Source organism: Paenibacillus sp. J2TS4 (assembly GCF_018403245.1).
Classification (GTDB): Bacteria; Bacillota; Bacilli; order Paenibacillales; family NBRC-103111; genus Paenibacillus_L.
Map to the genome: position 1 here is coordinate 1 of NZ_BOSH01000013.1, position 57,671 is coordinate 57,671.

Annotated in this window: 46 protein-coding genes, 2 pseudogenes and 1 riboswitch (1 of these 49 running past the window's edge); of the genes and pseudogenes, 36 read left to right on the forward strand and 12 right to left on the reverse strand. The window is 49.2% G+C overall.

Annotated elements, in window-relative coordinates; genetic code table 11:
* Window positions 1-272 (forward strand): transposase (locus KJS69_RS29795; RefSeq protein ID WP_249730666.1); only part of this gene is annotated, 272 nt, incomplete at its 5' end.
* On the opposite strand, the gene KJS69_RS22370 is transcribed toward KJS69_RS29795, so the two are convergent.
* Window positions 261-677 carry an NUDIX hydrolase gene (locus KJS69_RS22370; protein WP_213586025.1) on the reverse strand — a complete coding sequence of 139 codons (417 nt, stop codon included), beginning with the start codon at window positions 675-677 and terminating at the stop codon, window positions 261-263. The genes KJS69_RS29795 and KJS69_RS22370 overlap by 12 nt on opposite strands.
* Before the next feature lie 62 nt (window positions 678-739).
* Window positions 740-1,762, reverse strand: a complete 1,023-nt coding sequence (locus KJS69_RS22375) for a hypothetical protein (protein ID WP_213586026.1) — start codon at window positions 1,760-1,762, stop codon at window positions 740-742.
* Window positions 1,763-2,812: 1,050 nt separating this feature from the next.
* Here KJS69_RS22375 and iolD point away from each other — a divergent pair.
* The 7 genes from iolD (at window position 2,813) to KJS69_RS22410 (ending at window position 11,237) form a co-directional block, all read left to right on the forward strand.
* Complete coding sequence (gene iolD / locus KJS69_RS22380) at window positions 2,813-4,678, forward strand: 3D-(3,5/4)-trihydroxycyclohexane-1,2-dione acylhydrolase (decyclizing) (protein WP_213586027.1); 1,866 nt, start codon at window positions 2,813-2,815, stop codon at window positions 4,676-4,678.
* A gap of 20 nt (window positions 4,679-4,698) precedes the next feature.
* On the forward strand, window positions 4,699-5,610 hold the full coding sequence (gene iolE, locus KJS69_RS22385; protein WP_213586028.1) for a myo-inosose-2 dehydratase: 912 nt from the start codon (window positions 4,699-4,701) through the stop codon (window positions 5,608-5,610).
* Window positions 5,611-5,612: 2 nt separating this feature from the next.
* Window positions 5,613-6,626 (forward strand): 5-dehydro-2-deoxygluconokinase, encoded by a 1,014-nt coding sequence (iolC, locus tag KJS69_RS22390; RefSeq protein ID WP_213586029.1) that lies wholly within the window; start codon window positions 5,613-5,615, stop codon window positions 6,624-6,626.
* Window positions 6,627-6,661: 35 nt separating this feature from the next.
* On the forward strand, window positions 6,662-8,107 hold the full coding sequence (locus KJS69_RS22395; protein WP_213586030.1) for a CoA-acylating methylmalonate-semialdehyde dehydrogenase: 1,446 nt from the start codon (window positions 6,662-6,664) through the stop codon (window positions 8,105-8,107).
* 22 nt (window positions 8,108-8,129) lie between these two features.
* Complete coding sequence (iolG, locus tag KJS69_RS22400; protein ID WP_213586031.1) at window positions 8,130-9,152, forward strand: inositol 2-dehydrogenase; 1,023 nt, start codon at window positions 8,130-8,132, stop codon at window positions 9,150-9,152.
* Window positions 9,153-9,170: 18 nt separating this feature from the next.
* Complete coding sequence (gene iolB, locus KJS69_RS22405) at window positions 9,171-9,992, forward strand: 5-deoxy-glucuronate isomerase (RefSeq protein ID WP_213586164.1); 822 nt, start codon at window positions 9,171-9,173, stop codon at window positions 9,990-9,992.
* Window positions 9,993-10,226: 234 nt separating this feature from the next.
* Window positions 10,227-11,237: a LacI family DNA-binding transcriptional regulator gene (locus KJS69_RS22410; RefSeq protein WP_213586032.1), complete on the forward strand. Its 1,011-nt coding sequence runs from the start codon at window positions 10,227-10,229 to the stop codon at window positions 11,235-11,237.
* A 450-nt stretch (window positions 11,238-11,687) separates the two neighbouring features.
* Here KJS69_RS22410 and KJS69_RS30315 read toward each other — a convergent pair whose 3' ends face one another.
* Window positions 11,688-11,864, reverse strand: a complete 177-nt coding sequence (locus KJS69_RS30315; protein WP_213586033.1) for a DUF2653 family protein — start codon at window positions 11,862-11,864, stop codon at window positions 11,688-11,690.
* Between the two features lie 156 nt (window positions 11,865-12,020).
* On the opposite strand from KJS69_RS30315, the gene KJS69_RS22420 reads away from it, so the two are divergent.
* Window positions 12,021-14,741 carry a sugar-binding protein gene (locus tag KJS69_RS22420; protein ID WP_213586034.1) on the forward strand — a complete coding sequence of 907 codons (2,721 nt, stop codon included), beginning with the start codon at window positions 12,021-12,023 and terminating at the stop codon, window positions 14,739-14,741.
* Between the two features lie 884 nt (window positions 14,742-15,625).
* Here KJS69_RS22420 and KJS69_RS22425 read toward each other — a convergent pair.
* From KJS69_RS22425 to KJS69_RS22450, 6 genes are all read right to left on the reverse strand, one after another.
* Window positions 15,626-16,522: an AraC family transcriptional regulator gene (locus KJS69_RS22425; RefSeq protein WP_213586035.1), complete on the reverse strand. Its 897-nt coding sequence runs from the start codon at window positions 16,520-16,522 to the stop codon at window positions 15,626-15,628.
* 25 nt (window positions 16,523-16,547) lie between these two features.
* Window positions 16,548-17,375, reverse strand: coding sequence for a carbohydrate ABC transporter permease (locus KJS69_RS22430; protein ID WP_213586036.1), 828 nt, complete (start codon window positions 17,373-17,375; stop codon window positions 16,548-16,550).
* Window positions 17,376-17,387: 12 nt separating this feature from the next.
* Entirely contained in the window at window positions 17,388-18,251 is an 864-nt protein-coding gene (locus tag KJS69_RS22435) for a carbohydrate ABC transporter permease (RefSeq protein WP_213586037.1), read from the reverse strand.
* An 89-nt stretch (window positions 18,252-18,340) separates the two neighbouring features.
* On the reverse strand, window positions 18,341-19,648 hold the full coding sequence (locus KJS69_RS22440) for an ABC transporter substrate-binding protein (RefSeq protein WP_213586038.1): 1,308 nt from the start codon (window positions 19,646-19,648) through the stop codon (window positions 18,341-18,343).
* A 25-nt stretch (window positions 19,649-19,673) separates the two neighbouring features.
* On the reverse strand, window positions 19,674-20,576 hold the full coding sequence (locus KJS69_RS22445) for a carbohydrate kinase family protein (protein WP_213586039.1): 903 nt from the start codon (window positions 20,574-20,576) through the stop codon (window positions 19,674-19,676).
* Window positions 20,569-21,969, reverse strand: coding sequence for a family 4 glycosyl hydrolase (locus KJS69_RS22450; RefSeq protein WP_213586040.1), 1,401 nt, complete (start codon window positions 21,967-21,969; stop codon window positions 20,569-20,571). Before KJS69_RS22450 ends, KJS69_RS22445 begins: the two co-directional genes overlap by 8 nt.
* A gap of 154 nt (window positions 21,970-22,123) precedes the next feature.
* Here KJS69_RS22450 and KJS69_RS22455 point away from each other — a divergent pair, with 154 nt between their 5' ends.
* The 14 genes and pseudogenes from KJS69_RS22455 to KJS69_RS22520 form a co-directional block, all read left to right on the forward strand.
* Window positions 22,124-22,372, forward strand: a complete 249-nt coding sequence (locus tag KJS69_RS22455; RefSeq protein WP_213586041.1) for a hypothetical protein — start codon at window positions 22,124-22,126, stop codon at window positions 22,370-22,372.
* A 93-nt stretch (window positions 22,373-22,465) separates the two neighbouring features.
* On the forward strand, window positions 22,466-23,170 hold the full coding sequence (locus KJS69_RS22460; RefSeq protein ID WP_374706704.1) for a futalosine hydrolase: 705 nt from the start codon (window positions 22,466-22,468) through the stop codon (window positions 23,168-23,170).
* On the forward strand, window positions 23,167-24,030 hold the full coding sequence (locus KJS69_RS22465) for a 1,4-dihydroxy-6-naphtoate synthase (RefSeq protein WP_213586043.1): 864 nt from the start codon (window positions 23,167-23,169) through the stop codon (window positions 24,028-24,030). Before KJS69_RS22460 ends, KJS69_RS22465 begins: the two co-directional genes overlap by 4 nt.
* A gap of 562 nt (window positions 24,031-24,592) precedes the next feature.
* Window positions 24,593-25,402: a zinc ribbon domain-containing protein gene (locus KJS69_RS22470; RefSeq protein ID WP_213586044.1), complete on the forward strand. Its 810-nt coding sequence runs from the start codon at window positions 24,593-24,595 to the stop codon at window positions 25,400-25,402.
* A 1,329-nt stretch (window positions 25,403-26,731) separates the two neighbouring features.
* Complete coding sequence (locus KJS69_RS22475; protein ID WP_213586045.1) at window positions 26,732-27,844, forward strand: efflux RND transporter periplasmic adaptor subunit; 1,113 nt, start codon at window positions 26,732-26,734, stop codon at window positions 27,842-27,844.
* On the forward strand, window positions 27,841-30,972 hold the full coding sequence (locus KJS69_RS22480; RefSeq protein WP_213586046.1) for an efflux RND transporter permease subunit: 3,132 nt from the start codon (window positions 27,841-27,843) through the stop codon (window positions 30,970-30,972). The genes KJS69_RS22475 and KJS69_RS22480 overlap by 4 nt, the downstream gene beginning before the upstream one ends.
* Before the next feature lie 472 nt (window positions 30,973-31,444).
* Window positions 31,445-32,107, forward strand: coding sequence for a class I SAM-dependent methyltransferase (locus KJS69_RS22485; RefSeq protein WP_249730667.1), 663 nt, complete (start codon window positions 31,445-31,447; stop codon window positions 32,105-32,107).
* 64 nt (window positions 32,108-32,171) lie between these two features.
* The gene (locus KJS69_RS22490) at window positions 32,172-32,576 is read left to right on the forward strand and encodes a hypothetical protein (RefSeq protein WP_213586048.1); all 405 of its coding nucleotides are present in this window, start codon (window positions 32,172-32,174) and stop codon (window positions 32,574-32,576) included.
* A 133-nt stretch (window positions 32,577-32,709) separates the two neighbouring features.
* Window positions 32,710-33,288: an AAA family ATPase gene (locus KJS69_RS22495; protein WP_213586049.1), complete on the forward strand. Its 579-nt coding sequence runs from the start codon at window positions 32,710-32,712 to the stop codon at window positions 33,286-33,288.
* A 133-nt stretch (window positions 33,289-33,421) separates the two neighbouring features.
* A riboswitch (FMN riboswitch) is annotated at window positions 33,422-33,575 on the forward strand.
* Window positions 33,576-33,805: 230 nt separating this feature from the next.
* Window positions 33,806-34,753 (forward strand): DMT family transporter, encoded by a 948-nt coding sequence (locus KJS69_RS22500; protein ID WP_213586050.1) that lies wholly within the window; start codon window positions 33,806-33,808, stop codon window positions 34,751-34,753.
* A gap of 198 nt (window positions 34,754-34,951) precedes the next feature.
* Window positions 34,952-35,773 (forward strand): TrmH family RNA methyltransferase, encoded by an 822-nt coding sequence (locus KJS69_RS22505; protein ID WP_213586051.1) that lies wholly within the window; start codon window positions 34,952-34,954, stop codon window positions 35,771-35,773.
* A gap of 102 nt (window positions 35,774-35,875) precedes the next feature.
* Window positions 35,876-36,133 (forward strand): DUF2164 domain-containing protein, encoded by a 258-nt coding sequence (locus KJS69_RS22510; protein WP_213586052.1) that lies wholly within the window; start codon window positions 35,876-35,878, stop codon window positions 36,131-36,133.
* Window positions 36,134-36,219: 86 nt separating this feature from the next.
* Window positions 36,220-36,405, forward strand: coding sequence for an NUDIX domain-containing protein (locus KJS69_RS29800; RefSeq protein ID WP_283777481.1), 186 nt, complete (start codon window positions 36,220-36,222; stop codon window positions 36,403-36,405).
* Between the two features lie 59 nt (window positions 36,406-36,464).
* Window positions 36,465-37,393 (forward strand): annotated as a pseudogene (locus KJS69_RS22520) (RNA-guided endonuclease TnpB family protein); the annotation flags it as partial.
* Window positions 37,394-37,518: 125 nt separating this feature from the next.
* Here the strand turns inward: KJS69_RS22520 and KJS69_RS22525 are convergent.
* Window positions 37,519-38,517 (reverse strand): aminoglycoside phosphotransferase family protein, encoded by a 999-nt coding sequence (locus KJS69_RS22525; RefSeq protein WP_213586165.1) that lies wholly within the window; start codon window positions 38,515-38,517, stop codon window positions 37,519-37,521.
* Window positions 38,518-38,531: 14 nt separating this feature from the next.
* A complete protein-coding gene (rsgA, locus tag KJS69_RS22530) occupies window positions 38,532-39,599 on the reverse strand; it encodes a ribosome small subunit-dependent GTPase A (RefSeq protein WP_213586054.1) in 1,068 nt (355 codons plus the stop codon).
* 588 nt (window positions 39,600-40,187) lie between these two features.
* On the opposite strand from rsgA, the gene KJS69_RS22535 reads away from it, so the two are divergent.
* From KJS69_RS22535 to KJS69_RS22585, 11 genes are all read left to right on the forward strand, one after another.
* Window positions 40,188-40,565, forward strand: a complete 378-nt coding sequence (locus KJS69_RS22535; protein WP_213586055.1) for a BlaI/MecI/CopY family transcriptional regulator — start codon at window positions 40,188-40,190, stop codon at window positions 40,563-40,565.
* Between the two features lie 3 nt (window positions 40,566-40,568).
* The gene (locus KJS69_RS22540; protein WP_213586056.1) at window positions 40,569-42,014 is read left to right on the forward strand and encodes a M56 family metallopeptidase; all 1,446 of its coding nucleotides are present in this window, start codon (window positions 40,569-40,571) and stop codon (window positions 42,012-42,014) included.
* A 39-nt stretch (window positions 42,015-42,053) separates the two neighbouring features.
* Window positions 42,054-43,115: a beta-glucanase/beta-glucan synthetase gene (locus tag KJS69_RS22545; protein ID WP_213586057.1), complete on the forward strand. Its 1,062-nt coding sequence runs from the start codon at window positions 42,054-42,056 to the stop codon at window positions 43,113-43,115.
* 18 nt (window positions 43,116-43,133) lie between these two features.
* Window positions 43,134-44,351, forward strand: a complete 1,218-nt coding sequence (locus tag KJS69_RS22550) for a transcriptional regulator (protein ID WP_213586058.1) — start codon at window positions 43,134-43,136, stop codon at window positions 44,349-44,351.
* Between the two features lie 86 nt (window positions 44,352-44,437).
* Window positions 44,438-45,310, forward strand: coding sequence for an ABC transporter ATP-binding protein (locus tag KJS69_RS22555; protein WP_213586166.1), 873 nt, complete (start codon window positions 44,438-44,440; stop codon window positions 45,308-45,310).
* The gene (locus tag KJS69_RS22560) at window positions 45,304-46,542 is read left to right on the forward strand and encodes an ABC transporter permease (protein ID WP_213586059.1); all 1,239 of its coding nucleotides are present in this window, start codon (window positions 45,304-45,306) and stop codon (window positions 46,540-46,542) included. Before KJS69_RS22555 ends, KJS69_RS22560 begins: the two co-directional genes overlap by 7 nt.
* Window positions 46,523-48,550, forward strand: a complete 2,028-nt coding sequence (locus KJS69_RS22565) for a DUF5050 domain-containing protein (protein WP_249730668.1) — start codon at window positions 46,523-46,525, stop codon at window positions 48,548-48,550. Before KJS69_RS22560 ends, KJS69_RS22565 begins: the two co-directional genes overlap by 20 nt.
* A 336-nt stretch (window positions 48,551-48,886) precedes the next feature.
* Complete coding sequence (locus tag KJS69_RS22570; RefSeq protein ID WP_213586060.1) at window positions 48,887-49,357, forward strand: DUF6323 family protein; 471 nt, start codon at window positions 48,887-48,889, stop codon at window positions 49,355-49,357.
* Window positions 49,357-50,799 carry a DUF6179 domain-containing protein gene (locus tag KJS69_RS22575; protein ID WP_213586061.1) on the forward strand — a complete coding sequence of 481 codons (1,443 nt, stop codon included), beginning with the start codon at window positions 49,357-49,359 and terminating at the stop codon, window positions 50,797-50,799. The genes KJS69_RS22570 and KJS69_RS22575 overlap by 1 nt, the downstream gene beginning before the upstream one ends.
* Before the next feature lie 638 nt (window positions 50,800-51,437).
* The gene (locus KJS69_RS22580) at window positions 51,438-52,298 is read left to right on the forward strand and encodes an aminoglycoside phosphotransferase family protein (protein WP_213586062.1); all 861 of its coding nucleotides are present in this window, start codon (window positions 51,438-51,440) and stop codon (window positions 52,296-52,298) included.
* Window positions 52,299-52,368: 70 nt separating this feature from the next.
* On the forward strand, window positions 52,369-53,481 hold the full coding sequence (locus KJS69_RS22585) for a Gfo/Idh/MocA family protein (protein ID WP_213586063.1): 1,113 nt from the start codon (window positions 52,369-52,371) through the stop codon (window positions 53,479-53,481).
* A gap of 44 nt (window positions 53,482-53,525) precedes the next feature.
* Here the strand turns inward: KJS69_RS22585 and KJS69_RS22590 are convergent, their stop codons facing one another.
* Window positions 53,526-55,262: an ABC transporter ATP-binding protein gene (locus KJS69_RS22590; protein ID WP_249730669.1), complete on the reverse strand. Its 1,737-nt coding sequence runs from the start codon at window positions 55,260-55,262 to the stop codon at window positions 53,526-53,528.
* A gap of 1,377 nt (window positions 55,263-56,639) precedes the next feature.
* On the opposite strand from KJS69_RS22590, the gene KJS69_RS22595 reads away from it, so the two are divergent.
* The gene (locus KJS69_RS22595) at window positions 56,640-57,215 is read left to right on the forward strand and encodes a ribonuclease H-like YkuK family protein (RefSeq protein ID WP_213586064.1); all 576 of its coding nucleotides are present in this window, start codon (window positions 56,640-56,642) and stop codon (window positions 57,213-57,215) included.
* A gap of 349 nt (window positions 57,216-57,564) precedes the next feature.
* Window positions 57,565-57,671 (forward strand): annotated as a pseudogene (locus KJS69_RS22600) (RtcB family protein) (its annotated part continues 40 nt past the right edge of the window); the annotation flags it as partial.

Below are 57,671 nucleotides of genomic sequence, written 5' to 3' on the forward strand. Positions count from 1 at the left end.
TTGGTCACATCAAGGGCAATCGGTCGTTCCGACGGTTTTCCTTGCGGGGCCTGGAAAAGGTTCACACGGAGTTCGGGATTGTGGCTTTGGCCCACAATTTACTGAAAGTAGCAGGCATCCGCCTCGCTGCTTTCTTACAGAAACAAAGGCGAAAAAAAGTTGGACGGAAAACGTGCCTGTTTCCCGCCCAACTTTTTATTTTAGGGACTTATTGGACAGCCCTATCAAAAATTATCATCCCATCGTTGAAAGGGGTGGGTTTAATCCTCTAGAAATCTATTTTTGCTCATCTTCACTTGTTCAATCATATGCCCGATATTGCCTTCACCTGCAAATAAGGTCATGTCAAAAAAATCCCGGTTCAAATCAGACCAGTACAATTCGTTTTCATCCCCCGAGATCTCTACGTCCCCCTTCAATCTGCCGGCATAAACTTCAACATAGCAATCTTGAAAATAGTATTTGAAATCCATTAGATGGTGCAAAGTAATCTGTTCTCTTGAAATGTTTGTTTCTTCATGCAGTTCTCGATAAGCAGCGTCGATCCCGGATTCTCCGCTTTCGATTTTGCCGCCGACCAGATTGCTTAATCCTTTATAAGGGTCCTTTAATCGTTTGCACATAAGCAACTGATTCATATCCTTGCTGTATACCATAAGAACATTATATCCTTGCATGACTGATCTCCTTATATTATGCGGTCTAGGGAATTTTGACCGAAATAACCGAAACAGAGTTATTAAAAAAAGGCGGCCGCTTCCTTGGAGGCGGTCTCCGGAGCCCGGAGACTCAGGTATTCGCCATGAACAAAATTGAATACGTTCATATCGCTCGTCGCCAGTAATCCGGTGGTCAGACGGGGGATCAATCGGATGTGCACCCCGCTGGCTTCAGTCCGATGAACAGGAATGAAGACCGCCAGGTTAAAGCTTGCTATGCCCGCCTCCCGGAAGAAACGGAAGAACCTCAGCAGGCTCTCGGCCAAAGCCAGCCAATGCCGCTCATTCAGCTCAGCGAATGACCGTGCATCTTCATAAATCCCGACAAAGTCATAATGGCTTCTTGGAGCATAGGCATGTACCCATTCGAGGGTATCCTGCTGCCCGACCCAGCGCTGCTGAAGCCGTCTTTCCTCTTTCAACAATAGTTGATGGTAGTTTTGCTGATATTTGTCATAGAAAGCCTGGCCGCATTCGGAAACCGTCGCTTGATAACGGGTCTGCTGCTCGGAAGCAAGCACATGAATGTGCGGGTGCAGTATACTTCCGCCCGAAGGGGGAAGGTAATTCCAGTTGATGGACGCATGGGTGGCCTTCGGGTCGGTCTGGAGAACTTTGGACAGATAGGCATGAGCGACGGACAGGGCGTCTGCGAGGATCGGAATGCTGAACTCGTCCAGACGGACATAATGCGAATCGGTCATCCGCACGACAGCGTTATGCTTGCCGTAAGGAAATAGATTGGGAAAGGCGACCGCTTCCCCTTTAACGATTCTTCCGTCCTCCGCAATCTCGTTAGAAAATGTAGGGGTCATCGTATGTACATTTTCCGGACAGAAGGGGCACTTGCTTCCTTCGGTAGCCTTAGCCGCCTCCTCGTAGCCCGGAGGAGTGAAGGGGGCCCCGGCCCCGGGGTCGTAAACAAGCCGCGACGTTTCCCCGGTCAAGGGATCGAAGCGGACTTCCGTTTTGCGCTCCAGCGGTTTCCCGGCCGGATCCAGAAAGGTAAAGAACTCCTGCTCTGCACGAAAAGTAAGGGTCATGTTCCAAGCCTCCTTGTTCTTTTAGCTGAGTGTATTCTATTTGTTACTTTGCAATCATTTTTGCACGGAATCCGGACATTTCCAACGAAATTTGTGCAAACGCTTTCTGTATAAGAAGTCAGTGGCACAGTATCGCTAACGAAATATTCGACTTCTACATGCCAGGCCAGCAGTTCCGTATTTCTAACAAAACTACAAATCGCTATTCCTTGCAAAACGAGACCTTTTCCATTGTAACGAAACCAGGTAACGCTATAAGCGGAAAAATCGTCGAAAAGAGGTGAACAAAGGAAGATAGCGATACACAGTTTCTTTAAAATCTATACTTGGGCGAAAATAGCGATTTAACGGGATGTAGTTTCGTTAGAACCTGCGATACGGTCCGTAGCAAGACGATCTGTAATCCAATCCGGGGTAAATTCGCGAAAACTGTTCAACTATCTATCGACAGCTACTATTTAAGCGGCACTAAAGAAAGCTCTCATTCCGTTCCGAAGGAAAGTGCCTCCGAAGCTTCAAACATCAACCTCCTACCCCAAAAAGTGAGGATATGCTTCGTAGTGAATTCCGATTACTTTTCGGGGACCCCGAAACCAACAGATTCCTTATTTATTAATTGGGCCTTCGGGTGGTAGGAATACAAAGCCAAAACTCGCCCTGGAAGCATCTTTCTTTCTCCACTTCATGAGCTTTGAAATCTTTAGTGCCGAGTATATAGTTATCCGCTATTATACCATAGTGTGCAGCCGACTGGTTCTGAAAGTGGGGGGGACCTGCTCTATGTCCCGCTCCAAATCAAGTGAGCCCCAAAACAGCCAGCCCCACAAAGTGAAAAACAGCTTCGAAGCAGATTCCGAGTACTTTGTGAGGACCCCGATAACATAACAATCTAATGGATGATGCAGCAGCATTCCAAAAAAAAGTGTTGCTTAAATTGGCAATTCATTATACCCTATGGGTAAAGCGCTTAACCCAATGTTAGTAATAAATATTATGGGACTAGAATAAATTGTATAGATAAGCGCTTAACCTAAATGGAGGTGAAGTTGCATGAGCAAGTTGCGATTGACGATGGCTCAGGCATTGCTCAAGTTTTTGGACGGCCAGTACGTTTCCGTCGACGGCGTCGAAACGAAGTTTGTGAAAGGCGTCATGGGCATTTTCGGCCATGGCAACGTGACAGGCATCGGGGAAGCTTTGGAGCGCAGCCCGGGCGAATTGACGTACATACAGGGTAAAAACGAGCAAGGGATGGTTCACGCGGCGACCGCCTACGCCAAACAGAAGAATCGCAAACAAATTTTCGCCTGTACGTCTTCGATCGGACCGGGAGCTTTAAATATGGTGACGGCGGCGGCGACCGCTACCGTAAACCGTATTCCGGTACTGCTGCTTCCGGGGGACAATTTCGCGGATAGACAGCCCGATCCGGTGCTGCAGCAGCTGGAAGCAAGCGGAGACTATACGATTTCGGCAGCGGATTGCTTCAAGCCGGTCAGCAAATATTGGGACCGGATCGTCCGGCCGGAACAGCTGATGTCGGCGGCCGTTCAAGCGATGCGCGTATTGACGGACCCGGCCGAGACGGGCGCGGTCACCTTGGCGCTGCCGCAAGACGTGCAAGCGGAAGCTTACGATTATCCAGCATCGTTCTTTGCCAAGAGAGTCCATTACATCGACCGACGTCCCCCTGCGGCGGATTCCGTCAAACGCGCAGCGGAACTGATGTCGGGCAGGAAGCGACCGCTTATTATCGCCGGAGGCGGCGTGCTGTACTCGGAAGCGGCGCAGGAATTGCTGCGGTTCGCGGAGACGTTCCATATTCCGGTCGCCGAAACGCAGGCGGGGAAAAGCGCGATCTCATGGAAGCATCCGCTGAGCATCGGCGGCGTCGGGGTGACCGGCACGCTGGCGGCGAACAAGCTGGCGAAGGAAGCGGATGTCATCATCGGCGTAGGAACGCGCTATTCGGATTTTACAACTTCGTCCAAATCGGCATTCGAGCATCGGGATGTCCGGTTTCTCAACATTAACGTAAACGGCATGGATGCCGCGAAACTAAACGGTGTTTCCCTGCTCGCCGATGCGAGGGAAGGATTGAGGGCGCTCCGGGAGGCCATGACCGGCGCTGGCTACCGCAGCGGCTACGCCGATGGAGAAATCGCCGCCTTGCAAGCGGAATGGAATGCGGAAGTCGATCGTTTGCACCAGCTTGAAAGCGATCGAGGGCTGACGCAAACCCGGGTGTTGGGTGTCATTAACGGGACAATCGACTCTTCTGCCGTTGTCGTCTGCGCGGCCGGAAGCCTGCCGGGCGATTTGCATCGAATATGGAGAAGCGAGGAGCCGAAAACGTATCATATGGAATACGGATTTTCCTGTATGGGTTATGAGGTGTCTGGCGCTTTCGGCGCCGCCATGGCGGAACCCGACCGGGAAGTGTACGCTCTTGTAGGAGACGGCAGCTACTTGATGCTGCACTCGGAATTGGTGACAAGCTTGCAGGAAGGCCAAAAATTTACGGTTTTATTGTTCAATAATCACGGTTTTCAATGTATCCATGACTTGCAGAGAGGGCATGGCAGTGACGGCTTCGGCAACGAATTCCGTTATCGGGAAGCGCATACAAACCGGTTGACGGGATCCTATATGCCGATCGATTATGCCGCGTATGCCCGCAGTTTGGGAGCGAAGACGTATCAAGCCGGGACGGCAGAGGAGCTCAGGGAAGCTTTGCAACGGGCGAAGGAAGAAACCGTTACCGTGCTCATTGAAATTTCGGTTCTGCCGGGGACGAGTACGGACGGTTACGAATCTTGGTGGAACGTCGGCGTGCCGGAAGTGTCGGCAAGCGATAAAGTCGTTGCCGAGCATGCGAACAGGCAGCGGCGAATCGAGCGTATCCACTTATATTAGAACAAGGGAGAGGTCCGAATATGAGACGGAAATTATTCCGCATCGGCGCGCATCCGATCAATTGGGTCGGCGAGGATGTGAAGGAGCATGGCGAACATACGACTTATGACCAAATTCTCGACGATATGCAATCCCTCGGACTGCTTGGAACGGAAATGGGGCGCAAATATCCGCAAGAAGCCGCTGCGTTGCGGCAAGAGCTCGATAAACGCGGCATGCAGCTCGTTTCCCAATGGAAGTCGGTGCTGTTCTCCGATCCGTCCTGCCGTCGTGAAGAACTGGAGAGCTATCGCCGTCATGCGCAATTTCTGCATGAGATGGGCTGCAAAGTGATCAGCACTTGCGAGAGCGGAGGTTCACCCCAGTTCGATCCCCGGAGATCGCCGGGACAGAGAGGGGTGATTCGGCTGGACGAAGCGGGCTGGAAGAGCCTCGCCGAAGGTTTGAATGCCGCCGGAGCGATCGCAAGCGAATATGGGATGAAGCTGACTTACCATCACCATGGAGGCACGGTTGTCGAGCGTCCCGAGGAAATTGACCGGCTGATGGAGATGACCGATCCCGAGTTCGTCAGCTTGCTGTACGATACGGGACACGCGTATTTCGGAGGCGCCGACCCGCTTGCACTTCTGCGCAAGCATTACGATCGCATCGCATACGTCCATCTCAAGGATGTACGCAAAGAGGTATTGGCGCATGCGCGGGAAACAGAGTTGGATTTCATTGAATGCATCAAGCGGGGCGTATTTACGCTGCCCGGAACGGGCGATCTCGATTTCCGGCCGATTATCGGGGAACTGCTGCAGCGCGGTTATGACGGGTGGGCGATGCTGGAGGGAGAACAAGATCCGGCGGAGCATCCTCCGCATGAGTATGCCCGGACATCGCTCAACTATTTGAACAAGATTATTTTGGAAAAGGAAGGTGCGTAAACATGGAACGGTATATCGAGTTTCCGGCGGACAGACCGTATGATTTTACGGCGATCGGCAGGCTATGCATCGATTTGAACGCGAACGAGATCCATCGGCCGATGGAAGAAACGATGACTTTTACCAAATATGTCGGCGGTTCCCCCGCGAATATTGCGATCGGCATGTCGCGATTCGGCATGAAGACGGCATTCATCGGCAAAATCGCGGACGATCAAATGGGACGCTTTATTCGCGGCTATTTGGAGCAAAACCGGATTCATACCGGCAATGTCGTTACCGATCATACCGGAGCGGTGACGGGACTCGCCTTTACGGAAATTAAAAGCCCGACCGATTGCAGCATTTTGATGTACCGGGACAATGCGGCCGATTTGCTGCTGACCGCGGGAGAAGTGCAGGAAGAGCTCATTGCCGGATCGAAGGTGCTGCTCATTTCCGGAACGGCGCTGGCGCAAAGCCCGTCGCGGGAAGCGGTGCTTCAATCGCTGCAATATGCCCAAGAACACGGAACGATCGTCGCATTCGACCTGGATTATCGCCCGTACACGTGGAAATCGGATGAGGAGACGGCGGTTTACTATAACTTGGCGGCGGAGAAATGCGACATCATTCTCGGCACCCGGGAAGAGTTCGATAGGATGGAGCGGTTCGGCGGCAATCCGGAGCGGGACGACCGGGTGACGGCGTCCAGATGGTTCGGCCATCGCGCGAAAATCGTCGTCATTAAACACGGCAAGGAGGGGTCGATCGCTTATACGGGCGATGGGATCGGCCATCGCGCCCAGAGCTTTCCGGCCAAAGTGGTGAAGACATTCGGCGCGGGCGATTCTTATGCGGCCGGATTTCTGTACGGAATCATGCAAGGATGGACGATGACGACATGCATGGAATTCGGCAGCGCTGCGGCTTGTATTGTCATCTCGAGCCATAGCTGTTCGGACGCCATGCCGACGGTCGCGCAAGTGGATGCCTATATCGAACGCTGCAAATCTGGCGAGATCGAAGTGGAGTAGTACCCCATTATAATGAAAAAGGAGATATACACACGATGGCGACAATATTGAAAAATTGGATCGGCGGCGAATGGACCGATTCGGGGGCCGTCCGTTTCGAACCGGTCTATAATCCGGCCACGGAGGAGATTCTCGCGCAAGTTCCGCTATCCACTCCGGCGGATGTGGATGCGGCCGTGCGGGAAGCCGGGGAGGCGTTCGCAAGCTGGAGCCGCACGCCGGTGCCCCGCCGCGCGCGCATTATGTTCGCGTATCAGCAGCTTCTCGTCCAGCATTGGGAAGAGCTTGCGAAGCTGATTACGAAAGAAAACGGCAAAAGCTATAACGAAGCTTACGGCGAAGTATTGCGCGGAATCGAATGCGTCGAGTTTGCGGCGGGCGTGCCGTCGCTTATGATGGGCAAACAGTTGCCGGATATCGCCACGAACCTGGAATCGGGCATGTTCCGCTATCCGATCGGCGTCGTCGGGGGCATTACCCCTTTCAATTTCCCGATGATGGTGCCCTGCTGGATGTTTCCGCTCGCGATCGCTTGCGGCAACACGTTCGTGCTGAAGCCGTCCGAACGTACGCCGCTGCTCGCCAATCGCTTGGCGGAACTGATGCATGAAGCGGGACTTCCCGCGGGAGTGTTGAACGTCGTACATGGTGCTCACGACGTAGTGAACGGCATACTGGAGCATCCAGACGTCAAAGCCGTATCCTTCGTCGGCTCCCAGCCGGTCGCCGAATACGTCTATGTAACGGCCTCCTCCCACGGCAAACGCGTGCAGGCATTGGCCGGAGCCAAAAACCATACGATCGTCATGCCGGATGCGGATCTCGATCTGGCCGTCAAGGAAATCGTGAACGCCGCTTTCGGATCCGCGGGGGAACGCTGCATGGCATGCTCCGTCGTTGTAGCGGTCGGAGACATCGGCGATGAATTGGTGAACAGGCTGGTTCAGGCCGCAGACCGGATTACGATCGGAAACGGGCTCGACGAGGGCGTGTTCCTCGGACCGGTTATTCGGGAGCCTCACAAGGAACGTACCGTGAAATATATAGAAATCGGAGAGAACGAAGGCGCTTTGCTCGTCCGCGACGGTCGTCAAGATTCGGCGTCTTCCGGTGAAGGGTATTTTGTCGGGCCGACGATTTTCGACGGCGTACGGTGCGGGATGAAAATTTGGGAAGATGAAATTTTCGCCCCCGTCTTATCCGTCGTCAGAGCGGACACTCTCGAGGAGGCGATCGAGCTGGCGAATCGATCGGAGTTCGCCAACGGAGCCTGCTTGTTCACCATGAGCGGCAGCCATGCCCGCCAGTTCCGCGAGCAAATCGATGCCGGCATGCTCGGAGTCAACCTCGGTGTACCCGCGCCGATGGCGTTCTTCCCGTTCTCCGGCTGGAAGAAGTCGTTTTACGGCGATTTGCATGCGAACGGCACGGACGGGGTTGAATTTTATACGAGAAAGAAAATGGTGACCGCAAGGTGGTAAGCCGTAGAAAGGATACGTGTCTATGAAAAAAATAACGATCGGCATTATCGGCGCGGGCCGAATCGGGAAAATTCATGCCGACAATATGTCGAGACTTCCGAATGTCGACATTGCGGCGATCAGCGATCTGTTTGCAGGTCCCGAGCTCGAAGTCTGGGCGGCGGACCGGGGGATCGGACTGGTAGCAGACAGCAGCGAGATTATCGCCCATCCCGACATTGATGCCGTATTCATTTGCTCTTCGACCGATACGCATGTACCGCTGATCAAACAAGCGGCGCAAGCGGGAAAACATATTTTTTGCGAGAAGCCGGTCAGCATGGATCTCGCACAGACGAGGGAAGCGGTCGCTGCGGCGGCTGCGGCCGGCGTCAAACTGCAAATCGGCTTCAACCGTCGGTTCGATCATAACTTCAAACGGGTGCGGGAGCATGTGCAAGCGGGGACGATCGGCCAGCCGCATCTGATCAAAATTACGTCGCGCGATCCGAGTCCGCCCGATGAAAGCTACATTCGGTTGTCCGGCGGACTGTTTATGGATATGGCGATTCACGATTTCGACATGGCCCGGTATTTGTCGGGGAGCGAAGTGGAGGAAGTGTACGCGCAAGGAAATGTGCTTGTCGATCCGGTGTTTGCCAAGTATGGCGATATCGATACCGCTGTCATTACCCTGCGATTCGAGAACGGGGCGCTCGGCGTCATCGATAACAGCCGCCAGGCGGTGTACGGATACGATCAGCGGGCGGAAGTGTTCGGTTCGAAAGGAAGCGTCGCCGTCGCCAATGATTATCCCAACAGCGCGGTCGTCAGCAGCGCAGATGGAACGTATTCCGACAAGCCGCTGCATTTCTTTCTGGAACGCTACAACCAAGCATACGTCGATGAGACGCGTGAATTTATCGAATGCTTGCTTCACGGCGGTCCACTTCTTGTGGATGGTTGTGACGCCTTGCAGGCGGAAAGCATAGCCTTGGCCGCGAAACAATCATTGCGGTTGCGGCGTCCGGTCCGGCTTGATGAGTTAGACGAACTCGACAAATAAGGAACAGGAGTGAGGAACTTGTCCAATTTGATAGTAAAACCGGTGTTCCCTGGAGAAGACGATACCCGAGTCCTGGCCATCACCCCGGAAAGTGCACAATGGACCTATGTCGGATTTGAGGTTCATCTTATCGCTGCGGGTGACTCCTTGCGCGGCGTTACCGGGGAGCGGGAAGCATGCCTCGTGCTGCTGAGCGGGAAGGCGAATGCGAGCACATCGGAACGATCGTGGCAGAACATCGGGCAGCGGATGAGCGTATTCGAGCAAATTCCTCCGTATTCCGTGTACGTGCCGAGTGGTGACATGTATGAAATCGAGGCGCTCACGGATGTGGAAGTGGCCGTTTGCAGCGCGCCGGGCCAAGGGAATCATCAGGCAAGGCTGATCGCCCCGGAGCATGTCGGCGTCGAGGTGCGCGGCAGCGGCAATATGCAGCGGCATATTCACAACATTTTGCCGGAACAGGAGCCGGCCGACAGTCTGCTCGTCGTGGAAGTGTTTACGCCGGGCGGCCATTGGTCGAGCTATCCGCCCCATAAGCATGACCGCGACGCGCTGCCCGACGAGTCGTTGCTGGAAGAAACGTATTATTTCAAAATTCAGCCGGAGCAAGGGTTTGCGGTGCAGCGGGTCTATACCGACGACCGTTCGCTCGACGAGACGCTCGTCGTGCGGGACGGCGAAGCGGTGCTGGTCCCCCGCGGATACCATCCCGTATCCGCGCCTCCTGGCTACGACGCGTATTACTTAAATGTCATGGCAGGCCCTGTCCGCACCTGGAAGTTCCATAACGATCCAGATCATGCCTGGCTGATGAACCACCCGGCCTCACATAAATAGAGATCATATTGCATCGGACGCAGAAAATACGCATAATGGGGTAAGGGGATGAGAGCATTAATCCATCCCCGTTTTTTAATAAACTCCTATCGATGCAAAGCAGGAAGAGTGACCGCGTTAAGAGGAAGGTTTAGACACCGACGTTGAGTGCGGACGGAATGCGCTTCGAAGCTATGCATCACTTTGCGGGGTTATTTTATCCACTTCGGTAAAATCAATGAGTCGGGGATGTTCATGAAAGCTACCATATACGATGTTGCCAAAGAAGCCGGCGTGTCCATCGCTACCGTATCCAATGTGATCAACGGCAAAGGCAAAATAAGCAAAAAAAGACGGGAAGAAATATTCAAAATCATGGAGCGGCTGCAATACAAACCGAGCGTGATCGCTTCGGCCTTAATGGGCAAACGGACCTTCACCCTCGGTTTGCTCATTCCGGACGTATCCAATCCGTTTTTTGCGGAAATCGCCAGAGCGATCGAGGACGAGACGCATCAGTCGGGGTACAGTCTTATCATTTGCAGTACGGACAATAAAGATGAAAAAGTCGAGCGTTATCTCAAGCTGCTGGAACAAAAAAGCGTGGACGGCATCATTATCGGCACAGGCATCGATAATATCGAATTATTGAAGCAATTGCAGCATAAATCGATACCGATTGCGATGATCGCCCGGGAGGTCGAATCGTTGACCGCGCATACCGTCGTGACGGACGATTTCCTCGGCGGAACGCTTGCGGCCCGTCACCTGCTCGAGCTCGGACATCTTCGTCTTTCCGTATTAGCGGAAAGTTTGAAGGTAAGCAGCAGCCGCGAGCGGATCAGAGGCTTTTCGTTCGCTTTGTTCGAAGCCGGCGTCGCGCTGAACGAAGAAAGCATCATTACTTGCGATCATACGATCGAAGATGCCAAGCGGGGCGCTAAACATCTGCTGCGTCAAGCGGAACGGCCGACGGCGATCTTCTGCAGCAACGACATCCTTGCCGTCGGGGCGCTGCAAGCCGCCAAGGAAGAAGGATTTCGCGTTCCCGAAGACGTATCCGTTGTCGGGTTCGATAATACCATTCTGTCGTCCGTCACCGATCCGGCGTTGACGACGGTTGCTCAGCCGATGGACCAGATGGCCAAGCTTGTGTTCAATCTGTTGCTCGGCCAGTTGGAGAACAATCCGGATACGACGATGCAGCGGGTCGTATTGCGACCTGAATTAATCGTCCGCCAATCGACTTCGAATGCTGTCCGTTAAGTTCATTTCAAGCATAGATGCGCCGGTTTCCTAATTTTAGTGAAATTGGCGTATTTTAAAATATAAAGTATAACTGTTCAACTGTTGAAGAACTTGTAAAGACAATGATCGTTGTACTTCCTGTGTTGGCGCCTCTCAGGGCAGAAATGTTCCGGATCTTTGAGCCCCTTGCAGGGGTGTGGCGTTTGATAACGAGGAGACACGAGTGACCAAATGTTCCGGGGCTACTTTTAACAAATGTGTATAAAGCGGCATGACACAAAGTCCTACGCTGGATCCAATCAGGAGTTCCAGGAATAGCAAAAGACCAACAAATATGCAGGTCAATCTTCTCATTTAGCCCGATTTTCAGTTTTTATTGGAAAAGACGTGTACTTTTGCGCGTCTTTCTTGTTTTTTACCGGATTCTTGCCAAAAGACGTGCACTTCCGCATGTCCTCTGGTCATTGGTCACCGCTGCACGTCTATAGGTCGTTCGTTTAGTTGCCCCTGAATGTCCATTCTCGCTCGGCCCTCTACTGTAACTTCAGTGGAAAACCCTAACTGTTCATCCCACAATAAACTGCACTTGCACCTGGTGGGCTGGGCTTGCTTGAGTTCTGCGATATGCAGACAGAGGGCATTCATAATTTCTTGTAGCTGGCGTCATGATAATGAAAGAGTTGCAGTCCAAGTATTCACGAAGGTCATAAAATCTAAAGATTCTGTCAATATTTCGTTAGCGGTCGTTTCCGCAAACTAGTATATTCTACTCAGACTCTAATTACAGGAGGGAGTAGAACGATGTTCGCGATGACGAAAGGCAGAAAATCGATTTTTGTAAGCGCTTTGCTGGCGTTGACTATGGTCTTGGCCCCTTTGGGCGGCAACGGGATGATGGCCGCTGCCAAATCGGCAGAACGCCCGGTCGGGCTTGACGTGCTGTTTGTCGGAGCTCATCCCGACGACGAGGCGGGCAGCTTGTCCACCTTCGGACAATGGAACGAGTACGAGGGCATTCGTACAGGCGTCATTACCGTTACGAGAGGAGAAGGAGGAGGCAACGCGGCGGGACCGGAAGAAGGAGCGGCTCTGGGCATTATACGGGAAAAGGAAGAGCGCAACGCAGTGGGGAAAGCAGGCATCGAGCATATTTATAATTTGGATAAACTAGATTTCTACTACACGGTTAGCGCGCCTTTGACGGAGGAAATGTGGGGCCATGACGATTCTTTGGAAAAAGCGGTCCGGATCGTGCGCATGACGCGCCCGGAATTGATCGTCACGATGAACCCTTCGCCGACACCCGGCAATCACGGCAACCACCAGTATGCGGCTCGATTGGCGGTCGAAGCGTTCTATGCCGCTGCCGATCCGGACGTCTTCCCCGAACAGATCGAACAGGAAGGGCTGAAGCCCTGGCGGGCGAGCAAACTATTGATGCGGTATGCCGCCGGATCGGGGCAGCTTGGGGAGAGCTGTGATTCGACGTTTGTGCCTACTGAGCCGACGGATGAGGTATACGGCGTCTGGAACGGACGTTATTCGGCAAAGCATGGCAAAACATGGGGCCAAGTGGAACGGGATGCGCAGCGCGAATATGTAACCCAAGGCTGGGCGGTCTTCCCTGACGTGTCAGCCGACGGGCAGCAATTAGGCTGCGACTCGTTTACAGAAATTGATAGTCGCGTGCCCGGCCTGGAAAGCGGGACGGATTCCGAGGCGATCTTGGCCGGGGCGCTGAAGCAAGCGGAAGGCGGCTTGCCGCTCGGCTCCGAATTGTATTTGACGACCGACGCCTTCCAACTTGTGCGCGGCCAATCGTTTAACGTAACGGCCCATGTGCTCAACGGAGGAAAAGAGACGCTTCGCGATGCCGAAATCCGTCTGGAATTGCCGGACGGATGGAAAGCGGAAGGAAAAGGCGCGGTCGCCAAGCTGGAACCGAATGAACCGGTTTCCGCCGAATTTACGGTAACGGTGCCGGATAATGCGGAGTTGAAGCGCGTACGGCTTAACGCCCGCTTGACGGCCGGGGATATGGAAGGCTTTACAAGCCGGGTCGTCAACGTTTCGCCGGAAGTGACGGGCACGCTCCAGCCTTTGCCGCAAGTGGCGCAGTTCCGGAACTGGGCGCAGCAAGTCGGCGTACCGCAGCTTGATAATTTGATCAAGCCGGTGCTTGCTCTCGGCGTCGGCGAGACGCGCACAGTGGAAGTCGATGTGACGAATTACAGTGACCGCAAGCAGAATGGCGAAGTAACGCTGCAACTGCCTGAAGGTTTTAAGGCGGAGCCGGCGATGCGAACCTATTCCAATTTGCAGCCAGGGGCAACCGGCAAAGTGAAATTCCAGGTGAAAAACACGAATCCCGACTTGAAAACGTCCAATGAGGGCGGAGAGAAGGGAGATTATAACTTTACCGTTCAGACGACAAGCATGGGCGGAAGCAGTACACAGGCGGCCGCTCTGAACCTGGTGCCGGTCGCGGAGATCGCGAAGGTGGATGCCGCGCCGCGTATCGACGGCGTGGAATCCCCCGGGGAATATCCCGGCGTCGAGTTGGACTTAAGCCGGGTGTGGGAAGGCGAAGCGCCGGAATCCGAGGCGGATGCCTCCGGCAGCGCGAAGGTGACTTGGTATGACGATGCGCTTTATTTCGTCATTCATGTCAAGGACGATGTGCTGGGCGCCGTTCTGCCGCCGGATGACGCGAAGCGTCATTGGCGCACCGATTCTGTCGAGATCGCCATCGATCCGCGCGGCGATTCGGAGAATACGTCGACGACGTTCAAAGTCGGCATTTTCCCGGTGACGGACGATGCGCAGCATGGCAATCCCGCGGCGGCGTACCGCGATGCCGATCATAAGCAAGGCCTGATTGCCGAGACGGCTCCGGGAATGGTCGTCAAATCGACCGTAAGCGAACCGTATGCCGGTTATACGATTGAGGCGAAAATTCCGTTCGCCGATTTGCCGGCGCCGATCGATCCCCAGCGGATGGGCTTGAATATTTTCATCTACGATTCCGACACGCAAGACAAAACAGGACAAACGCGTCTCGGCTGGTCTACATGGGGCGGCGTACAAGGCGATCCGTACCGCTGGGGCCAAGTGTCGCTAGCCGGCTATGACCGGGGGAAAGACGGCGCCGTTGACGTCGGACGCAGCGTAGCTTCGCCGCAGTCGATTCTCCAATCGATAGCGGACGGCGTTCCGCTCGCCGGCGGGCGCGATGCCGGCAAGGCCGTTCAATTCCAAGCGAAGCCGGTTTGGCAGGACGATTCGGTTATCGTCGAGCTGAAAGCGAAAGTAGCGGGCGAAGCCCATCTGTTCATCTGGGCGGACGATGAAGCGCTCGCTTACCGATCCGTTCGGCTTGAGCCGGGCAAGACGGAGAAGCTGCTCCTGCCGGTTGCGAAGGATCGGGCTAATCAGGTGCAGCAAGACGGGATCGTGTTAGCGGCGTTTGAAACCGAGACCGGCGCAACCGCGGCTTTATCGGAGCCTGTCAAGAAGGAGTAGCATGTGAGGCGGTATCATGTTGATGCCGCCTCAGTTTGTTGATGAAGTCGCAAAAGATTTCATGGCGATCTTTATGCTGCATTGTATCCATTGGTGCAACAACTATGGAGGTTTGAGGGCAGATCTTGCCAAAGTATTGCACAATATGTACAATAATCGCAAATAATAGGCAAAGTTCCTCTGGCGTTTTAAAACGGGTTGGGATGACGAATCAACATGGGCATCTTTTCAAACAATACCGCTCCAGCGGGAAAGAATAGGCCCAGGTAATGAAGGGCCTTTATTTCAGAAAACATGCAATGTGAGTCGGTTTCGTTCACATAGAATGGGCGGCGGATGCATCGAATTACCGATTTTGTTCGAAATTCCATGCACAGATCGGGATTTGAACCCTCATCTTGTAGATGTGTACGAAAAATCATATACAATGAGCGGCGTACGCATCGAATTAGCCGATTTTGTTCGAAATTCCATACACAGATCGGGATTTGAGCCCTCATCCTGTAGATGTGTACGAAAAATCATATACAATGGGCGGCGTATGGATCGAATTAGCCGATTTAGTTCGAAATTTCATACACAGATCGGGATTTGAGCCCTCATCCTGTAGATGTGCACGAAAAATCATATACAATGGGCGGCGTATGGATCGAATTAGCCGACTTTGTTCGAAATTTCATACACAAAATTGCAATTTGAGCCCTAGTCCTGTAAATGCATACAAAGGTATTCGTGTTCGCCACAGTGAGATGTATACCGCTCTTCTTGCCCAAAGCGGAAAAATAAAAAGCTTCCGTTTGCAGGAAGCTTAATTCATGTCCTTGGCCGGGCAACCATCGATTTCCTCGCGCCTCTACGAAGCCCTTGATTTCGGATGCTCGACGTCAATATTTTTTAAGATTGTAAAAAATTTTGGGCAGCTTGCGATATTTATTCGGACTGACGCCGATCATTTTCTTAAACATCCAATGAAAATGCGTGACATTGTTGAAGCCGACCTGATAGGCAATTTCCGTGACCTGCGTATCGGTATAGAGCAGCATTTCCTTGGCGTGCCAAATTCGTTTGAACGAAATGAATTCCACGATCGAAAAGCCGGTGTTATGCTTGAATTCCCGGCTTAAGTAAGACGGGTTCACCCGCAGCTCGGACGACAGCTTGGATAAGTTGATATTTTCGTTATAGCGTCGATTAATATATTCCATCGCGTTCTGGACAACCGGCTTCAAGTGAACGCCGTTCCAGCATTCAATCTGGTTATAGCGCTTGTTCCGGCCGTACTCCCGCTTCAATTCCAGCAACAGCCATTGCAGGAGGGAACCGACCGCACGCAGCGAGAAGCCTTCCTTGCGGTCGTATTCCTCCATCATCAGATCGAAGCACCACCGCAGCTTCGGCTGCAGCTTCGGATTCACTTTCAGTTGATGCGAGAAGTCGTCCGTCCGTTCGTAGAACAGCGACAGCGGATCGACCCCGTCATCCAACTGGATGAGATTGGCAAGCGACGGATCGAACATGATGATCATCGCTTCAAACGGCTCTTGATTGATCAATTGGCTTTTATGCAATTCGTGATTGCCGATGACGAACAGATCGCCGGGCTCGAAAACGTATACTTTATTTTCGATATAATATTTGCCTCTACCCGATACGACATAGAAAATTTCGAGCGGTTCATGCCATTCGAACGGCATGCGCCACTCGCCTTCATTGCGATTGATAAAAATTTGGAAATCGCAGAAGCTGCGAAACGTTTGCAGCGATTCCGGAAGTCTGTTCATAATATCGATCACTCCTTCTGGTAGATCAACCTTTTAACGCGCCGCTTGTCAATCCTTGAATCACTTGTTTTTGCAACAGAATAAAAATAATGACGATCGGAATGACGCTGATGACAATCGCCGCGAACATCGCCGCGAAGTCGGCGTTAAATTGCGATTTGAACAAACTGATGCCCACCTGTAAAGTACGTACTTTCTGGTCGCTGGTCAATAGCAGGGCGTATAGAAATTCATTCCAGCATAATAGAAACTGAAAAATGGCGGCCGTAGCCATGCCGGGACGAATTAACGGAATTAGAATGCGCCCATAGGTGTAATAGAAGCCCGCGCCGTCCATATAGGCCGATTCCATAATTTCTTTCGGCACGGAGCGGACGAATCCATATACGAGCAATAGCGTTAGCGGGAAACCCATCGCGGTATAAGTCGTTATCAACGCCCATTTCGAATTCAGTAAACCGAACTGGCCCGCAATCAAATAATAGGGAACCATTAACGAATTGACCGGAAGAAAAATACCGGCCGTCATCGCGACATATACCGATACGGTCCACTTCTTGCCTTGGCTGACCGCATAAGCGGCCAAAGTTGCGATCAGCAAACAGAAGCCGACGGATAGCAGACTGACGAATACCGAATTGAGAAACAACTGCCCGAGCTGCCCTACGACGTAAGCTTTGCGGTAGTTGGCGAAATGCCACTCTTGCGGCAAGGAAAAAGGCGAACTCATCAATTCCGCGTTGCTTTTGAGCGAACCGATCAAGATCCAAAGGATGGGGAGCATCGTGATGCCCAGAAAGAACAGAATGACGAGATAGGCCGGAAGTTTAGCAACACTGGTTTTCCAATTCATATTGATCCCCCTCTACAGATCTTTCTCACGGAACGCCAGACGCACGGCAAGCACCATGGCGGCGCCGATCGCAATCAGCATGACGGCGAGCGTGTTCGCGTATCCGTATTGATAGGAAACCATCTTATTATAGATGTGCAGCGACAGAACCATCGTCTGGTTGATCGGACCGCCGTTCGTCAGCAGAAACGGAGCCTCGAAATTTTTGAGCGTATCGGTTAACGACAGCAGAACGGCAATCGAGAGCGCAGGCTTGAGCAAAGGGAGTGTAATATGCCATTCCTGCTTCAGGGCGCTCGCGCCGTCGATTTGCGCCGATTCGTATAGAGACGGGTCGATCGTTGAAATAAACGACATGAAAATAATCATGAAAAACCCGATATAGAAAATCCATTGGCCGATCAGCGCCGGAAAAGCGGTATGCAGTTCACCGAGCCAGTTATGCTGCCAGGAGCCCAGCCCGAGAAATTGAAGCAACTCGTTCAGCAGCCCGAACTCTCCGTTGTAAATAAATTGCCATAACATCGCCAGTGCCAAGGTAGAAATGAGATTGGGTATAAAAAAAACGGTCCGGAAAAATTTCCACCCCGCTATTTTGCGCGATAAAATCATCGCGACGATCATCGCCATCGGAATATGGATAAAGACGGCGGCGGCGCCCCATAGAAGCGTGTTCAATAATGATTTATGAAACACGCTGTCCTCAAGCAGCCTTCTGAAATTATCCAAACCGACGAATTCCATCGGCGTGATCGAATCCCACTTCATCAAGCTCGTATAAGCCAAAAATCCGATCGGGTATATATAATAAATAAGGAAGACTACAACGGCAGGGATTAAAAATAAAATAACGCCTATTCGATGATGATTTTTCATATGCTCGGACCTCTCTAATCAAAGGTTCTGACGGAATTTCCGCGGCGATGGGCCGCGGAAATCCCGTCATATTTGCCACAAACACCCTTTTACTCCATGCTCGCCTTCTTCAACATATCGACAAACTGTTCGGCCGTGAATTGGCCGAGAACCAAACCGGAGAGCGCTGTCGGGAATTCGATTTTGACAGCCGAGCCGGTCATCCCTTCAAAGTAATCGTACGTTTGCGGAGCCGCGTTTAGTTTGCTTAAAATCTCTTGGGAAATCGCATCGACCTGATCGCTTGGCTCGATTGGATAGTTGGTCGATTCGAATATTTCCCCGCTTTCCAGAAAAATTTTCTTGGCGTTATCCGGATGGGTGAAAAATTCGATAAACTTGGCCGTATATTCGGCCCGCTGCGCATTGTCCTGCTTCTTGCCGGCCATCGTCCAACCGATTCCCGAGATGAGAGCCCCTTGATTGCCGGCCCCGTCCTTCGCGCTCGGTGAAGTGCCGACGCCCATTTTAGCCGCGAGAGTTTCGCCGCCCTTCTCCAGAAATTCGGAGATCATCCATGGTCCGTTGACGATCATGGCCGCCTTCTCATTCAAATAATGGCTGGCGTATTGCTGATAGGTCGCCCCGACGGCATCTTTCGGAGAGTAAGCGAACAACTGCTTGAGCATTTCGGCCGCCTGCACGTACGCGGGATCGTCCAATCCTTGCTCCAATACATCGGGACCGCCGATGCTGGATACAAGATACGAATATAGGAGCATGGCGGACCAAGCGTTCTCGCCGGTTCCCATCGCAAACGCATAGATGTCGTTCTTCTTCAACGCTTCGGCTGCATCGATCACCTCATCCCATGTTTGTGGAAATTGCTGAATGCCCGCCTGCTCGAGTAGCGATTGATTGTAGAAGATCGGCGTAACCATCTGTTCGAGCGGGATGGCCAATAGTTGATCGTTGAACCGCCCGGTCGCGAGGACGTCTTCCTTCAAATTGCCTTTCCATTCGTCGCTCATATATGGCGTAAGATCCAGCAGCTTTCCGGAACTGTAATAACGCTTTGACTCCACAGGATTATAGTAGAAAGTAAAAATGTCGGGCAAGCTGTTCGTCGACAAATTCGTTTTCATTTTATCCTGGTAGACGTCGTCGTCCGGGATCGCGTCGATCGACACTTTCGCTTTTCCTTCGTATTGCGCATTGAAATCGTTCACAATTTGCTGCACGATGTCCGCCTTGCCATCCTCCCCGACCCAATGGGTCGAGAATACGAGTTCGATGAGTTTATCCGACGATCCGCCCTCTCCCGGCTCGGAGGAGCCTTTCGCTCCGCATGCTTGCAGGAGCAGGGAGGCGCACATTACCGCCAACACTGGAATGGAAGCTGTTCTTTTGACCTTCATGGAAATCCCCCTCTATAAAATGGTTTTATGTGAAATCATGAAGTAACTGCTCCAAGGTGGGAGCGCCCGTATAGCCTCCCATCGACTCAACGCATTTGCCGCCGCAATAGTTGGCGATGCGCAGACATTCCTCCATCGGTTTGCGCTGCAGCCATCCGTACAGGAAGCCTGCCGCGAAGCAATCCCCGGCTCCGGTCGAATCCGCCACTTGCACCCGCTTCGCCTCCGCCGCATACCGCTCGCCGTCAGCCCGGCCAATCGCGCCTTGCTCGCCCAGCTTGATGATGGCGACGGGGCAAAGTGCGGATAATTCCGCAAGCGCCTCGTCGGGATGCTGCTTGCCTGTAATCCATTGCGCTTCCTTCAAGTTCGGAATGAAAATATCTGCCAAACCGATCATATCTTTCAGCTCCGAAGATTGCAGCCAGTCTTCGTCCCAGCTAGTATCCAGACTTATCGTTTTGCCAAGCTGTCTCGCCTCCCGGATCAGGTCGAAATATGGCCTTTGCGCCGCGAAGTGATATACGCGTGAATCCGAGTTTCGCAATAGATGATGCAAATGGCGCAAATGAAGGTCGAAATTCCGCTGGTCCGCATAGGAGACGAACGATCGGTCCTCCCGATAATTCAAGGCTACGGTAATTTGCGGATACGGTTCGACATGTTTGTGTACGAATTGCAGGTCGATGCCTTCCTCTTTCATTTTGGCAACAATCATGTCTCCCCACAAATCGTCTCCCGCTTCGGCCGCAAGGCCGACTTTCATCCCTAGACGGGCGGCCGCCGCTGCTGAATTCATCATGCCGCCGACGGTCAATTCCAAATGCTCTGCCCAAATCTCTTCCCCCAGTTTCGGCAAGGAAGGCAACCCGTTAAAAATAAGATCACAGCAAGCCGAACCGATAAATATTACGTCATGTTTATCCATGCAGTGCTCCTTTGTGTCCGAATCTCGGTAAATATTGTCGATGCTGCTGCAAATAATCGTCCAGAATGTTCCGGGCGAGCGATTGGGATAATACGAGCGGATGGACGGTCAGCGCCATCATGGCATCTTCATACGAACCGTGGACCGCGGCGGATACCGTGTACCGCTCGTATTGCTTCACGCTTTGAATTAGCCCGTTCGCCGTTTCCGGAATAGCCCCTACGTTCAATGGCACCGGGCCGTTCGCGTCAAGCAAGCAAGGCACTTCGACGACATCGTTGTCAAGCAAGCCTTGGACGGCGCCGCGGTTCGGCACGTTTAGAATGAGGCTTGTTTTGCGGTTATTATAGATGGCCGATAATATCGACAGCGCGAGGCCCGCATATCCTTCGTTCTCGAGCGGATCCGCTCCCGCGTGATCCCCCTGCTGGGCATGGGGACTTCCGGCATTGCCGGTTTCGGCCGACATATAGCTGTTCTGCCGCTCCGCCATCGTGCCTGTGTATAGGTCGAGCGCCTCTTTCATCTCTCCTTGGCGGAGCTTCTCCGCCAATTGGGCCATTAAGTTTTTGTTCAACTCCACGATTTGCTCACCGCGCGTTCGCGGGCTGTTTAATATATAGTCTATGGCTTGTTCGCGGTAATAATAATAGTATAAGTATTCGTTCGGCAGCATGCGGAGCTGCTTGATCAGGGTCGGAGAGAAGCAAGCCATATGCGGACATCCGACGGTAAATTTTTCGTAATTGTCGATGATTTCGGGCAGTCGGTCGCTGCCTCGCACCATAATGCGGTTCACCCAGCCCAGATGATTCAGACCTACGTAATTCAAGTGGATCTGATCGGGAGCTTCGTTTAGAAACTTGGCGATATCGAGCTTCATCGCCGAAGGGGCGTCGCAGATGCCGATCATTTTCAGGTTCGTATATTTAGTCAATGCTTCGGTAATGAGGCCGGCAGGATTGGTAAAATTGACAACCCATGCGTTCGGCGCCTCCTTCTCGATGATTGCGGCATATTCCAGCATGACGGGGATCGTCCGCAGCGCCATGGCGAACCCGCCGGGACCGGTCGTTTCTTGCCCGAGAACTCCGTGTCGCAAGGCGACCCGTTCGTCGATCGCCCGGCCTTCCTCGCCGCCGACCCGTATCGCGGTATAGATGAAATCCGCTCCCCGAACGGCTTTTGCGAAATCCGTCGTTACTTCGACTTGGAAAGGGGAACCGTATTGTTGCACCAAATGCTTCACGATGGCGCCGATCGTATCGATTTTTTCCTGGCTAATATCGTGAATGCATAACTCGCGGATTGGAATTTCCTGCTGCTTGCGGACCAGGTCGTAGATCATGCTCGGCGTTCTCACCCCGGCTCCTCCGATTAAAGCCAGCTTCATAAGTTTGCCTCCTTTGTTGTTTATCTGTATCCAGTGTAAGATTGAAAGCGTTTTTCCGCTAATGATCATTTGTTTGAAAGTTTAGATATTTTTACTTTTTTTGCTTTGCGCAGTCGGGTGTAAGTCGTAGGCCGACAGGGGAGCTTGTACGAAAATGGGCATGCGGGAGCAACAAAGGGACTACTCCCTCGAAGGGATGAATTCGGCGGAAGAACTGTCCGCCGCCGTGCCGCTGCCGTGCCACTGGCAGTCCACTGCCTGTCCGCTGCCGCGCCACTGGCAGGTCACCGCCGGTCCGCTGCCGTGCCACATCTCTCGGGGGTTCGACTCGCTCTATATAATTTGCGAATTGACGGAACGGTTCAAGCGGACATTCTATATTTTCGTTCCGATGCTGGTGTGATTCATAGAGAGTAGAGGATCGAGAGGCAATATTTTTCTATCTTTTCGTCATGTGTTACATTTAAATAGTAACTACGGGTAGAGGAGAATGGATATGGCTGCTGAACAGAAGACAGATTTGTCCGGAACTTCGCATTCCGGATTGAATAGACGCGGCGGGCGAATCCTCGTCGTGACCGCCGTTCCCGCCGAGCGGGAGGCTGTGCTGCGCGGGCTTCGGGACGCCGGCAGGATCGACGTCCTGGCGGCGGGCGTAGGACCCGCCGCAGCCGCAGCGGGCACAGCGGCGGCGCTGGCCGCGGGCGGATACACCCTCGTGGTCAGCGCCGGGATCGGCGGCGGCTTCGTCGGCCGTGCGGAGATCGGCACGCTGGTCGTGGCCGACGAAATCGTCGCCGCCGATCTGGGGGCGCAGACCGCCGAAGGCTTCCGCAGCCTGGACGAGCTCGGCTTCGGCTCTGCCCGCATCCCGGCCGCGGACGGCTTGGCGTCCCGGCTGGCTGCGGCATTGCGCGAAGCCGGCTTGCCGGTCGCGGTGGGCCCGGCCGTCACGGTCTCGACCGTGACCGGCACGGCCGAGACCGCCGCGGAGCTGGCCGCGCGGGTGCCCGGGGCGGCCGCCGAAGGCATGGAAGGCTTCGGCGTAGCGACGGCCGCCTGCCAATTCGGCCTGCCGGTGCTGGAGCTCCGCGCGATCTCCAATCCGGTGGGGCCGCGGGACCGGGCCGCTTGGCGGATTGAGGAAGCATTGGACGCGCTGGCAGCCGCCGGCGCAGTACTGCAGGAGGTGCTGGAATGAAGATTGCTTTTTCCCCTTGTCCTAACGACACATTTGTATTTCATGCATGGGTGCACGGGCTTATCCCGGGAGCGCCGAAGCTCGATGTCACCTATGCCGATATTGACGTGACCAATCATTTGGCGGTGGCCGCTAATGGGCCGGACGTACTGAAAATTTCGTACGCCGCCCTGCCGTGGGTGCTGACCGACTATGCACTGCTGCCCTGTGGAGGTGCGTTGGGCAGAGGCTGCGGTCCATTGGTGCTGACGGCGAAGCCGGCAGAAGGGACAGGCCGCGCGGGTGGCGCAGCGGCACTGGCGGGGCGGCGCGTGGCGGTGCCGAGCGAACGTTCCACAGCCTATCTGCTGTTTCGGCTGTGGGCCGCCCGCAACGTGCCCGGCGGCGTGGGCGAGATCGTCATTATGCCGTTTCATGAGATTATGCCGGCGGTACGCGATGGCAAGATCGATGCCGGCCTGGTGATTCACGAGGCGCGTTTCACCTATCCGTCCTATGGATTAAATCTGCTGGCTGATCTCGGAGCGTGGTGGGAGGAGGATACAGGCCTTCCCATTCCGCTGGGAGCGATCATCGCCAAGCGCTCTCTGGACCTGGCTTCCATTGCCCGGTGGACGCGCGAGTCGGTGCAGCATGCCTGGGCACACCCGGAAGAATCGCAGAATTATGTCTTGGGCCATGCTCAAGAGATGAATCCCGAAGTCGCCAAAGCGCATATTGACTTGTATGTGAACGAGTTCACCGCTGAGCTGGGCAAGGACGGCTATGCGGCGATCCATGCTCTCCTTGGCCGCGCTGCGGATGAAGGATTGGTGCCGAAGTTCGATCTGGAGACACTGCGGTGGACCAGGACCGACTAATCCTAAGGCTGACTCTATCCTTAACCACACAATGGAATTAATAAGTTATATTTCCTGCGGTCACGAATCAATCAGGATGGCTTGCACCTAAGAGCCGCATCAGGAACACTTGCGTATTTGACGCAAGTGTTTTTCTATTTTTTTACAAATACTTACTTTTCTTCCGAAGAAGCGAATGGGATAGAGGGGTTGGATGGTCACCAGACCATCAACGTGTCAACTCCACTGGTGTTAAGCCTCCTGAGATAGCTCAGGAAGATACATCAGAAACCCCCACTTCCATCGAAGCGACAGCGTAGATAAGTGGCGGGAGTATTCATTGAATTCGACAAAATCATAAAAAAATTGACGAATTTAAAAGGATTATGTTTATATGGATGGAATATATTAGTTGAAATATTTTGTTCTAACCAGAAACCTGAACTCTAAACAACCGTATAAATTAGTATTAAACGGTTGGAAAAGCATATATTTTCAGAGAGTTGCTATTCCAGGAACAGGAATGGAATGGTGGAGGATAAGAACACCAGGAACTATGTAGGTAGGAAGGAGAAGAGGCTGTATGATTCATTGTCCCAATTGCTATCAACCGAATAAGGATCACGAAAAAATTTGCAAGGAGTGCGGCTACTTTCTGGATGAGGAGTCTGCCGCCGCCGCAGAAATAACCGGGCGGGGTGAGAATGGGCCTTCACCGGAGGGCGCTCAACCTGCCTCCGCTTCAGCTCAGGATAAGTGGAGCCCCTATGTGGATAAAGGGAAGGTGGTTGCGAAGGATTATTGGAGCTACGCACTTAGTCAGCTTAAAGCCCCACTAACTAATGGAGTAGAGGCGCTCCGGTCCCAGTCGCTTCACGGCTGGATTACGCTTGGGTTATTCGTGCTGTTCTTTAGCATGGCGAACGTTTCCTTGCTGCGAAGTGTCAAAGTGGGAATTTTAAGTTTAGGCTTGAAGGTGCCGATATTTAAAACATTTATTGTCAGTTTTTTCCACATTTCTGTTCTGGTGCTGTTAACGGTTCTGATGCTTTGGGTAGCGGTTAAATATTTAATGAAGTCTTCCAAAGGCTTCACGGATGTGCTTTCTCGCTACAGCGCGTTGGCGTTAGTCCCTGCCGGATTGACGGTAGTCTTTTTTCTTGCCTCGCTTATCGGTCTCAGAACGATTGCTTTAATCCTGCTTGTTTTTATTCTGATTGGTTGGATCGCTGCCGTCCTCATGACCCTTTATTCTTTCAAGCAGGAAGCCGAATCGGCTTCTGTCGATCCACTGTATAGTCTGTTTCTGGTCTTCTTTGTTATCTGCTTTTATTTGTGGGTAGCGGGAGATTCGCTGACGGGTTCGTTCAGTTCTTTAATACTGGGCTTCTAGAGAATATCAACAGGACACGCGTTGTGCTTCGGCATGCAGCTTACTTGCCTTTGTTTCCATATTGCTTAAGGATGAACGAGGGAGTTATCTGAATCCCCCCGACAGTTAACTTGACGGTATTAAAGAAGCTGTGGGAAAACCATTAGTTGTGGATGTGTAGTTTTGGGTTTTGCACGATATGAATGTTTTACGAAGGAATGAATGCAAAAATACATTCGATCGGCGACTTTTACTCTCATTTTGACAAATCTACTGCAAATGTGCAGTAGATTTGTTCATTTAGGCCCGAAAAAGGGATGAAACTAACGATTTTACTGTAGAAATGCAGTCGAAGGATGAAAAAGACCGGATTACGGTCCAAACGACTGTACATTTGCAGTCGATTGTCCACTGGACGCCTAGCCAGTATCGCAGCACGCAACACAGCGCCTAACCTGTGGCGTAGTACAGACATTTGCAGTCGATTGTCCACTGGACGCCTAGCCAGTATCGCAGCACGCAACACAGCGCCTAACCTGTGGCGTAGTACAGACTGTACATTTGCAGTCGATTGTCCGCTGGACGCCTAACCAGTATCGCAGCGCGCAACACAGCGCCTAACCAGCGGCGTAGTACAGACATTTGCAGTCGATTGTCCACTGGACGCCTAGCCAGTATCGCAGCACGCAACACAGCGCCTAACCTGTGGCGTAGTACAGACATTTGCAGTCGATTGTCCACTGGACGCCTAACCAGTATCGCAGCACGCAACACAGCGCCTAACCAGCGGCGTAGTGTACGCAACGCAGCACATATGGTTGACCCACATGGGTCTGACCGTTCCCATGCCAGCGCCGCAACGCGCGCCGGGAGCGCGCGCGTAGAAAAGTGCTTGTCCATCTTGATAAGACGCCGGCAGGCGTTTATTGAGGGGAAGCGCTTTGCAATCCGCAGCGGAAACCAATCATTTTTTCAGCAAAACGACAACCAGGATAGCTACCAGTACCAGTAGAAGCAGCCCCCCGGCAATTCCTATTAAACTCCAGTTAATAAACACCATAAAATCACCTCTTATCTCATTATTCGACAAAATGGGAAGAGCCCCTTTTTTCACTGAATTCTAATTTATTTCTCTATATATATCCAAAATTTTGTGAGAGATTAACGGTTTCTCGAATCCTATGACCGGACGGTCATTTTATAAAAGTGACAAACTATTGAACATATTCTATTATCCCTTTCCATTCTGTATTTCTATAGAAAAAAACCTCCTCTAACTCTTTGACCAATGAGTCAGTAAATAGTACCATTATAAAAAGAAAAAGATACTACTGAAGAGGGGAAATGGCAATGTTTGGACAAACTTTATCCCTGAACAAAAGGATTCCGTGGTTAGTCATTCTCGTGCTGATCATAGCGGGGTGCAGTGCAGATCCCAGCGGAGGGAATGCGGACGAGGAAAAACAGACGCCGGTTCAGGTAGAGTCGGTGCGCGAAGGCAATATGGCCATAAATTTGGAAGTGACGGGAACGGCGCAAGCGTCCCAACAGATTTCCGTTGTGCCTAGAGTATCCGGAACTCTGGAGAAGCTTTATGTAAGTAAAGGTCAGGCAGTGAAGCAGGGAGAGGCGCTTGCCGCCGTGGAGAACCGCGATTTGATTACCGCGTTGGAGCTGGAGAAGGCGGGCTTGGCTAATGCGCAAACCCAACTGGAGTTGGCCCGTTCCCGAGAAAGACAAGGGCTGGACGCTTCGAAAAATTCGCTAAGAGATGAGACCGCTAAAGAGCAGGCCGCCGAAAATTTAAAGCAGGCGCAGCTGGCGGTAGAGCAGGCGGAAATTGGCGTGCAGCAGGCATCTCTGCGAATTAAGCAAGCGGAGCAAAGACTGTCCGACGCCGTCATCCATTCCCCGATCGACGGTGAAGTGCTGTCCATCCAGAATGAAGTGGGTGAAATGATAGGACAATCTCCCTTCCTGGTAATTGTTTCGCTCGACCCTATCAAGGTGGTAGCCAATATTAGCCCGAAGCAGCTTCCTTTGTTTCAGCAAGGACAGGCTGTTCAATTGGAAGTGGGCGGGCATCCTGTGACAGGCACGGTGGAATATGTGTCGCCGGCCGCTGCGGATTCCGGGCTGTTCACAGTGGAAGTGACCGTTGCAAATGCGGAACGCCTGGTCAAGCCGGGAATGATGGCTAAGCTGGTTATACCGCAGACTCTCGCCGAGAATGTGCTGATTGTTCCGACGGCTTCCATTATGGAGGAAAGCGGGCAGTCTTACGTCTTTGTTATCCGCGAGGACAAGGCGGTGAAGATGAATGTCGATATCGTCCAGGCTCAATCGGATGAGACGGCCGTTCAAGGCGAGCTGACGGCGGGGGATAAGGTCGTCACCAAGGGACAATTTACATTGTCTGATGGAGGTAAAGTGAAGGTGATCGGGGAGGGAGACGTTAAGTGAAGGTAGTAGACGTATCCGTCAAACGTCCCGTTGGCGTCGTCATGGTCGTTCTGGCCATCCTGGCGCTTGGCTTCGTGTCGCTCAAAAATTTGGCGGTCGATTTGTTTCCTAATATCAACTTGCCGATCGTCGTCGTAGCAACCAGCTACCAAGGGGCGGGACCCCAGGAAGTAGAAAATTTAGTCAGCAGACCTGTGGAGTCGGCGATTAGCTCCGTGCAGGGAGTTAATACGATTCAATCGACTTCCCAGCCTAACTCTTCCCTGGTCGTTCTGATGTTCGACTCGGGAGTAAATCTGGATGCGGCGGTCGCCGAGGTTCGGGAGAAAGTCGACCAGATGAAGAGTTTCTTGCCGGAAAATGCCAATGATCCTTCCGTGCTGCGCTTCGACCCTCAGCAGATACCTGTGATGGCTATCGGTTTGAATGGAGATAAGCCGGAAGTGCTGCAGGATATAGCTGAGAGTAAAATTGTTCCGATGCTGGAGAGAGTGAATGGGGTCGGATCTGTATCCGTGCAAGGGGGCAAAACCCGGGAAATTCAGCTGGAGCTGAACCGCGCCGAGATGAAGCGCTTTGGAGTATCCAGCGGGCAAATTATTCAAGCGCTGAGTGGAGAAAATCGTTCGGCCTCGGCCGGAGTCATCGCCAAGGGAGATAAGGAACTGCAAATTCGGGTCGATGGAGAATACACGGACCTCGATCACATTTCCAACACCCTGTTGCCCCTTCCTCAAGGCGGACAAATCCGGATTTCTGACGTGGCCGAACTGAAAGATACGTACAAGCAGCAGAATTCGCTGACGAAGGTCAACGGGGAGTCCGCTCTTATCTTATCTGTTCAGAAGCGTTCCAATGCGAACACGGTCAAAGTGGCCAATGGATTGAATGAAGCCATGGATAAAATCAACCAGGAGCTCGGCGACCGCGCGAAATTATCGGTCGTCATGGATACTTCGCTGTTTATTAAAGAATCGATCTCCTCGGTAGTCAGCAATATGATTATGGGGGGAGCGATCTCCGTTCTCATCCTGTTATTGTTTTTACGCAGCTTCAGAGCGACCCTCGTTATCGGCCTATCGATTCCGATCGCGGTAATTTCTACATTTACGCTGATGTATTTTACCGGACAGACGGTTAACGTATTGTCGATGGGAGGACTGGCTCTCGGGATCGGGATGATGGTCGACTGTTCGATTATTATTCTGGAAAATATTACGAGACATCGGCGCAACGGGGCTCCGATTATGGAGGCGGCCAAGAAAGGAGCTTCGGAGCTTGGCTCGGCGGTAATAGCATCTACGACGACCAGCATTGTTGTATTCCTGCCGATCGTATTCGTTGAGGGGATTGCTTCGGACCTGTTTGTTCCGCTAGCTCTCGCCGTCTCCTTCTCGTTAATTGCTTCCTTAGTCGTGTCCTTAACTCTCGTTCCCATGCTGTCGTCCAAATTGTTAAAGCTTAAGAAAAATGGGGAAGACAAAGGGACTGGCAAGGATGGAAGAAAGAGAGCTTTGGGCCGATTTTTTGCCTGGTTCGGCCGGATCCTGAATGTATATAAAGGTGTTCTGAAATGGGTGCTTTCGCATCGTAAAACAACGGTATTTCTGACGATTGCTGTCTTGGTGGGCAGCCTGGCCCTGACTCCTTTTATCGGGATGGAATTTTTCCCGGCTTCGGATCAAGGGGAAATAACGATTAGTATTGAAACGGATGCCGGATCGAATTTACATGAAACGGAAAAAGTGACCGAGCAGGTAGATGAGGTGTTAAAGCCTTATGCGGATATCATTGAAACGAATTATTTATCCGTTGGAGGCGGCGGCGGACCTGGCATGAGCTCGGGAACGAACACCGCTTCGTATAACCTTTCTCTCGTCTCCTCCGATCAGCGCAACATTACGACGAGTCAGATGATGAAGGAATGGCAGGCCAAGCTGGCCGCGATTCCCGGTGGGGACATCGTAGTGTCCGAGGAAGCGGCGGGACTCGGAACCGGTACTCCCGTGCAGATTCAAATCAACGGCCCCGATTTTACGGTACTGACTGAACTGTCGGAGCAGGTCGTGTGGACCGTTTCCCAGATTGAAGGAATCCACAATGCTCAAAGCTCCATCTCCGCAGGACGCCCGGAAATTCGCGTGCACGTCGATCGGGAGGCGGCTGCCCAGTATGGATTAAGCTTCCAGCAGGTGCTGCAAGAGGCGGAGACGGGCTTTAATGGGAGAGTGGCTACCCGGTACCGGGAGGATGGATATGAATATGATGTCCGAATCCTTCTGCCCGAAGGGGAACGCCAGACGATCAGCGATCTGGAGAGCATGATGCTGCCGACCGCAACTGGCCAGCTTATTCCCTTGTCCGCCGTGGCCGAGCTGCAGCAGGTGGTGGGCCCATCGCAGATTCAGCGGCAGAATCAGGAGCGGCAGGTCAACGTAACCAGTGATATTGTGGATCGCGATCTTGGCGGAGTCATCGCTGATATTAACGCCGCGCTTAGCGGGATGAATTTCCCGGACGGCTATTCGTATTCGATGGGCGGGCAAGCGGAGGATATGATGAAGTCATTCCAGGACTTGGCTATGGCGCTTGTGTTCTCGATTTTCCTCGTCTATATCGTTATGGCCGTGCAGTTCGAGTCGGTGCTTCATCCGTTAGTGATTATGTTCGCTATGCCGACTATGTTCGTCGGAGTAATGCTGGGGCTGTTCATTACAGGCAAGCCGCTCAGCGTCCCGGCCTTGATCGGGGTAATCATGCTGGCGGGAATCGTCGTTAACAACGCAATCGTGCTGATCGATTACATCAACACTCTGCGCGGCAGAGGCGTGGAGCGAACCGAGGCGATTCTGGAGGCGGGAACGACAAGGCTCCGTCCGATCTGGATGACCACACTGACTACGGTCCTTGCCATGATCCCTCTCGCGTTAGGGATCGGCGAAGGCGGCGAATCCCAGGCTCCGCTGGCCGTCGTCATCATCTTCGGGCTGATGGTATCCTCCTGCTTTACCTTGTTCCTGGTCCCGGTCATGTACACGCTGTTTGACGACATGTCCGGCTGGTTCAAGAGACGCTTTAAGCGGAACAAGAAATCTTCTCCTGTAGTTCATACAGGAGTCAACGGGTAAGTTCGAACCCTCTATAACAGTTAGTTCTAGAGCCCTTGCGAGATCGCGAGGGCTTCTTTTTTTATGTGGAGCTTCTATCTCGTACGGCAGCTCGCTTATGAACCGTGAAAGCTTTCGGGTCGGGCTAACTTTTGCCTGCAATGCAAACGGATTGTGAAAACAAAAATACTCTTTCGAGTTCCTTTTTATTTCTGAAACTGGATATTTTTGATATGGTTATTAGAAAGATAAGTTCATTAAAAATAACACTGATTGGAGGTTAAAAGTATGGTGCCATTCAAACGGACAAAAAGCTTTCCCTCATCCCATGGAATGATAAGTTATGATTTACGGGAGAAGGGCCGCCTATATTCTTGTACATGGGACCCCGTGGTCATCTTTTAATTGGCGACATATTATTCCTGCACTTAGTCAGTGGTTTACGGTGTACTATTACGATCTTCCAATTTTTGGGGAAAAGAGGCCGGTGCTTTTGGAGATAACCAAAATTCAATTTAATAAAGTCGCTGAAGAGTATGATTTCGTGAACACTCTTTTAAATGACAATTCATTTTTTATGTCTAATCTTCCTTTGCAGAGAAGACGAGCGTTGGATATTGGCTGCGGTTCGGGGATATTAGTGGATGAATTATCATCTCATTTCGATGAAGTAACAGGTATTGATATTTCAGATGAAATGCTTGAGATAGCTAAAGAGAAGCGCCAGCGTTCAAACACGAGCTACTTGAATATGGACGCGGATAATCTTATCCTTGATGGGAAATTTGATTTGATCGTGAGCAGGACGACATTCCACCATCTGAACAGCATTCCGAGTGTTATAAGCAAAATGAAAGAATTACTGAATAGTAGTGGAAGGATTGTTATTCTAGATAACGTTTCTGAGATAGAAACCCCTGCGACTTATGTATACATTCTTGGAGCCATATTGGAGTTTATTCCTCACTGCCGTAAATTTGGGTTAAAAAACGCTATTAGAGTTTTCAAACATAACACTTCAAAGTCGTGGCTTGAACATTTATCATCTGATAAGTACTTATCGGAACAAGGATATCACGATCTATATGGAAAGTTGTTACCTAATTGTCGTTTTCAAAGATTAGGCTGGGCTATGGGGGTGGTTTGGGAAAAATAATTGTTGTATAGGGATTGACGTAGGCACGGATGCAACTCAAAGAATATTCAGTGGAGGGAAGCAAATGCAATCTAAGTACCTCGTGGTTTTTATCGCAATTATGACATTGTTTTTACTGCTTGTAGGCTGCGGCAAGCATAACACGTACCAGGATATTGCAGGTGACTGGGAGTTAGTCGACAATTCCGATTCGTCCTCGTGTTTTGAGGAAATGAAATTCATGGTCGATCCGACATCGAAATTCAGCCCGGTATCCTTGCATGAGAAAAAGGAAAATAATGTCGTTCGGTTCTTGTTCGGGGTATATGAATATTTAAGTCAAGAGGAAATCGAAGTCTCGCTGGAAAACCCCAAGGCCGATCCATTCAAAATGATCCTTAGTCGCGATAACAACGAACTTACAGTTCAATATGAATGGGATTCAGCGCCGTTGAAGTGTTCATACCATCTTGCTGAGAATGAGACGTAAGGTCCTTGGCCCTACGGGTGGCCGAGCGGCCGGAGTTGGGGGAGCATGGAAGGAGACCGCCTTTTTCGCTCGTGAAATGTAACAAACGATAAAGCGTAGAAAGCAAATATATGGTTAGGGGAACTACTAAAAAATGACGGATAATAAATTAATCAGGGATGATTTCGTTGTAATTACTGGTGGGCCTGGGGCTGGTAAAACAACTTTGCTGAATGAAATACAGAGAAATGGTTATAACTACGTTCCTGAAGTCGCAAGGGAAATCATTCAAACACAGGTTTCTTGTAATGGCGATGCCTTACCTTGGAAAAATGTAAAAAAATATCGTGACTTAATGCTAAACGAATCCATTGAGAGCTACCTTTCGGCATTAACGAATCCACCCGGGAAGGTGCTGTTCTTTGACAGAGGTATTCCAGATACTTTGGCTTACTCCTATTTAATAAACATTCCTATTTCAGAGAAACTGGAATCAGCAGCTCAGAAATACAGGTACAACAAACAAGTTTTTATTTTACCTCCTTGGGAAGAAATATACAAAACCGATAATGAAAGAATTCAGGATTTTGAAGAAGCAGTGGCAACTTATAAAATAATGATTGCAACTTATAAACAACTGGATTATAAACTTATTGAAGTCCCCAAAATAAGTGTCAAAAAAAGAGCAAGCTTTATTCTAAAAAATGCTGTCCGCCAGATAGGTTTTATTTAGACCAGCAAATCATGAAACTCTATGAGTGCCCTGGACAACGGACACTCACGGGTTTATGATATATAGAAATTACAAGTGTCTTATGAGAATAAGACTCAATCGACTCAATCAACAGAAACAAACACAATCTAATAAGGATCTTCGGGGGAGGGTGTAAGTCCCGACCGGCGGTGACCGCTGCATAAGTGCAGGGTGAAGCCCGCGACTCCTTTGCCGTTTTTTTGACAAAGGACTGATTTGGTGAAATTCCAAAGCCGACGGTATAGTCCGGATGGTAGAAGATCGGTTAATAACGTATTGGCTTTTTTCTCCTTATAGAAATTTATCCGTTTTGCATGTATAAATTTGTATAAGGCCTAAGGGAAGAGACTGATTTCTGCTGCCCATTAATGGCAGGAGTGTTTCTTCTCGCACATAACCAATAGGTTTATTTGACTGGCCCCGTTTCGCTTAAACCATAGCGGAACGGGGCTTTCTTCCTTCATGCCTCCACGAGGTTCAAAAGGAGAAATGAACTGTGAATAATGTCAATGCTATTCCTTCTATTTCTACACGCAAGCGATGGGTACCCGCCTTTTGGCTGGTCGTACTGGGCGCGGCCCTATGGGGCGTCGATCCATTATTCCGAATACTGCTGCTGAAGTCGCTGACTTCCACGCAAATTGTATTGTTGGAGCATATCCTCCTGTTTGCCGTTGCTGCACCGGTATTGTGGCGGCGGCGGGCAGAATTGAAGGGGACGCGTCTTGTCCATGTCGGTGCACTGCTGTTCCTATCCTGGGGAGGCTCAGCCATTGCAACGATTCTCTTTACGGCGGGGCTGGCCCATGGAGACTTGAATGCCGTACTGCTGCTGCAAAAGCTGCAGCCGCTGATTGCCATTCTGATGGCCCGCTATTTGTTGAAAGAACAATTGCCCCGTTATTTTGGCTGGCTGCTCATCTTTGCGCTGGCCGGCACGTATTTGCTCACTTTTGGCTGGACGATTCCTTTTACCGGGATGGGTGACTTTGTGCAGATCGGCAGTCTGCTTTCCATTAGCGCTGCAGTGCTTTGGGGCGGATCGACCGTCATGGGCCGTTATATGCTGGGGAAGATGTCATATGAGACTGTAACGTCTTTGCGTTTCATTCTGGCCCTGCCGCTGCTCTTTGTCATTACTTGGTCAGAAGGGCAGGAGTGGTCATTGCCAGCCGGCATTCAGGACCAGGCGCTTGTTATGCTCAATCTGGTGCTGCAGGCACTTCTTCCGGGTCTGCTTAGTTTGCTGCTCTATTATAAAGGGCTCAGCGCGGTTAAAGCTTCATATGCGACACTGGCTGAGCTGAGCTTTCCGATGGTCGGCGTTCTGATCAATTGGATCGTATTCCAGCAAATCATAACGATAGCGCAGCTCATCGGTTTTGTGCTGATCTGGCTGACACTTTACGTTATTTCACGTCAGCAAAACGAAACTGTCAGGTAGCGCCCCCGGTCCGGCACAGTTCGCTAATCCGCATGCCGACTTCAAATTATTATGATTAAACCCGCGATCCCGTAAATGGTTTAACTTGATTTGGCTTCATTTGGCGGATTAAGTTAGTATAACAATTCTTTACCAATTTATTTGGCAGACACTCTGATATTATAGTAGGAATGATTACTGTAATGGAGAAGGGTTAATATGCCAACAATAGTAGATATTTATTCGGAAAATAATGATTATCAAAAATTCGAGGTACTGAAAAGAAAGAGGAACAAAAGACATAAATATAATGAATTTTTTGTGGAAGGGGTTCGGAATATTAATGAAGCGATAAACAATAATTGGGAGATTAATGGTTTTGTATATTCTAAACATAAAAAGCTATCCAGTTGGGGCGCTAATATTATAGCTAACTCCAATGCCAAATTCCATTATGAGCTTCATGGAGAATTAATGGGTAAGTTGAGTGATAAAGAGGAGACTTCGGAACTTATAGCTATTGCGTCCATACCTGAAGACGATATCTCCCGTATCCAGGTGCAGGAACCAATGCTGGTGGTTGTCTTTGACAGACCGTCCAGTAGAGGAAATCTAGGTACTATTATACGGTCTTGTGATGCTTTAGGAGCGCAGGGCTTAATTATTACAGGTCATGCCGTTGACTTGTATGACCCGGAAACGATACGGGCTTCCATGGGCTCACTATTCAATTTGCCGACCATTCGAATATCATCTCCCTTAGAAATTCAGAGATGGGTTCTGAGTCTAAGAGAGACCTTTGACGTCCAAATCGTAGGGACAAGTGCGAGAGGAAAGAAAGAGCTGTACTACGCTGATTTCTCCAAGCCGACGATTCTGCTTATCGGTAACGAGACAGATGGATTATGTCATAAGTATAAAGAAATGTGCGATTCTACTGTTAGAATTCCAATCGGAGGGTCAGCCTCTTCTATGAATGTGGCCTGCGCAACTTCAATTATCCTTTATGAGATTAACAGGCAGAGAAGTTTAGGATACTGACTTTAAACTTCCGGAGTACAGAATAAACTAACTATTAAGGACTACCTGAGGAAGGCGCAGACATCCTATCAAAATAAAACAAGCTGAAGGGAAGAACGGGACATGATTTCTATAAAGCTGCCTAAGGAAGATAAGGAAGAGATTATTGAGAAGGTTAAAGCCTATTTTGAACAAGAACGATCCGAAACCATCGGAGATTTAGGGGCGGAACAGTTCATTGATTTTATGATTAAAGAGCTGGGACCCTATATTTATAACAAGGGAATAACGGATGCGCGAGCTTTGATCAATGAAAAAATGATGCAAATAGAAGATGAATTGTATGCACTTGAAGAACCGATCGATAATCGTAAAAGATGATTTGAAGACCATAGGAGATGATCCCTTTGAAGAGAGTGGATGTTGCTTGTGCTCTAATATTCGATGAATCTCAGGAGCATATTTTAATGGTTAGAAATAGAAAGGGAGATTCTTCTTATTGGAGCCTTCCTGGCGGGGCAGTTGAAGCGGGGGAGACGTTAGAACAAGCTTTAAAACGGGAAACTATGGAGGAGACAGGATTAGAAGTGGAAGTATCTAGTCTTTATTCCGTGAGGGAGGTCTTTTTTCTGAACGGAAGCATCACGCCCTGATGTTTACGTTTCTAGTAAAAATGATTAAGGGAGAAATAACAATTTCAGATCCTGATGCCTTTTCCTTACGATCTCAAATGGCTCAATCAGTCATGCGAACGGTGATCGCTCGGTACAAGTCGTTAATCGGCAATCGCCACCCTTGGACATTCGTCCGGTTCAAGAAACCGGAGCTCGACCTCGTTTGGCGTCGAGATTACTCGTTTACGCAACGGATGTTTTCCATCAACACCCTGCAGGGTCGCATCAAGGTACCTTATGAAACGAAAGGCATGGAAACGTATTTCGATGGATCCTGGTCCTTCGGGACCGCCAAGTTGGTCCACAAGCGAGGGAAGTTCTTCTTACACTTCCAATGACCAAAGAAGTGGAAGAACCCTCGGTCCGATCGTTGAATCAAGTGGTCGGATTAGACATGGGCATCAACTTTATTGCGACCAGCTATGACTCCCAAGGTCAATGTACGTTCTTTCACGGTAGACCGATCAAGGATAGACGCTCGAAGTACAAGCATTTGCGAAAGCAGCTGCAGCAACTGGGGACAGCCTCCGCTCGCCGGAAGTTAAAGCGGATCGGGGGACGAGAAAACCGCTGGATGACAGATATCAATCATCGGATATCCAAGGCACTCGTCCGCCGATATGGGGCCCATACGTTGTTTGTACTGGAAGACTTAACGGGTGTTCGAAACCGTACAGAGCGGGTTCGGGTCCAGGATCGTTATGAAACCGTCTCTTGGTCCTTCTATCAGCTGCGCCAGATGATCACGTACAAGGCCATCCTCCATCGAGGCAAAGTGATCGCGGTTGATCCCCATTACACGTCACAAGCCTGCCCCAAATGTGAGCATACAGAGAGAGCCAATCGGGATAAGAAGAGGCACCGCTTCTGTTGTCAGCAGTGCGGGTATCGCTCGAATGATGATCGCATTGGCGCCATGAATCTTCAGCGCATTGGAATCCAGTACATCGCTGAAGTGGCTGTATAGGTATACCTATGCAGTCGGGCAGCAGTCAACCTGCCTATGGTAACGCCACCCCAAGGAAGGAGGCTAACCGCCGCACTCACTTCCGGGCAGTTACAAGCTCGTGACTTGAGTCATGAGTTGTTGACCTACATATTCCTCATTTCATAGATTTTTTGAAGTGTATTGATATGCAGCAATTTATCTTCGGGGAACTCAGCAAATTTATACCACTCTACAAGCCTGTACCCGAACATAATAAGGATTAACTCACGGATGCAATGATCGGAGATATGGGACACATCCGCATATTCCGAAAAGCCCCTGTAATACGCCGGAATGCATTTTTGGTAGTATTCAACCATATGACAGACGTCCGCTTCGTCCGTTATTAAACTCGCGATGTCCTCGCCCATGTACCCCCATCCGGCGGTATCCCAGTCGATGGGTACGATTTTACCGTCCGAGTAGAATATGTTTGCCACCCAAAAATCTCTGTGGCAAAGCACTATGGGCAGCTTTTCAATGCGGCTGAATATTTCGTCCACACTATTATCTATGTCTATGAGCATTTGACATAGGTGCTTCGGAATTTCGCAGTCGTCGGAGCGTATATAATCGTACACAACATTCCATGACCGATACCGCAGATAGTAGTTTTTCGTAAACTCAACCTTGCTTAAATTGGTCAAATTCTGCAATGCGCTTGGTAGTTCAGCGTACAGCTTGCCTTGAAATCGCCCCAACTCCTCGGCTACACATTCATACATTTCGGAGGTCAGATTTAAGCCAGACACACCATCAATATATTCCATCCAAAGCTGTATCTCATCTCCATTCATTTCGGCGTGATAACACTCCGGACAACGGAACGAATCGAAGAAAACCTCTTTGAAATCCGATGCATAGAGGTCGTATTCCCTTCGCCATGAATCCGGATCACCATAACGCTCCCATTTTTTCTGTGTTTTCCAAACCACCTTATACGGCAGATTCTCACCGTCGGAAGTTTCAGCCGTGCCCGTTACAAGCCGAACATCTCCTAATGTCCCGCCTTGCAACTCTTTGGGTTGATAATCTGCGCGGGCTATATTCTTGCCGAACATTTTACTCAAAACGAGCGCCAGTATTTCGGGCTTTACATACATTTCATCACGGTTGTTCATTTCTTATATCCTCCGTTTTTCCCCTTATTTCGCATGGCAATCGACTTGTGCCACGCTCGTTTCTCCATTAGATAACCCGATTTATCGTTCACAAACTTGTTTTCCCGCTTCTGTGCAAGGTAACGCTCCCAATGCTCACGCGGCAACGATCCATCGGCAAGGGAGGCAAGAACTGCACAGCCCGGCTCCGTCTGATGACGGCAGTCATTGAAGCGGCACTGTGTGAATAACTCCTCCACATCGTTAAATCCCGCGCTGATACCGTCGTCCGCCTCGAACAGCCCAAGTTCACGCATGCCCGGCGTATCAATAACCATCGCGCCGGAAGGGAGCATGAAAAGTTGGCGGTGAGTTGTTGTGTGCCGGCCCCGGCTGTCGCCCTCGCGGATAGCCTTGACAGTCATCACTTCCTGATTCATCAATGCGTTTAGTAGCGAGGATTTTCCCACGCCGGACATCCCGAGGAATACCACGGTTTTGCCGGGTTGCAGATATTCACTCAACACGTCTAATCCAACCCCTGTGTGACTGGAAACTGCGTGTATCGGCACATTGGGAGCCGCTTTCTGAACATCAGCTAACGGTGCGTTGAAATCCGGGGCCAAGTCAGCTTTTGTTAAGATTACGACAGGCTGGCCGCCGCTCTGCCGTGTCTGTGTCAGGTAGCGCAGGATACGGTTGACCTTGAAATCCCAGTTTAGGGACGACACGATAAATACGTAATCAAAATTCGTTGCCACGACTTGCTCCAGTATTGTTTTGACATATCCTACTGCGTGTCCCGAAAAGTCAGCGCGGGAAAATTTCGAGCGGCGGGGCAGCAATCTTGCAATGCGAGAAGCGCCGTTTTCGTTGAATTGCAACAATACAAAATCGCCAACGCACGGGAAATCCTCCCGAGCCCCCGCAGTGTGATAAAACGTGCCCTTCAATACAGCCGTCACTTCTCCTTGTTCGGTGATGACGGTATATTGCTCTCGCTGAAGTTCCGTAACCCTTCCGGGTATTAAACCTGTCGGCGGCGTTTCGGCTTCGATATAGCCGTATTGTTTCAAATCAATCATTGAACCTATCCTCTCCTAAAAAATAAAGTTGTTTTTGGGCATAAAAATACCGCGAACAAGCAGCCTCCTAAGAAGCTGCTGTTTCGCGGCGAAAAGCCAAAAAGTAGGCTTACAATCAAAAAGGGATACGACCTACATCGTATCCGGGTTGCATGGACGAGCAGTTGCCGAAGGCAACGACCAGTCCCGCTAACAGCAGTATTCACGAAAGGTTACTGTTTACGGCATAGCAAAAAACACGGGTGATATTCCCGTTTTCTCTCATTCCAAGCTATAATCAAAGATTGGAATTTACTATGCCCGATATTCGGTTAAGTTAAAACCACCAATACCATATAAGCAGTCATCAAAAAACATCTCCTTTCGCAAGAAAAAGTTGAAATACAATTTCACTTCTATAGTGAAACATAGCCCTTTGTGAGAAATCAATGGAAAATTTGATTATAAGCAAGTTTTAGCGGTTAGCTACCTCTCCAACTTCCTGTTATTTTAGACAACTGTAAAAAATATTTGCAAAACGTCTTGACGTTTATTTTTGACAAGTGTAGAATATCAAAAAAGACAATTGTCAAAAAAGGAGTTAGACGCATGAAAAATATGAAGAGGCTCCCGGATGCGGAATTTGAAATCATGAGGGTGGTCTGGGCCAACGAGCCCCCTATCACTACCGCAATGATTATGGAGCAGCTCGGGAATGAACGGAAGTGGAAAGCTCCTACGGTGATTTCTCTTATGCTGCGTTTGGTAGAACGAGGTTTTTTGCAAACCGCAAAGGAAGGGAAAGAGCGTACTTATTATCCGCTGATCTGTAAAGAGGATTACCTTGCATCAGAAACGGAAAATTTTATGAAGCAATATCACGGGAATTCATTTTTAAGCTTTGTTAATACGCTGTACAACGGGAAACAGCTTTCCGAAAAAGAGCTGGATGATTTGTTGAAATGGGCCAAGGAACGGAGGGAGTAATCCTTGCAAAATTTTATGATTGCGTTGCTTGAAAGTTCGATTGCAATGTCAATGATTGCACTTGTCTATATGGCTATTACGCCTTTGCTTTCCAGAAAATTTACGGCAAAAGGACGCTACTATGCGTGGTTAGTAATTGTTATCGGACTGATTATTCCATTCCGATATCATCCGCAAGCATCGGCTATTTATGTGGACGCGCTAATACCCGCTCTGAATATGGCAAGCAGTCATCCCGTGGACCAAGCGGTTCCCTATGCGACAACGGCTTCATCCGCTATTCCGTGGTATGTTCTAGCTGGTAGTCTATGGCTCGCCGGAGTTATTGTTTTTATAGCTTATCACGCCATTCGGCACAGACGTTTTCTGAAAATAGTCAAACGCTGGAGCGACGAGATTGTCGACCTGCAAACGCTGAATACGCTGCAGGATGTTCAAGCGAAGCTGGGAATAAAACAGCAAGTAGCGTTAAAAGCTTGTCCCGGCATTTCCAGTCCGATGCTGCTCGGCTTTGTCCGTCCGACCATCTTGCTTCCATCGGTCGATATCCCCGCGGATGAGCTTGAACTCATTTTGCAGCACGAGCTGGTTCATTTCAAACGCAGAGATGTATGGTATAAAACCATTGTGTTTCTGGCCACTGCCCTGCATTGGTTCAATCCGTTCGTCTACTTGGCGGCAAGAGAAATTTCCGTCCAATGTGAAATCTCTTGTGACGAAGAAGTGGTCCAAAATACAGATAGAGTCTGCCGGCAACGATATGTCGAAGCCATTATCGGAATTATTAGAAAGCAGTCCAGGGTACAGACCGTGTTCTCCACCAATTTCTATGGAGGTAAGCAGGGCATGAAAAACAGGATTCTCTCCATTATGGATACCCGAAGCAAGAAATGGGGTATATCCATTCTAGCCGTCATCGTTGTGGCCACGCTAAGCACGGGAATTGTGTTAAAACTGAACAAGGCAAATTCCGACCCCATCAACCCCCTATCAGCATCCAAGGTTGAAACAGGAGGCCCGGAAGAGGGGCTTCCGGATCATTCGCTGGCAGATCCAAATTCTTCGATGGATAGCCTGAAGGGGGACAGGACCGGGAATAAGTCGGAATCCGATCTGCCTGAGAACGGCAGCTTGTCAAGCTCAACACAGAATAACCCGGAAGGGAACAAGGACGCAGAGGTTTCCGCTCGTGACAATTCTGATAAAGGCTCCATGCTGTTTCAATCAACACAGGATAACTTGGGGGCGGGACCAAGCGGAGCGGCACCTGGACCTGAAGCTTCCATGAATGGCGCCTCGACGCGTTTAATCGAGGGCAAGGGGGAGCCCGCTCCTGTGCGTGACACTTCTGCCGACGGCGCCTCATCGCGTTTAATAGAGGTTAATCCGAATACGGTTAAGCAAGCCCCGTCTTCTGAGCCCGGTATCTTTAATTTAGTAAAAGATTGAGTAAGACTGCGTAGAAGGAAATTCGAAAGGGTTGACATTGTGCAAAAGTCATGGATATTTAGGCTGGTAGCAGCTTTAGTCGCCGTTGTCGTGCTGGCAACCGGCTGTTCAACTAAAAATCCAGAGGAGGATGGATGGAGCGACATCGGAAATACCGATTCCAATCCATTCGAACTGGATGACAAGGATACCGTTGTTTTGGGCCATATGGGTCATGGGTTGGCCAATCCGGAATTTGATGAAAACGGAGGAAGACTTCCCTTGCGCTATAATGGCGGCGAATTCAAGATAGATTATACCGTAAATGCTGCTGGAAAAGCGAAAAATGTCGGCTTTCTTGTCTTTGTAGACGGAATCCCGCAGCCCTATAAATTTAATACCGCCGACGCTCCTTATGAGTATATGCACTTTTTTGAGCTGGAGGAGGATGACCAAAAAACACCGTTCTCCTTCATCTTTACCCCGGTCACAGGCAAGCGGGGGGATACCTTGAACGTCAGCATTGCCAGTGTGTATAATCCGGCATTTATTCCGGATATGAAAGAAACGAGTTCCTACGGAAGCTATCACGATAGATTGGAAATGGTGTATTCTCTCGTTTTTGACAAAGATTCGGATGCGCTCGATGTTTCCTCTATCCCGCAATATGAGTATTTAAGCGATGTTCACCTGTCGACCGAACTGATCACGAAAGAGATGATGGAAACCCAAGGCGGTTTTGTAACGATAGATTCGGAGACTCTGGAGAAAAATGTGTTCAGCCGTTTGTATTTTGACGGGGAGGGCCTGTCGAAGGTCGACAATCTTCAGGTGAAGGACAGCGGAACCCTTCATGTGACCTTTCAAATCTTCGGTCATCCCGGAGTAAGGTACCAAAATACGTTCTACATCAATCATAAGCCGTTAACCAGCAAGGAAGGAAGCACTTTTGAAACGGTACTGGCCAAGGGCGAGGCGGCTGTGATCGACGTGGATATCGATTTAGGGAAGCTGGAGGATTTCAATACGTTTTATGTGGTTTCGGTTCCGGTGAATGCCGCCGATTTCCCTGATGATGTGGTTGTCTTGGAAAAAACGGCATCCATCTTATTATATAAATGATTGGAGAGCGAGCGTCCTATGAATAAGAAGCTGTTGGTCGTTATATTAGTCCTATCCGTACTATTAGCTGCGGGATGCGCACAAATCACTGCGAATTCAGAACGATCGGAGGATCCGTCCCCCCGAACGGAAAGCCAGGCCGAGAATAAAACAGACGCACCTGGCATTGCAGCGTCACCCGTTGTTTCTAAATTCAAATTGGAAAAAATACAGGGCGACATCAAGAGCATCCATTACGCAGATGGCAATAAGGTGCTTATATCGGCTGACAAGCTGTACTTATATGACCTGAGCACTGGGGATGTAGAGGCGGAAGCCCCGCGAGAGGCATTCGAGGGGGAAAATTATTGGGTTATTGATAACGGGTACGTTGCGGTCGGGGTAAAAATCAATAGTGGCAACGGCAGCGGCAGCGGCGGTTTGTTAACGACAAACGAAGGGACCGCCTACAGCGCCGTCTTCTATGACCGGAAGCTGAATAACCAATCCGAATTTAATTTCAATGCATTGCTTGATAGCGATGACATATTGTCCACTGACTCGTTTTCGTTTTCTTCCGATGGAAACCAAGTAGCCATAGCAACATTAGCCGGCCTATATTTATATGATTTTAAAATGGATAAGATGACAACGGTCATCGATTTGGGATCTGAAGATCGAAAGCGCTCCGGCCTTGCCACGATTGAACAAATCGGTTTCACGAATGAGGACAAGACCATTGCTTTCAAGGCGCAAAGCCTGGATGTCCCCTCTATCCCAGGCAAGCCTTCCTTTGACACTTGCGGAACGGTAAACACAGATGGTTCCGGATTGTCCAATCGGACCTTCGACAACTACATATGCAAGGAACTGACGGCTTACAATAAGCTGCTGTTCTTGGCGGAGGATTTTACGGTTCCGTCGGGAAGAATTCTGGTTATGGAGACTCCAAGCGGCAAAACGAAATTCCACACACTAACCGAAAAATCGGAAAGCGGATTTGTAACGGGCTCCGACTCGGGACGCTATTTCGCTACCTCGCTTGCAGACAAGAACGGTACCGGATGGAAAATCCGGGTGTATAATACGGAAACGGGAAAGCTGGAAGCGGAACAGCTGGTTTCCAGTGATGGAAAGGAGCTCTATATGGCTAGAGATCCGAAAATCAAAGTGATCGACGATTTAAGGACTTGCATTGTGTTATTAGGATCAACACAGACGGATATTGAAACCAAAGTGGTGGTCAGTCAGTTTTAATTTGAAAACCGGGCGCTTTCTTCCTTTAAATTCCCAGTCGTTCTTAAAAGAAGAAAGTTGCTTTGTTTCATGGGAGGAACGGATTGGTGAAAGTAACCTTCAAAGGGATTTCCAAGCAATATAAAGGCAAATATGCGCTGAAAAACTTTACGTCCGAACTGGAAAACGGGATTCACGGTCTATTGGGAGCGAACGGTGCGGGAAAAACGACGCTGATTAACATCTTTGTCGGCATTTTGAAAAGCGATCAAGGGCAAATTTTGATCAATGGCGAGGATGTGCGGAGCTTGGGAATAGACTTTCTATCCCATATCGGTTATTTGCCGCAGTACCCGCAGTTTTACAAAAACTTTGAAGTGATGGATTTTTTGCGATATATGTGTGTGCTTAAAGACATTCCCAAGGAAAAGGGCGAGAAGAGGGCCAGGGAATTGTTGGAGATCGTCAATTTGAGCAGCGCCCATAATAAAAAAATCGGAGCATTATCCGGTGGAATGCGCCAGCGTGTCGGAATTGCACAGGCGATGCTGGGCGATCCGGATATTTTGATACTGGACGAGCCGACAGCCGGACTTGACCCGCAGGAAAGAATCCGTTTCCGGAATCTGATCGCCAAATTTTCCGAGAACCGGATAGTCTTATTGGCTACGCATATTGTCCCGGACATAGAATTTATCGCCAATCAGGTCATCTTGCTCAAGGACGGTCAACTCGTGAAACAGGATACGCCTCAGGCCCTTATGAGGGGAATGGCGGGGAAGGTTTGGAATGTTACGGCGACGGATGCGACGGTCGATGACAAGCTGAAACGGCTTAAAATCAGCAATATGATGCGGGATCAGGAAGACATTCTTTTAAGAGTGATTGCCGATGAACAGCCGGATTTCCATGCCGTGAACGTGCAAGCGAATTTGGAGGATGTTTTCTTATACTATTTCGGAGAGGGCGAGCAATGGTAAAACTAATCGTTTATGAATGCCGCAAGCATTTTCTGAAAACGTCCGTTCTCCTGGCCGTGCTGCTATTCTCCATCCTGAGCGTTGCCAAAATATACAGCGTCTACGACGGGAACTCGCTGCTTTCCAAAAACTATTCCGGCCCCGAGTGGAACGAGCTGTATTGGGAGATGTACGAGGACTTCGGAGGAAAAATCACGGACGAAAAAATCGGAAAGCTCATGACCATTTATGGACCTCTTGAGAAACAAACTGCCGATCGCACGGCAAGCACGAGAACGGACAATCCCGATACCTACACCGGAAATGTCTACAACGATCGCCTTTTCTTCGATTGGTGCTTTGTGAAGCCCATGAAGTATGCCTATATGTACAGAAATCATGCCAACGACATTGTGGCAGCGGCCAAGGACAATATGGATTTTTATGAATCGGTAGGCAATGGGTACGAATACCGAAAGAATGCTGCCATTGCGGAGCTTTTTAAAGAACGGGCGATATCCCACTTTTCCTATACGGAAATGTACCAATATTATTTGCATTATGATTTTTCCGCGTTTCTAGTTTTGCTGATTTGTCTGTACGGCTTAATGAGCGTATTTGTAACCGAGAAGGAAACGGAGATGAACACCCTCTTGTTGACTACAAAGGCAGGGGGAAGACAAACGGTTATCGCCAAGCTTATCGCCTCCACCATCTTTATATGCATGGTCTGCACCTGGTTTTGGCTGATTGATTTCGCAGCGTTTTCCGGTATTTTCGGTTCGCTGGAAGCGGCCTCTTCTCCTCTGTACGCCGTTGAAAATTTCGCAAATTCATCGATTGCTGTTAGCCTGGGCCAATACGCTTTTCTGTCCGGCATGGTGAAAACAGCGGGAATTCTCGTGCTCGGCCTGACATTTCTGCTCGTTTCCTGCCTGTTTAAAAATGCCCTGCTGCCTTTTATCATCAGCCTGTTCTCCGCCTTCGGACTGATCTATATGGAGGAAGCGTACATGGGCTCCGGACACGTGCTGTTAAAAGTGATCAACCCGTTTGTGCTGGTCGTCAATCGAGAGCTGTTTCGCAAGACGGAATTTGTCGATCTGTTTGGCTTTCCTGTGCTCAGCTATATTCCGGCCCTCTTGTTTGCGGCTGTCTGGGGGACGGTATGTATCGTGGCCATTGCGATGCTGGTCCGAAAGAATGCTCTATCCGGAAAAGGGGTGAAAAAGCGTGTCCTTATGGATCTATGAGATGAAAAAAATGTTTTTCTATCAGAAGGGTCTGCTGTTCATCGGATTGTATTTCGTCCTCAGCACGGCGGCCCTGATTATTTTTGACACGCCTGCGAACCCGGATGTGGAGTTCAATTCCGCACAGTATTCTTTCTACCTGGATCAAGTCCGCGGTTCGTCCTCGGAGGAAACCGAACGGTTCTTGACGAATGAATCCCGTCGAATTTCCGACGCCAATGTCGCCTTGCGAAAAGCATACGACGATTATTATGACGGGAACCTTTCGGAAGATGAATTGTTGGCCATAACCCGTCCGTTGGAGGACATCGTCCGGAATGAAAGAGGCTTTAACCTTGTTTTTGACCAATATTCGTATATCCGCGAACAGCCGGACAACAGGTATTTTCTATATACGAACGGCTGGGACGGGCTCCTGTCTCATGACAGCCTGGATTTGTTCTTTCTTTTATTGATGCTCGTACTCGTGGCTCCGGTGTTTTGTTACGAGTTTGAAAGCAAGATGGATCCGCTCAACCTCACCGTCAAGAAAGGAACAAAGGTTCAGGCTGTCACTAAAATAGGCCTTGTGCTGGCAACCGTTGCCGTGCTCTGTCTATTCACTGAGGGCATAAGATACGGGTTCTTTCATTTCAAATACGGCTTGGACCATGGAAGTTATCCGCTGCAAAGCCTGTCCTACTTTGGAGCGTCTTCCAAGCAGGTCACGCTGTTCGGTACATTTGTATGGTTGGCGGCGTGTAAGCTGTTCGGCTATCTAAGCTTTGCCATGCTCATTATGTTTGCTTCGGTATATATAAAGAAATACGCGCTGACCCTATTCACCAGCACAGCCGTGGTCCTGCTCCCCTATTTCGGATTCAGCCTGGAATCCTCGAAATATTTTGTGCCGGGGCCGCTCGGGTTTATGATTTCCACGGGATTCTTCCGAGGGAACGAGTATGAGTACAACATCTATACGGAGCAAAAGGACGTCGTATTTCAGGAAGTTTCCAGCACGGCGTGGATCCTGTTGTTTGCCGTTATGTTGTGCATCAGTATTGGCATGTTCATTGGAATCATGCTCCGGCATACGAATGTATGGGGAGCCGGCAAACGAAGTCACCGGCTGAGACCGGTCGGTCTTATGCTCATCCTTAGTCTGGCCGCATCCGCGTTATCCGGCTGTGCCTCTAATGGAGAAGAGGGGAACTATGATATTTATAACTCCTCTTCCAAAAGGTCATTTGAGAATGAGCGCTATCGGTTTTATGCAGATGAAACGATTGTTTTTGAGAATAAAGAAACCGGGGAGACAAGAAACTTGATCCGAAACCCGCTGCAATCATCCACCAAGGTCAGGGACGTTATTTATGGCAATGGTTCGCTTGTTTACTACATGAAATATGATTATGACAAGTCAAAGCTTCGAGAAACCGTTGACCGATTTTCTATTATAGAAGTAGATACGGCGACCTTTGAGGAGAGAATTGTTTTCGAAAAAAACTTGAACGCAGATAGAGACAATTTTTTGGGGCTGAATAAGACCAACGTTTCCGATGAGGTTTCTTTCATTACAACAGACTCTTTTTTTATGGATAAGCACAGCATTTACCTGATCGGCGGGGGCGAGATCAAGCGGTTAAATAAACATACAGGCAAAATGAGTGTCATTGTAAGGTCGCGGGTGATGAGAAGTGTCGCTTTTGACGGCCGGAATATTTATTATGTCAATGACAAATCCGAGGTGGCCAAGTACGACACGAGGACGGATTCGGAAACGGTTCTTCCCGATATTGTAACGGAATATTTTGTATTGACCGATACGGAACTGCTTTATATCAATCGCAAAGATAAGCAAAAAATCTATGCCATGAATCTGGGTGATTTTTCAACCCGCAAAATAACGGACAAATCCGTCATGTCCTTCACTTGCGACGGGACATATATTTACTATGAGGACAAGGGGGACCTTAAGAAATATCGGATCGACAGGGACGGGCAAAATGATACGCTTGTCTCGGATTAGAGTCAATCGCCAATTTCATTGGCTTAACTCCACGGATTACTCTCTTTCAATCTGAACCGGGATTCGGTGGGACACGACCATTTGTAGGGACGTGTCTTTTTTCGTTTAGGGAAGGGAGTTAGAACGTGCCTGTATACGAGCGGAAACATCAATGGCCCTTGCATAGGGCAAGGGCCGTTCCGTACAACGTCAATTGTGTATTGACAAAAGAGAATGGAGAAGGATATGATATATATCAATAAATTTTATTATCAAATAATAATCATATCATAAATTCAAACAAAAGTCAAGATATTTTTTGCAGAAAATATTTTCGATACAAGGGAGGAATGTTCGATGTTTCCGTCGCGCATATGGAATGAACTGCATGCTTCCGCGCAGGATCAGGCTGTGCTTGAGATTCTTGAACTCAACGAGAAGACGAAAGAATACGGTCTGGTCCTGACTCCCGAAGAGGTTAAGCACTTGATCATGGCCAGGAATCAGGCGCTGTCCAACTATGGACGAGTCGAATTAGGCATCGAAGTGAGCAAAGCTTTAATCGAGGAGTTCGCCTCTTCCCCCTACATCCGTGATGATAACTATGCATCCGTGCTGAATGAGCTGCACGAAATTTTTTATTATATTAAAAATGAAACCGAAGACAGGATCGGAGACTTTAAGCTGATCGGGATCATGCGAGAGCGCTTTGACCATGATTGCGGAGGCTCGATCGAGCTGCTGAAGAGCAAGCTCGAGGAGGAGACCGAAAATTATCGGAGAGAGATCCAACTGGATGAGCTTATGTCCGAGGGAGATGATGATTGATGGGAACCGGTAAGGCTAAGTTCCAGGCGTTGTCCGCGCGTGGAATTATTAACAAAGCCCATCTCAAGCAAAATCAATATACGATCTCGCTCATGAACGAAGGGCTGCGCACAGGGCGGCTTCATCCTCGGGAGGTTCACGGCATCCAGACACAATTGATGCGGATCCTTAAAGATCTTATCAGGCGATATACCCGGGAAGAGAGTTCCTCGGTTGCTGTGGAAACGGCGGAGGGACTCCTGACTTCGATCTTCTATTCGGTCGATGCGCAGATGCAAAGCTATGCAGAGCCTGAAAAAGCGATAGCCGCTTTGCAAGCCGCCGATATTCGGGATATTTATGACAAAGGGGTGGAGCGGGTCCGACAATGCTTTGAAGACACGAAGCGCCTTTACAGCGAGGTCAAAAGAAACAAACTGAATGTGGACGTAGATGCCTACCAGATGACAATCGATGAGTCACTGCCTGTTTTTATCAAAAAATACGAGATTGTTTTTGACGCTCATAACACGATGGCGAGCATTGATTATCCTTTGGCCATGGACGATATGCGGGTTCAAGGCGTTTTTTACATCAAGCAGTATTTGGAGCGTCTGCTTATGGAGACGCGCTTTTGTTATTTTTTCAGTCACGAGGAACTGCTCGATCTATTAAGGAGCTTTGGGCAAATATGCCGGTTTGATTACCGGATCGAATTATTCAATATTTTCGAATTGATGTTTAATAATGCGGTTTTTTCGGTAATGTCCGGAGGAAGCGCCCGTCAAGTTACGATTTCAGCTTATCAGTTCGAGCAGTTGAACCGCATGCTGGCCCATTGGGATGCTTCCCGCATGCATGCGGCGATTCAGGAAGCGACGGAAGGTCTGCAGCATGAACTGAATATCCATGATGCCGGAATGATCCATTACATGCAGCAATGCAGCCATCATCTTGTACAGCGGCTGAATAATGCGGCGAGTCATAACAGCCTGCAGGCCGTTATTGTAACTCGGCAGGAAGAGCGGATCGCCCCAGCAGATATTTCATTTAGCCTTGAAGACAGAATGAGCGATGTGGATATGCGCAAATTGCTGGATGAAGTCTCGAAATGCGAACAGAGAGAGGCCAAGGCTCTGCTGATCAAATCTCGGCTTCACTCTTTACACGATTATTTGGATTTGCTTGAATCCGATACTCTATACGGGGAGGAGTATCAGGAATTGTTTGCGCTATTCGGCCATATGGAACTGGCCATTTTGGCTAAAATTGTTTTTTATGAGGAGTTGCGGAGCGGGTGGACAGGCATTTCCTCCATTCTCTCTGACAAGATAGAAGACGGAGACGAGGAAACATGGCAGAAGCACTACATTGCTTTTATGCGTGGGATAAGCGCCGAGCGGCTGAAATCCATTGAGCGATTTATCGATCGGATTAATTATGAAGAGATGAAGCTCTATTGAGCCATATCATAATGACGATTCGTTGCGGGGTCGCTATATAAATTGAACTTAAGAATTATAGATCGTGGAGTGGGGAAAGGAAGATGCTTCCAGGTCGAGTTTTGGTTTTGTATTCCTACCATCCGAAGGCCCATTCAATAAAATAAGGAACACGGTTTGGTCGGGCCCCCCGTACCTGGGATCGCTTCGAAGCTTATATTCACTTTTTTGGGGAAATAGTTTAGATGTTTGAAGCTTCGGAGGCACTTTTCTGCGGAACGGAATGATCCCTTCTTTAGTGAAACTTATATAGATTCGATGCGAAAGGTGCTCGCTTTGAATATCATGGCAAGAGGCCCGGAGTTAGGTAGGAACAACATTAAGGTGCAATTGTACACCTCAAATCTTCCAATTTAGCAATTTTTGAGATTAGGGTGTAATAATGCGCTCTATTTCCCATGATTTTAAAAAAACGATGATTTTTCCCATTTAGAGGGTACTTTTGCACCTCAATGCCCATTTCGTGAGAAAGGTTGGATTTAAGAGGCATTTTTGCACTTCAATCCTCCTCCATTTGGCGGATCGAAGCAGCCCAACGGTCTCCGATAACAATGTTTTCGCGCCACCGGATTCGAATAAAAGAAAGGGAGAGTGAAACGATGAGTGATCCACTCCGCGGTGTAACATGGGCAGAGAAGAGTACGGAGCTCGATTCTCTGTTAGAACAAAACAGTTTATTAAGCAGAGTCCCTTTGGAATCTGGACTGGAAGCAGAAGTGACCAAAATTTGCATGGCTGAATCCAGCTATGTGCTCAAAGTATGGAATAGGAGCTCCAAGCCAGACATAAAGCGCCAATTTAAGTTGTTGAAGGTTCTGCATCATCAAGGACTATCCGTCTCACAACCTTTAGGTTGGGGGATAGACAGCAACAAGAATCAAGTTCTAGTAACCCATTTTGACGGAGTACCGATTAGTAAAGTAAATTCGTCTATCCTTACAGAACTTGCGGACATGTTAACCCAGATACATAGATCCCCCATTGAAAATTTGGATATGACGGTAGTTCCAAAATATGATTTTGTAAGCTATTTTTATCCTGCAATTGACGACCATCCGGATATAAAGAATCTCCTTACCGATCTTGTTGATAGTGCGAATATGAAACAAGATTGTATTATTCATGGCGATTATAATTTGGGGAATATACTGGAGTCAGAAGGAAGGTTCACCATAATAGATTGGACCAACGGTCAAATGGGAGACCCGAGATATGATATCGCCTGGTCCATTATTTTGATGAGGATCTATGTTGGGGAAAGGTACGGTTCGGTCTATCTCTCGGCTTATCTTAAGCAAAATCAATATTCCGCTGCGGAGTTGGAATTATTTGAGGCCATAGCCTGTCTCAGGTGGATTCTGCTTAACCGAATCGCCATCCTGCCTAAAGGGAGAGCCACCATAACCAGAGTAAAAAATATACTGAAGAGCAATCCACATCTCCATGAACACCTGCTTTGAAAGCCTCTTTCTGCTTCGTAAAATTTTCATCGTCTATCGGAGGCCAAAAATTTAGATTAGAGGGATGGCAATGAAAACTATTAAATTGGGCATGATTGGAAGCGGCCATGTAAGTGATCGGTATTTTGAACAGGCGGCTCAATTAGAAGGGGTACGTTTCGTTGCCATTTGCTCAAAGCATCTGGAAAACGCGGAAAGAAAAGCAGCTGTTTACGGAGTCCCAAGCTGGTACGATGATTATCGCGTCATGATGGACAGAGAGGAGCTTGATGCGGTAGTCGTTACCACCCCCCATTCCATACATACGGAGCCGGTTCTAGCGGCATTGGAACGAGGCTTGAACGTACTGAATGAGAAGCCGATGGCGACTACATTTGACGATTGTAAGCGCATGGTATCCCTCGCAGAGGAAAAGAGCCTCCTCTTCATGAGTTTGCCGTTTGATTTGAATCCGGCCTTCCTGGCTGCAGCTGAATATGTGAATGAGCGATACATCGGCAAAATTACCGGTGCCGAGGCTCAACTATCTCTTCCCGGACCTTGGCGCGACAACTGGTATTACGATAAATCAATTGCTCATGGAGGCGCAGTGCTTGATTGCTTGGTCTATCCGATTAGCCGGCTTGTCGGTTTGCTTGGACCGGCTGTAAGCGTCATGGCAGAAGTCAACACGTTGATTCCAAATCGCATTGTCGGTGACGGAAAGAAAGTGCGCAGCGATGTGGATGATAATGTGACCATCATCGTCCAATTTGCTGGAGGCCAGCATGCCGTTGTTCGTTCATTATGGGGGTTATCGTTCAAGCAGAACAATGCCATTATTTATGGACGTAACGGCACTATCGCTCTGAATGACAGCGGGTATCCATTAGTTGTTCATTCGTTGGGACAAAGCATACCTGATGCAGAACAAGTCGTTTGGCGTGGTATAGAGAATTGTTACATTCCGCATGGGGAGATTTCCAAGCATGGGAGGGAGAGTGTTATCGCCCATTTTGTTCACTGTCTTAGAATCGGTGAGCAGCCGATACAGTCCTGTAGACAACAATTGCACGTACACGAGATTATGTTCGGGGCGTATCGATCAGCGGAATCCGGTCAACGCTACGAATTAACGACCACCTTTACTCCCTGGACTAAATGGGATCCGCTCCTGTTTGATACTCGCAGCAGTTATATATAAATAGGCCCACTGTTTGCGAGCTGCTTTTAACCAATCAAGCAGGTTCAAGGAGCGATCGCTTGATCAAACTGCATTCTATAGAATTTGGCATAAATCCCGTTTTTCTCTAGAAGCAAGGCGTGTGTACCTTCTTCTGCGATCCCTTGTTCCGAGAGGACTATGATCCTGTCTGCATTTCGAATAGTGGACAGCCTGTGCGCGATGACGAAGGTCGTGCGGTTCTTGGCCAGCCTGTCAAAGCTTTCCTGCACCACCCTTTCGCTCTCGTTGTCCAGGGCGGAGGTGGCTTCGTCGAATATAAGAATAGGAGGGTTTTTCAAAAATACACGCGCAATGCTGATGCGTTGTTTCTGACCGCCTGAAAGCTTTATCCCGCGCTGCCCGATATAGGTATCGTAGCCATCCGGAAGCCCCATAATAAATTCATGGGCGTTTGCATGTTTGGCAGCGTCTATCACTTCCTCATCCGCAGCCCCGGGCTTCCCGTACAATATATTCTCTTTAATAGTGCCTGAAAACAAATATGCGTCTTGCTGTACGATCCCGATATGGTCACGCAATGACTTTAGCTTGATCTTTTTTATATTCGTGCCGTCAATTTTAATAGCCCCTTCGCTGGTTTCATAAAAACGCGGGATTAAACTGCAAAGGGTCGTTTTTCCAACTCCGGAGGAACCTACAAGCGCTACATATTCACCGGAATTTACCGTTAGGTTTATACCACTGAGCACATAATTGGAGTCGCCGGCATACTGGAAGCCTACGTTTACAAATTCCACTTTTCCTTTTACATGGCTTAACACGGCAGCATCTTGGGCATCGGCAATATCCGGCTCAATGGCCAAAACTTCCATAAACCGTTCAAATCCGGCCACCCCATTCTGAAGATTCTGGGTAAAGTTCACTAATCTTTTCACCGGATCGATTAGGGTGTTAATGTATAACAAGAAGGTAATCAGTTCAGTTAGAAGCAATTGATGATAACTGATCAGAACGGCGCCCACGATCACAACCGAAATATTAATGAAAGAAATGAACCCGGTCAAGCCATTAAAGAACAAGGCCTCCACCCAATAACCGTTTTTCCTGCTTTCCAAAAAACGACGGTTACTGCTTCTGAATTTATCCATTTCGACTTCTTCATTGGCAAAAGATTGGACTACTCTGATTCCGGCCAGGCTGTCCTCGAGTTGCGAGTTGATGTCCGCTATCCGTTCCTTATTTTTCTTAAGAGCGTTTTTCATCTTGATGCTGTAGTGATATGCAAAAATAAGCATTAACGGTAAAATCAAAAAAATAGTTAAAGTGAGTGTCCAATTAATACTAAGTAAAATACAGAACGAACCTACAATTCTCACCAAAGAAATAACCGTATCTTCCGGCCCATGGTGTGCAAGCTCTGATATATCGAATAAGTCTGTCGTTGTACGCGACATTAGCTGCCCTGTTCTAGTATTGTCGTGATACTGAAACGACAGCTTCTGAAAATGCTGAAATAAATCGTTCCGCATGTCGGCCTCGATCCTGGCCCCCATCACATGCCCGAAATAGTCCGTATAGAAGTTGCTGACATACTCCACTATCATCAATAACAAAAAGATCCCGACCATCTTGATAACTAACTCTGTAGCGATCCCCTCGTCGCTTATGGCTTTAGTAGTGATTTGATTGACCAGCATGGGATAGGCAAGTACGGTCATCGAAGCCAGCGAGGCAAAGAATAAATCCGCAAACAATACCTTTCTATACGGTTTATAGTAAGCTAAAAACTTTTTGAGCATCTCTATAAAAGATACCTCCAGCTTATATTTTTAGAAATGTTGCCTTTTCCTCAATGGGAAATGGTTGTTCACCGTCACATGTTTTGTATAGATTCTCATCTTTGATCACTCCCGTTGTTTTGCATTCATCGTAGCACCCCAAATACGAGGCGGACAATTTAACAAATCATTATAATTAATTGTTATCATTTCCTCTAGAAGGAGACGCTTCGAAATCATTTTCCAGATAAGTGGGTATTATTTGAAGCTCTAGAGGCACGTTCGGATAATGGAAGAAGACTAGTTGATCGAATTTCAGTAATTAACCACTATGATCGAAGCAAAGAAGCGTTAGAGGAGTATAAATTAATTGATAAGAAAGAACCGCATCGAGAGCTTTATGTAGCTCATACAAGTAAGTTGGAACTGGAGATTATCGAACGCAAATGGTTAGGAGTTCGAATATGAAATCGGCCATTCATCTTTCAAATAGTGATTTGCCTTTTATTGAACTTACGGTTTATTACAATAAGCAAAGCATAAGATTGCCTCATGTTTTGATTGAGCAGAAATCTCGTACACTGATGCTATGAAAGCGGAATGTTATTCCGTACGAAACCTTCATCGGAAGTCCAAAATTAGCACGCAGCGATGATTAAATCATCAGGTTTCTAAAGATTACATTAAGTAATAATTAAAAGGGTTGACAGCTTTTGGAAGGCCGTGTTACGATGTTGCATGTTGAACATAACTGATTTGGCAAAGGAGGTATAGGACAATGATCAAGCAAGCTATTCATTTTAATCTTTTCTGTGATATGAAACATTATCAGAACTCCTATACCAATAATCGCGTTATGCGCTGCTTCCTTGTACCGGTTAGAACGTCTGGCTGATTCAGATTTAGACGTTATTTATAAGTTTTTTCGGTATACACAACGGCTGCGTATTTCGCAGCCTTTTTCTTTTGCCTAACTGTAGGGGGAGAAAAAGGCGGGGAACGCAGCTTTTTTAATCTGTGGATAGACAATGTCATAGAGGTTGCTGCTGTTCGGCGACTGGCAGACGGACGGGTCGCTCCCGTCTCTATCCGTCCAACCCTAACAGAAGATAACTGAATAATCTGACAGTATCCATGCACAATCATTCCGTTCTTCGGATAACGAGAAAGAAATTCAGGAATAATACTTACATCAACCACTCATGACTCAAGTCGCGAGTGTCCTTTAATAAATCATGAAGCTAACAAAGTAGGCGGGGACGTTACTGGCTTGTACTGCAGCTTGTGTCTTGTAATGCGAGAGACTTGAATCCCCCGAGAATGCGGTTCGAAAGAAGCAAAATTCAGCCTGCAGATACGAACGAAAGGATGGAAGAGTCCATTGTACAGGTGACGACTATGACAATAAACGAAAGATTTTCCAAGCAAGAGGAGATGAGATTTCAGAATGTGACGGAGAGCCGGCTTTCCTTTGACGATGTTCTGCAGCGCATTCTGCGATTCATTTCTCAAGATCCTGAATCTCTCTACCATTTCGTTATTGGATCCGACAGTCAAGTATATCGTGGGTATACGAAATTCGTTACCGGCATCGTCATTCATCGGCCGGGTAAAGGCGCCTGGGCTTGTTACCGTCAGGTCATTGTCCCCCGAGAGTTAACTTCCCTTAAGGAGAAGCTGTCGATGGAAACCTCGCTGTCGCAGGAGGTCGCTGCTTATTTCGCCGGAGATGCGGTTCATCAAATGGAGGAGCTGCTGCTGCCTCACGTTTACCAAGGGGCTGAGCTGCAATCGTTCATCGATATAGACGCCGGGACGAAGCCTGTCATTAACAAGACGTCGTTATATGTTCAGGAAATGGTGGAACGGGTCGAGGCTATGGGAATTTATCGGGCGAGAGTCAAACCTGATTCTTATGTGGCTTCCGCATACGCCAACCGGTATACGAAGAAACCATCCCGCAAAGTAATGTAGTGTGGAAATGGCTTTATTAATATAACTGTAATAAACGATTATAACTAAACTGTCTGCGGAGAAACTGTTGACGGGATAAGCCGCTATCGGTATGATAAGTTTACTATTTCCAAGAAAGGAGGCCGATGAAGATGACGGGCCGAATCTATAGCCGATTGACAATTGAATATGATACGCTTGTTCCTCTCATCGGTCTCTTCGGTGCGTAGTTGTTTGTGCCGTCGTTATGCCAGACCAGAGCAAACCTTCAGGTACTTGAAGGCAGCTTGCTTTTGAAATAGACCGTAGGCTTATGGGCCAGCGGTCTTTCTATTTTATTAAGAATTAAAGAGGAAATCGTAATTATGGGGTGAATCAGCGATCGCTGGAATCTATCCTGGACGAATCTCCACAAGCCTATAAAGATGTGGATCAAATTATTGAAAGTGTCGTCGGAGCGGGATTGGCTCAAGTGGT

Coding starts and splice junctions, on each gene's coding strand:
- KJS69_RS22370 (WP_213586025.1), bottom strand. CDS start 677: ATGCAAGGATATAATGTTCTTATGGTATACAGCAAGGATATGAATCAG.
- KJS69_RS22375 (WP_213586026.1), bottom strand. CDS start 1,762: ATGACCCTTACTTTTCGTGCAGAGCAGGAGTTCTTTACCTTTCTGGAT.
- iolD (WP_213586027.1), top strand. CDS start 2,813: ATGAGCAAGTTGCGATTGACGATGGCTCAGGCATTGCTCAAGTTTTTG.
- iolE (WP_213586028.1), top strand. CDS start 4,699: ATGAGACGGAAATTATTCCGCATCGGCGCGCATCCGATCAATTGGGTC.
- iolC (WP_213586029.1), top strand. CDS start 5,613: ATGGAACGGTATATCGAGTTTCCGGCGGACAGACCGTATGATTTTACG.
- KJS69_RS22395 (WP_213586030.1), top strand. CDS start 6,662: ATGGCGACAATATTGAAAAATTGGATCGGCGGCGAATGGACCGATTCG.
- iolG (WP_213586031.1), top strand. CDS start 8,130: ATGAAAAAAATAACGATCGGCATTATCGGCGCGGGCCGAATCGGGAAA.
- KJS69_RS22410 (WP_213586032.1), top strand. CDS start 10,227: ATGAAAGCTACCATATACGATGTTGCCAAAGAAGCCGGCGTGTCCATC.
- KJS69_RS30315 (WP_213586033.1), bottom strand. CDS start 11,864: ATGAATGCCCTCTGTCTGCATATCGCAGAACTCAAGCAAGCCCAGCCC.
- KJS69_RS22420 (WP_213586034.1), top strand. CDS start 12,021: ATGTTCGCGATGACGAAAGGCAGAAAATCGATTTTTGTAAGCGCTTTG.
- KJS69_RS22425 (WP_213586035.1), bottom strand. CDS start 16,522: ATGAACAGACTTCCGGAATCGCTGCAAACGTTTCGCAGCTTCTGCGAT.
- KJS69_RS22430 (WP_213586036.1), bottom strand. CDS start 17,375: ATGAATTGGAAAACCAGTGTTGCTAAACTTCCGGCCTATCTCGTCATT.
- KJS69_RS22435 (WP_213586037.1), bottom strand. CDS start 18,251: ATGAAAAATCATCATCGAATAGGCGTTATTTTATTTTTAATCCCTGCC.
- KJS69_RS22440 (WP_213586038.1), bottom strand. CDS start 19,648: ATGAAGGTCAAAAGAACAGCTTCCATTCCAGTGTTGGCGGTAATGTGC.
- KJS69_RS22445 (WP_213586039.1), bottom strand. CDS start 20,576: ATGGATAAACATGACGTAATATTTATCGGTTCGGCTTGCTGTGATCTT.
- KJS69_RS22450 (WP_213586040.1), bottom strand. CDS start 21,969: ATGAAGCTGGCTTTAATCGGAGGAGCCGGGGTGAGAACGCCGAGCATG.
- KJS69_RS22455 (WP_213586041.1), top strand. CDS start 22,124: ATGGGCATGCGGGAGCAACAAAGGGACTACTCCCTCGAAGGGATGAAT.
- KJS69_RS22460 (WP_374706704.1), top strand. CDS start 22,466: ATGGCTGCTGAACAGAAGACAGATTTGTCCGGAACTTCGCATTCCGGA.
- KJS69_RS22465 (WP_213586043.1), top strand. CDS start 23,167: ATGAAGATTGCTTTTTCCCCTTGTCCTAACGACACATTTGTATTTCAT.
- KJS69_RS22470 (WP_213586044.1), top strand. CDS start 24,593: ATGATTCATTGTCCCAATTGCTATCAACCGAATAAGGATCACGAAAAA.
- KJS69_RS22475 (WP_213586045.1), top strand. CDS start 26,732: ATGTTTGGACAAACTTTATCCCTGAACAAAAGGATTCCGTGGTTAGTC.
- KJS69_RS22490 (WP_213586048.1), top strand. CDS start 32,172: ATGCAATCTAAGTACCTCGTGGTTTTTATCGCAATTATGACATTGTTT.
- KJS69_RS22495 (WP_213586049.1), top strand. CDS start 32,710: ATGACGGATAATAAATTAATCAGGGATGATTTCGTTGTAATTACTGGT.
- KJS69_RS22505 (WP_213586051.1), top strand. CDS start 34,952: ATGCCAACAATAGTAGATATTTATTCGGAAAATAATGATTATCAAAAA.
- KJS69_RS22510 (WP_213586052.1), top strand. CDS start 35,876: ATGATTTCTATAAAGCTGCCTAAGGAAGATAAGGAAGAGATTATTGAG.
- KJS69_RS29800 (WP_283777481.1), top strand. CDS start 36,220: ATGGTTAGAAATAGAAAGGGAGATTCTTCTTATTGGAGCCTTCCTGGC.
- KJS69_RS22525 (WP_213586165.1), bottom strand. CDS start 38,517: ATGTATGTAAAGCCCGAAATACTGGCGCTCGTTTTGAGTAAAATGTTC.
- rsgA (WP_213586054.1), bottom strand. CDS start 39,599: ATGATTGATTTGAAACAATACGGCTATATCGAAGCCGAAACGCCGCCG.
- KJS69_RS22535 (WP_213586055.1), top strand. CDS start 40,188: ATGAAAAATATGAAGAGGCTCCCGGATGCGGAATTTGAAATCATGAGG.
- KJS69_RS22550 (WP_213586058.1), top strand. CDS start 43,134: ATGAATAAGAAGCTGTTGGTCGTTATATTAGTCCTATCCGTACTATTA.
- KJS69_RS22560 (WP_213586059.1), top strand. CDS start 45,304: ATGGTAAAACTAATCGTTTATGAATGCCGCAAGCATTTTCTGAAAACG.
- KJS69_RS22570 (WP_213586060.1), top strand. CDS start 48,887: ATGTTTCCGTCGCGCATATGGAATGAACTGCATGCTTCCGCGCAGGAT.
- KJS69_RS22575 (WP_213586061.1), top strand. CDS start 49,357: ATGGGAACCGGTAAGGCTAAGTTCCAGGCGTTGTCCGCGCGTGGAATT.
- KJS69_RS22580 (WP_213586062.1), top strand. CDS start 51,438: ATGAGTGATCCACTCCGCGGTGTAACATGGGCAGAGAAGAGTACGGAG.
- KJS69_RS22585 (WP_213586063.1), top strand. CDS start 52,369: ATGAAAACTATTAAATTGGGCATGATTGGAAGCGGCCATGTAAGTGAT.
- KJS69_RS22590 (WP_249730669.1), bottom strand. CDS start 55,262: ATGCTCAAAAAGTTTTTAGCTTACTATAAACCGTATAGAAAGGTATTG.
- KJS69_RS22595 (WP_213586064.1), top strand. CDS start 56,640: ATGACAATAAACGAAAGATTTTCCAAGCAAGAGGAGATGAGATTTCAG.